Source organism: Selenihalanaerobacter shriftii (assembly GCF_900167185.1).
Lineage (GTDB): Bacteria > Bacillota > Halanaerobiia > Halobacteroidales > Acetohalobiaceae > Selenihalanaerobacter > Selenihalanaerobacter shriftii.
Window position 1 is genome coordinate 1 of sequence record NZ_FUWM01000003.1, and the last position, 57,671, is coordinate 57,671.

Here is a 57,671-nt window from a genome sequence, read left to right on the forward strand (position 1 = left end):
TGTACACTTCACCTGAATTGTTACCAATTCAAGGCGCAACACTCGATATAGGTGGATGGTTAATCCTTACCTAGCAAAGACTGTTATCAGATATATCAACTACTTAATATTACTTAAACCATTCAACGATCTTCACTTTACCAATGACAGTGAGGTAGTAAAGATAAACCTTCTGCCGGCGAACTTTTAAGCTCTTACCATTGAGCTATTTACGTTGGTTTTGTTGTAATTTCTCATAATCGATGTTATCCTAAGTCTACTTTAGTAGACAGCTTCACTTTGCCAGAAATATCAAACTTGCTTGGCGTACTAACGTTCCTTGGATTACCGACGTCCATTAAAGCTCGTCCAATTTACATTTAAGTATTGTAACTTCAATTATATACCCCAAACATCTCACATGAGTCATCGCTAAGATTACTATTATGTACCAAACTAGATGTCGGTAAAGCAATGTTAGAAGACATACAACCCCCTCAAATTAAAAACTAAATCCAAATAAACGCCCCTTATCATTTTCTCTATCATCAAGAATAATACAAACCTCATTTTCCTTAATATTATATAATTTCCCATCACTCGTTCTAGGTATATCATCCTCTAAAACAGTTAAAATATATTGTATATTATATTTCTCACATATATTTCTTATAGTATCTAAATATCTAATTTTCTTAGTGTCAGACATTGATTCAAAACTACCATCATGATAAGCAAATTCAAAAAATCGGTTATCATTATAATTAATCAATATAGCTAAATCAAAACAGACACAAAGCATTTTCTTATATGAATATCCATCTGCTTTTGAAGTCAACTCATCTTCATCTAAACTAGTTATTTTGGCTTCAAATTCAATATTATCTGAATTGTTTATCTCATAATACAAAATAGCAGTTTCATCTAATATTTTATCTACCAATTCAGTAAACGTATTTTGAATAGATTCGAACAACTCATTGTTTGAATTAAAAACAGATTTTTCTTCAGATATTACACTATCTAATTCTCTTTTTAGTTCTTGTTTTTCATCAAAAATATCTTGTAAAGTTTTTAAATTATCCAGTTTATTTGATAATTCACTTATTTCATTTTCAATTTCAACTAGTTCTAATTGATACTTTTTAAACTTTGCAAATGAATCTTTTTCTTTTAATACAGATAAAATTTCATTCCGCTCATTATTTAGCTGTTCTAGTCTAGAGAGAACTCCTTCTAATTCTTTGTGTTTTTTTTCTAAATTCTCAATTAAAAAATTACTTCTTTCTTTAGTAATTTTTTTATTAAAATCGACTAATTCATCATAACTTTTTTTAAGTTGGTCAGGAAAATGAACATTTACCTCTTCAAATAATTTATTAATTCTATCTATGTTAAACTCTGTCTGCTTATCTATAGATTCTCTAATTTGAGAAATATCATATTTCAAATTATATTCTTTGGTATTTAATTCAGATATTTCAGTTTCGATTTCTTCAACTAATTCTTTGTTTAAATCTCTCTCCTTAAAATAAAAATCAAAGTTATCAATTTTTTCAGCAACTTCATCTCTTTTTTTCTTTTTAGCATTCATTAAAGTTTTTAATCTATTTAAATCACTCATACTTATTTTTAATTCAGATTCCATTTCTTTAAGCAATTTATCTTTTTCATTTATTTCCTTTTCAATATCATATTTTTTTCTTACTAATTCACCATTAAATCCTAATAACTTTGCTAAAGCAGGCTTCCAAGATCTATCTTTTCCTCTAAATTTAGAAAGTTTAAAAACTTTATCATAATCATATTGTGTTCTTAAAAAGTAAGTTATATATTTTCTGTAATTATAAGGTAAAATCTCATTAAATCCAATTAATTCATTTAATATATTCTTAGGGTTTCTTTCAGGCAATTTTGAAGTCAAAGGCAATTTGCTATAATCCCAATTATCTTCTTCCACATAGTTCTGATTACTATTCTTATGAATTTTTAAATAGATTTTAGTATTGTTAGCTACTCCTCTTTTTATAGTTACATATTTTGCTTCCTTTATTTTTAATTCCATAAAAAATATATGTTCTTCAAACTTTGAAAAATTATCTTTTAAGAAATGCCCCTTCCTTAATTCTTTCAAAAACATAAAATCAATTAATTCTATTAAAGTTGATTTTCCTAAATTATGAGAATCAGAATCAAGATTTTCTTTATTTGAAATTTTACCAAGAACTACATTTAGCCCATCACTAAAAATAACATCTTCAAACTTATCATCATTTGAATAAATCTTAGAAATTTTCATCGAATCAACTCCACAAAATCTTTTTCTTTTTTATATCCTATAACTCCTAAAACAAATAGAAAATTTAAGGAATCCAGAAATAATTCATTTATTTCTTCATTAAATTCATTACATATTTTTTTATATAATTCGTGATATTTTAATTTCTCATCTTTTGTTTCCTTTAGTTCTTTAATAATTAAACTACTAACATTTACCACTGAAAATTCTAAATCCATATATTTATGTGGTTTTATCATATTTCTCACCTATATCACACTTGTAATACATATAATGTAAAAAAATCCATATTAAATCCTTCTCAAATTTTAAATTATGGTCATTCTCTTCAACTACATAAGTATAAAGTGCATCAAATATTTGTTCAAAATATTCAAATTCAGTTCTATTACATATTATTTTATTATTTAATTCATTTGCTGTATTTAAATATTTTCTTAAATATTCTTCGTTTCTTCGATCATATAAAAAATCATCAATTTTGTGGAAATAATTTAAGCTATTCTCTTGAATAAATTTAAAACATCTTTTAGAAAGATTATTTATTTCATTCTTTTCTTCTATGTGGGGTCTATAAAAGTCATCTGTTTCTTCAATCACATTACCCAACTCCTCTACTTCTTCAGAAAAACATAAAATAGTTTCTTTTATATCTTCTTCATAAAAACGTATTGGATGAGGATCAAAATTATACGTCTTTTCTACATCTATAAGGTCTCGACCTGCTGATTTATTATTTTTACCGAATATAAACTGCTTAAATTTTTTTATCATTTCATATCTCTTCCTACAACCGTATTCTCTTTCCCAACAGTTGTTTGTTTGCCTACATTTGTTGAACTATCAATCTTAAGTTCTTTACTTATTTTTACCACTTTATTGGCAACAAAACAAGAAATAAATAACGAAATAATAGAACAAATTCCCGAAATAATATTTAACCACTTCATAATAGCCATAAAACACCCCTTTTATTATTTTTTAATGCAGTAAAAATACCGTAGGCAATACATATAATTTATAATAAAAAAATTAAATTTCCATCAACAATATATAAATAACTATAAAAAACCAAGTTGTATGTCGTCTAACTTATTTTTTACGAACTACAAACTTCGCAAATACCCAAAATAACATCAACTTATTGAAGTTACTTCGCAAACACTACTGTATATTCATTCCAGTCTAACAAATAACTTTATAAAACTCTCTTCATTATAATATTACCACAAAAGATATTATTTTCCTCCATAAATGTATAAGTATGAAACTTATGATAAACATCTTAAACATAAAAATATCCTGTGCCCTCAATTTATCTAAAGACACAGGATATTTTATCCAATCATTTTATTATTTTTAGTCTATTTATAATTATACTTAATATTGCATATTTATACAAATTGCAATCTTTCTGCAATTTAGTTGCAAACTTTATACTCATAGTTGCAGACTTTATGAGTCCCTACAACTACACTATATATCCAAGTTATTAGCCAAATCAGCATTACCCATAATAAATTCACGTCTTAACCTTGCTTTAGAACCCATTAATCGTGTAAATATATCATCAGCTTCTCGTTCATCATCAACCTCAACCTGTTGTAACTTTCTATTTTCTGGATCCATTGTTGTCTTCCATAACTGCCGTGGATTCATTTCACCTAATCCCTTATAACGCTGAATACTAACTTTACTACGATCTAAATCAGCTAAATATTCTTGTAACTGCTTGTCCGAATATAGATACTTCTCATCTTTTTTATAGGTCACTTTATATAAAGGAGGTTGAGCAATATATACATGACCTTCTGAGATTAACTCCGGCATATAACGATAGAATAATGTTAAAATTAATGTACATATATGAGCACCATCCACATCAGCATCAGTCATGATAATAACTTTATCATATCTTAATTTATCAAGATTAAATTCTTCGCCAATTCCAGTCCCTAAAGCAGTAATAATTGAAGCAATCTCTGTATTACTGATAATTTTATTTAATCTAGCTCGTTCTACATTCATAATTTTCCCTTTTAGAGGTAGAATCGCTTGAAACTTTCGATTTCTTCCTTGTTTAGCCGAACCACCTGCTGAATCTCCCTCTACTAAATATACCTCTGTCTTATCTGACTTACGACTACTACAATCAGATAATTTCCCAGGCAAAGAATTACTACTTAAAACGCCTTTCCGTCTAGTTAATTCCTTAGCCTTTTTAGCAGCATTTCTAGCTCTTACTGCTTCTAAAGCTTTATTAATTACCTTCTTAGCAAAATCGGTATTCCGATCCAAATAATAACTTAAATACTCATAAACCGTACTTTCTACCTTGCTTCTAATCTCACTATTCCCTAGCTTAGTCTTAGTCTGTCCTTCAAACTGAGGCTCTGTTAACTTAACATTAACTACTGCTGTTAAGCCCTCACGAATATCTCGACCGCTTAATTTAGGATCTTTCTTCTTTAAAAGGTTATTCTCCTTAGCATAATTATTAAATGACTTAGTTAAAGCCGCTTTAAAGCCAGTTAAATGATAGCCACCATCATGTGTGTTAATATTATTAGCAAAAGTATAAATCCGGTCGTTATAACTCTTATTATACTGTATAGCCACTTCAATATAAGTATCATCTACTTCTTCTTCTAAATAAACAATATTCTTATCAAGTACATCCCGATCACGATTTAAATATTCAATAAAAGCTTCGAGCCCGCCATCATACTGATAAGTAACCTCATTCTCTAAATCAGGCCGCTCATCTATAAGAATAATCTTTAAACCTTTATTTAAAAAAGCTGATTCCTGTAATCTATTAGCCAATGTTTCAAATTTAAAGACCAAAGTATCAAAAATTTCAGGATCTGGTTTGAATTCAATCTTAGTCCCAGTCTTAGTAGTTCTCTTTCCTTTCTCAAACTCTGTTACTGGTACTCCTCTTTCATACTTTTGAGTATAAGTATACTTATCTCGCTTAATCTCTAACTTTACCCACTCAGATAAGGCATTCACTACCGAAATACCAACTCCATGTAATCCACCAGAAACTTGATATCCACCGTCACCAAATTTTCCACCAGCATGCAAAGTAGTCAATACTAACTGAGCAGCCGGCAAATCCTTCTTAGGATGAATATCAACAGGTATTCCACGACCTTCGTCTTTAACTGAAATTATATTATCTTCTTTAATCTTAATCTCTATTTCTTCTCCATAACCTGCCAAAAATTCATCAATACTATTATCAACTGCTTCCCATACTAAATGATGTAATCCTTTAGTACCAGTACTACCAATATACATTCCGGGTCTTTTACGTACTGCTTCTAAGCCTTCTAATACTTGAATCTGTTCTGCATTATATTTTTTCTTTAAAGTCATCCCATCACCTTCCCAATCTTCATTTAAAACTTCTATAATTATCAATTAGTTTAATACATAATTAACCGCTTATTATTATAACAAAGATTAGTCACAAATACCAGTATTTCAAATAATGCATATAAGAGACTTAATTCATTGACTAACTTATCCACATTTTTTGTAAAGTATACAAGTATAATATCAACAAAAATTAACTACCCTTCCTTTATATTATTACAACATAAAGTTAATAATTTCCTTTATAAGTTAAGGAAGTTGCGTAAATTTCTTGAAGAATATAATAGTTTCATGTATCATTATTTTATATATAACAATCTTTTTGAGAACTAAATTATACTAATAAGTAAATATAAAGTTAAACTTATATTTGAAGTATAATTCATTAATGATATAATAGATATTGTTATTAATAATACTTAAAATTGCTAATTTATTGAAAGGAGATTGATAGATATGACTCAACAACAAGAAATTATGCCTGTTGCAATTGAAGATAAAATGAAAGAATCTTATTTAAATTATTCATTAAGCGTTATCATTAGTCGGGCTTTACCAGATGTGCGTGACGGATTAAAACCTGTACATAGAAGAATTCTTTATGCTACAAAAGATTTAGGATTATCCCCTGATAAACCTCATAAGAAATCAGCTAGAATCGTCGGTGAGGTTTTAGGTAAGTATCACCCACACGGTGACGCGGCAGTCTATAATGCAATGGTCCGTATGGCCCAAAACTTTAGCCAACGATACAAGTTAATAGATGGTCATGGAAACTTTGGTTCAATTGATGGAGATAGTGCAGCAGCTATGAGATATACTGAGGCTAGATTAGCACCTCTGTCTGAAGATATTCTATCTGATATTAAAAAAAATACAGTTGAATTTATCGATAACTTTGATGGCTCTTTACAGGAACCAACAGTACTACCTTCACGATTACCTAATCTATTAATTAATGGTTCAAATGGAATTGCTGTAGGAATGAGTACTGATATCCCACCTCATAACCTTACTGAAGTAATTTCTGGTTTGAATTACTTATTAGAAAATGAAGACTGTAACTTAGAAGAATTGATGAAACTCATTTCTGGACCGGACTTTCCTACTGGAGGTAAAATCATTGGCGATGATGAAATTAAAAAAGCCTATCGAACCGGTAAAGGTAGAATTATTTTAAGAGCTAAAACTAAGATTGAAAAAAAAGGACGTAATACACAACGAATTGTAGTTACTGAAATACCTTATCAGCTGCGAAAAGCTAAGTTAATCGAAGAAATGGCTGACAATGTGAAGAAAGGTAAAGTAGATAATGTATCAGATATTCGTGATGAATCCGACCGAGATGGATTAAGAATTGTAATTGACTTAAAAAGTAAAGCAAATTCTAATATCATTCTTAATCGACTTTATAAATATACTTCACTACAGACAAGCTATCGTATTAACATGTTAGCTTTAGTAAACCAACGACCAGAAGTAATGAACCTTAAAACTATTCTCCAACATTTCTTAAACTTTAGAAGAGAAGTTATCACTAAACGAACAGAATTTGAACTTAATAAAGCCCAAGAACGCAAACATATCTTAATAGGATTAAAGAAAGCAATTGATAATTTAGACCAAGTAATTGCAATAATTAGAAAATCTCGTTATCCACGAACTGCTAAAACAAACTTACAAAAAGAATTAAAAGTTACTGAAAGACAAGCAGAGGCTATTTTAAATATGAAATTACAACGACTAGTAAGCTTAGAAATCAAAAAGATTACTGATGAAGTTGCTGAATTAAAAGAAAAAATTGATTACTTAAACTCTATTTTAAATAAAAAAGATGTAATGAATAGCTTAATTAAAGAAGAATTAAATGAAGTCCAAGAAGAATATGGAGACAACAGAAAGACAGAGATAATTGCCGATGAATCCAAAGCAGAATTAGATGAAAGTGACTTAATTAAAGATGAAGATATTGTAATCTCTTTCTCACATCGCAAATACCTCAAACGAACCAATGACTTAAGTAATGTGCGGTCTGGAAAAAGAGATTATGTCACTCACGTCTTTACCGGTACCACCCGGGATGACCTATTATTCTTTACTAATACTGGACAGGTCCATATTCTAAAGACACATCAAATCCCAGAACATCACGGTCTTTCTACAGGAGATCCTTTAAATAATTATTTAAAATTACCGATAGATGAAGAAATTGTTGATATTATCTTACTAAACAATGAAGTTAAAGAAAGATATATTACTATTACTACTGAACAAGGTCTAGTTAAGAAAACAGTTGGTAAAGAATATGAAACTACCGTCTCTTCTATTAAAGCCATTAACCTTAATGAAGACGATCAAGTAATTGGAATTGAAGTAACAGATGGAGAACAAAATTTATTGTTAGGAACTAAACAAGGACAGACAATCCACTTTAATGAATCAAGTGTTTCTGATACTGGTAGAAATACTAAAGGAAGTAAAGGAATATCCTTAAGTGAAGGTGATAAAGTAATTAGCTTTGACGCAACCAAGGAAGATGATTATGTAATAGCTCTCGATCCACAAGGCAAAGGGAAACGTACCAAAATTTCCGAATATAAATTACAGAATCGTAACGGGAAAGGATTACAGACCTTATCTAGCGATGACTATGAATTAACACAAATTATTACTGCTACTAAAGATGAAACTCTTCTATGTATTACAGAAAATGGAGCGTTAAAAGAATTACCAATATCTAAAATCACCGATACTAAGCGCGTAGGTAGAATGTATTCACAGCTTAAATTAGAAAACGAAAAATTAGAAAAATTAATTAAACTACCTAAATTAGAAAATAACGATTAAATTTATAAAAGCCTTTAGTCCATTTGGATTAAAGGCTTTTTTCATTATTTATTTTATTTTTTTAGATAATCTTATAATCTCACTGCTAATGGCTGATAACGGTTTAACACTATCAACAACTCCTGCTTCAAATGCAGATTTAGGCATACCATAGACCACTGAAGTCTTTTTATCTTGAGCTATAGTATATCCTCCAGCTTCTTTAATAGCTTTTAATCCTTGGGTTCCATCCTTACCCATTCCAGTTAAGATAACACCTAAGACACCACTACCATACTGCTGAACAGCAGACTCCATTGTTAAATCAATTGCCGGTCTTATGTTATGTACTTTTTTATCCTTGTTTAATTTTATTTTTCCTTGCTTAGTAACCAACATATGATAATCACCTGGTGCTAATAAAACCTTACCAGGCTTAATCTTATCTCCATCATTTGCTTCTTTCACTTCTAAACCAGATAATCTATTTAATCGTTTAGCCAATGATTTAGTAAATTCCGCAGGCATATGTTGTACTAATAAAATTCCTAAATTGAAATCAGCAGGAATCTTAGAAATAACACTTTTTAAAGCTCTAGGTCCTCCGGTAGAAGATCCAATTACTATTATTTTTTCATCATCATTAATTATATTAGACGTTTTAAGCGATCGTTTTCTTCTATTTTTAAGATTTATAATATTATTTCGTTTACCTTCTTTATTAATAGATCTTCTTTTTATTGTAGATTTAGCTGCTGCTTTAATCTTCTTAATCAATTCATTCTCAATTTGATCTATATCTAAAGAAATTGTTCCTGAAGGTTTTGGAATAAAATCGACCGCTCCTAATTCCAAAGCTTTAATAGTTGTCATACTATCTTTCTCTGTTAGACTGCTTAACATAATAACTGGTAATGGTTTTTTACCCATTAATTTATGCAGAAATTCTAGTCCATTCATTATTGGCATCTCTACATCTAAAGTAATTACATCCGGATTACATTCTTTTAATTTATTTAACGCATCCTTACCATTTCTTGCAGTATCAATTACTTTAATCCCTTTAATGTCTAGCATGGAGGAAATCATTTTTCTCATAAAAGCAGAATCATCAACAACTAAGACTTTTATTTCAGATGCCAACTTAGCCCCTCCTTTAATTCACCTAAAAACAGAACTTATTCTAATATATTTGCTAAAGCCTCTTTAACCTTTTCAGGTTTAATAGGTTTTACAATGAAGTCTTTAGCACCTGCTTCTAATGCATCTATAACCATTGGTTTCTGCCCCATAGCACTACAAACAATAATGTCAGCATTAGCATCAATCTTTTTAATCTCTTCCATGGCTTCAATACCATCCATCTCCGGCATAGTAATATCCATAGTCACTAAATCCGGATTTAACTCTTGATACTTCTGCACGGCATCTACTCCATTAACAGCTTCTCCAACTACTGTGTATCCATCTTCTTCGACTACCTTAGATAACATCGTCCTCATAAATTGTGCATCATCAACAATCAAAATCCCCTTAGACATCCAAAACCCTCCTACTCATTAGTTATTTCCTCAACATCTATTATTAAAGCTACACTACCATCACCTAGAATAGTAGCTCCCGCTATCTTCTCTACTCCATCTGATAAATCATTAATTCTTTTAATAACTACCTCTTGCTGTCCAATAATAGAGTCAACTATTAAACCATAACTTTCTTCGCCAATTTTAATAATCACCACTGAAATTTGCTCTGGTCTTTCTTCATAATCTGGTTTGTTTAACTCATTTCTTAAATTAATTAATGGAATTACTAAACCTCGACGCTGAATAACCTCCTGTTGACGAATAGTCTTAATCTCATCAGGAGAAACCTTGACAATTTCTTGAATTGTCTCCAAAGGTAGAACATATTTTTGATCAACTATATTAATTAAGAATCCTTGAATAATAGCTAAAGTTAAAGGTAACTTAATTGTAAAAGTAGAACCTTTACCAATTTCTGAATGAATATCAACTGAACCACTTAAAGATTCAATCTTATTCTTGACTACGTCCATTCCTACTCCTCGACCAGAAACATCACTTACCTCTTCGGAAGTACTGAAACCAGAAGCGAAGATTAAATTGATTATCTCCTGATCACTTAAAGCCTCAACTTCATCTCTACTAACTACTCCCTTACTAACTGCCTTCTGCTTGATAAACTCTGGATTAATCCCTTGACCATTATCACTGATTTGAATAATTACATTATTCCCTTCATGAAAAGCTGACATCTTAACAGTTCCAGCAGGATCTTTTCCTACTTCTTTTCTCTCTTCTGGACTCTCTATTCCATGATCAGCTGCATTCCGTAAAATATGTACTAAAGGATCACCAATTTCATCAATAATAGTTCTATCTAGTTCTGTTTCTTCTCCTTCAATCTCTAAATTAATCTCTTTATCCATCTCTTGAGCTAAATCTCTGACCATTCTTGGAAACCGATTAAATACTAAATTAATAGGAACCATTCGCATCTTCATAACTGAATTCTGCAATTCACTTGTAACTTTCCCTAATGATTTCAACTTCTTGTTTAATTCATCTAATTGATAACTTTCTCCAATAGATTCAACTTGCGTTCTTTTAATCACTAATTCAGCCACTAAATTCATTAAATCATCTAATCTCTCTACATCTACTCTAATAGTACTACTAGATTTTAAGCGTTTTGATAAAGATTTAGCAGAAGATCTACTTTTAGACTTCTTCTTATTAGTGCTTGACTTCTTTAAATCATCTAAATTTTGGACTTCATCTAAATCTAAATCTTTTAATTCAGAAATACGATCTAAAGCATTAAGAATTTCTCTAGAGTCAAATTCACTTGCAAATAGAATTTGAAATTCTTCTTCAATATCTTCACTTTCTAAATTAGCAAATGATGGTTCTCCTTTAATTAAATCACCATAATTTCTTAACTCATCATTTACCATCTTAGCCCGTAATGCTCCAAAGACACAATCATCTTCTAAAATAACTCTTAATAAGAAAATAGTCGATTCTTCTGTAAGTTTCTCTTTAGCAGATTCAATCTCTTTAGAAGATAATTTTAAGCTATGGTCACCATCCTTGTCCTCTTTGTCAACATCACTTTGACTAACCTCAATATCTCCACTGGCATAAGCCTTAAGCTCAGATATGATATCATCTAATTCAAAAGATAAATCATCTTCACCATCATTAATTAAGATTTCTAAAGTGTCTACAGATTTAAATAATAAGTTTACAATTTCAGTATTTAAAACCATTTCTTCATTTCGTAATTTATCTAAGATATTCTCCATTGCATGAGTTAAATTACTTACTTTCTCAAACCCCATTGTACCTGCCATACCTTTAAGGGTGTGAGCTGCTCTAAATAATTCTTTAATGATATCTAAATTATCAGGATTATCTTCTAAATCCAATAATGAACTATTTAGAGTTTCTAAATGCTCTTGTGCTTCAGTTGCATATAATTCCTGAAGTTCATTAATATCCATACCTTAACCCCCTTTACGGAATTAATAAATCAAATTATGCTATATCTTCCTCTTCAACATTTTGATCAACATTTTCTAATTCAATTTTTTCTTCTGTAGTTAATAGCTTGTCTAAATCAAGAAGAACAATAATTCTTTCTTCAACCTTACCTATTCCTTTTAAGTAGTCATCTTTAATTCCAGCTACTCTTTGTGGAGCATCATCAATATCCTCTGGTTCTATTCTTAAAACCTCTGAAACATTGTCTACAATTAAACCAACATCTTGATCATCCATCTCCACAATGATAATTCGTGTCTTTTTAGTCTCTTGCTGTTCTACCCCAAACCTCTTTCTTAAATCAATAACTGAGATAATGTCACCTCTTAAATTAATGATTCCAGACATGAATTCAGAGCTATTAGGTAATTTAGAAATTTCCGTCATTCTTATAATTTCCTGTACTTTAGTAATCTTAACTCCAAATTCTTCTCCACCTAAATTAAAAACTATTAACTGTTGAGTTTCATTACTCATTATTATTTCCTCCTTCCAAATTACACTTAATATATTTGAAATTTTAATACTAACCTAAACCATTACTACTTATTCTACAGATTTCGTGATGAAAATAGCAAATTCCTGCATGGTTAAATAAAAATTTACCAACTACTCCTTTCTTTTTTTAAGAAATTAAACCAGACAACTTATCTCAAAGCTATCTGGTCTATAAATTAACTATTTAATTAGATTCTTCTATACTGATATATTTTACTTTTTCTCTAACTTTATTAACTATGCCTTCAAAAAACTCTACTAAAATAGTAGCACTTCCAGCAGTAATTAAAATTAAGATCCACTCACTTGCATTTAAAGAAGTCGTTTTAAATATCCCTTCTAAACTCGGTATGTAAAGTACAATTAATTGCATAGTAAATGAAATAATTACAGCTGCTATTAAATAGAGATTAGACAACGGATTCATCTCAAAGAAACTATGTTGCTCTGAACGACAACTAAATACAAAGAATAACTGAGCAATTACTAAGTTAGTAAATGCCATTGTCCGAGCTTCAACTAAATTGCCCCCACTAACTTTCAAACCTAATATAAAAGCAAATAAAGTGCTTAAACCAATTAAAATACCTTGAGTAATTATTCTAGTCTTTAATCCATGAGCAAAGACACTTTCATTTGGTGGTCTAGGTGGTCTAGTCATAATACCATCATCAGCTGGATCCACTCCTAGAGCTAATGCAGGCAAACCATCAGTCACTAAATTAACCCAGAGAATCTGAATCGGAACTAATGGCAAAGGAAAACCAAGAAGTGAAGCCAAAAACATAGTTAAAATTTCACCGATATTACATGAAAGTAAATAACGTATAAATTTCCGGATATTATCATAGATTGCTCTACCCTCTTCTACAGCTGAAACTATAGTCCTAAAATTATCATCTGCTAAAATTAATGATGAAGCCTCTTTAGTTACATCAGTTCCTTTCTCGCCCATAGCAATCCCAATATCAGCCTCTTTAACTGCTGGAGCATCATTAACCCCATCCCCAGTCATGGCTACTATTTCACCTTTACCTTTTAAAATTTTAACTATCCTTAGCTTATCCTCCGGCGATACCCGAGCATAAACACTTATTTGATCTATCCCCTCTTTAAGCTCTTTATTACCCATCTGCTTTAATTCATTTCCAGTAACTATTCTATCTCCTTTATTTAAAAGATTTAACTCTTTAGCAATTGCTTTTGCAGTATTCTTATGATCCCCAGTCACCATTACTGGTCTAATACCTGCTCGCTTACATCGACTTATGGCTTTTTTAGCTTCTGGACGTGGTGGATCAATCATTCCTACTAAACCTACAAATACTAAATCTGTTTCATACTCTTCTAATCTCTGTTGATTAAAATTAGTTGGTAACCTACGCATTGCTACAGCTAATACCCTTAAAGCTTGTGAAGATAATTCATCATTTGTTTGCTGAAGCTTTCTTAAAGTTTCATTATCTAATTTCCTTACTTCCCCTCCTTTAATATAGTGACTACATCTATCTAAAACTATATCTGGGGCTCCTTTTAAATATAAGGTATTCTTTCCATTACGCTGTCCAATTACTGACATTCTCTTCCGATTGGAATCAAAAGGTATTTCCCAAAGCTTTGAAAACTTATTCTGTAACTCCGCCTTTTCTAACCTAGCTTTTTGAGCTGCTAACAAAAGAGCTCCTTCAGTTGGATCACCTAAGACTTCCCATTTTACATCACTATCTATAAAGCGTTGTTTTATATTCTCTACTTTTCCTTTAAATCCTTGATTTTTACGTTTTAATTCAGCATTATTACAGATAGCTCCAATCCTTAATACATCTCTTATAGATTTTTTATTTAATGAAGTAGACTCTAAGTTATAAGTCTTCTCATTTGCATAAATCTTTTTAACTGTCATTTCATTCTTAGTTAAAGTCCCTGTCTTATCAGAACAGATAACTGTAGCACACCCTAATGTTTCTACAGCCGGTAATTTCCTTACTATTGCTTGCCTTTTAATCATTCGTTGTACTCCAATAGCCAGTGATAAAGTAACGATTGCTGGTAGCCCTTCTGGAATAGCTGCTACTGCTAAACTAACTCCTGCTATAAACATCTTATATAATGGTTCTCCTTTAATAACACCGAGCACTACTACAGCTGCACAAGCTAAAAAACAAATATAGACTAGCCATTTGCCTAAAGACTTTAACCTTTCTTGTAATGGTGTCTCCCGCTCTTGGGTTCCTTGCAACATATCAGCTATCTGGCCCATTTCTGTATTCAACCCTATGTCAGTTACTACAGCCTTTCCTTTTCCTTTAACTATTGTAGTTCCCATATGAATCATATTATGTCTATCACCTAATGCAACTTCTGAATCCTTAATTCTTTTAACATTCTTTTTAACTGGAATAGATTCACCTGTCAAAGAAGCTTCATCAATTTCTAAACTATTAGCTTCTAATAGCCTAGCATCAGAAGGTACTTTATCACCACTCTCTAAATATATTATATCTCCAGGCACCAAACTATCTGTCGATACCTTCTTTTTTTCATTATTTCTTAAAACCATAGCCTCTGGGGCTGCTAACTTCTTTAATGCTTGTAAAGACTTTTCAGCTCGATACTCCTGCACAAACCCCATAATTGCATTTAAAATAACAATAGCTAGGATAGCAATTGCATCATCAACTTGACCTAATAAACCTGAAACTATTACTGCTCCAATTAAAACTAAAACCATAAAATCCTTAAATTGATCTAATAATAAACTAAATAATGTTTTACGCTTTTGTTTTGGAAGTTTATTAGGACCATACTTTTGTTGTCTCTTTTTTACCTCTGATTCTGGAAGTCCTACTTGTGGGTCAGCATTTAATTTATCTATTACTTTAGAACTAGATAATTGGAATGTTGCTTTATTATTCTCTTCCTTCATATCTTCCCCCCTCTAGATATAATTCATAATATTAATATTCATGCTAAAGGAATAAAATTACATAATTAAGATTCTTTTAAAATTAATTATAGTAAAAATTACTTATCCAGCCCCTTTAATTAAATATTTGCAAATGTTTTGTGTAAATGTTAATATTATTGTAGATTTTATACATACTGTGAGGTGATAATTATGGCTTTAGATGGATTAGTCTTAAAATCCATTAAAAGTGAATTAGAAAATATGTTGATTGGCGGTCGTCTAGATAAAATCTATCAACCGGAAGATGAAATGTTGACTTTGAGATTTAGAAAACCTGGCGAAAATATTGAATTACTTCTATCTGCTGACCCTCAAGATCCTCGAGTACATATTACTGAAACCGATAGGGAAAACCCATTACGCCCTCCGGATTTTTGTATGTTACTTAGAAAACATCTTGAACATGGCAGATTACGTAAAATTGAACAACCTAATTTTGAACGAATATTGAAGTTTTATATAGACTCTAAAAATAATGAAGGCAAAATTGAAACCAAAATTTTGTTAATAGAAATAATGGGACGACATAGTAATATTATTTTACTTAAAGAAGATGGCCAAATATTAGATAGTATTAAAAGAGTTACTTCAAATATGAGTAGACATCGTGAAATTCTACCAGGTCATTCTTATGAATTACCACCAGGACAAGATAAAGTTAATCCATTAAAGATAAAAAAAGAAGCATTCTTACAACAGGTTAAAGCTGATATAGATAAAGAGATTTATCGAGCTATTATGGAAAATTTACGAGGAATCAGTCCATTAATTGCTAAAGAATTATCATATCGGGCTGGACTTGACAGCAATGATAAGATTAGAAAGATTAATAGTGTATCTTTAGAGAAATCATGGACAGAATTTCAAAGATTAATTAATAATATTATAGATGATAACTTTACTCCAACTTTAGTTATAGATAAAGATGATAAATTAAAAGCTTATTCTATAACAAAATTAACCCAATTTCCTCAAATGAAAAAAAGAGAATTTTCCACTGCAAATGAACTTTTAGATTACTACTTTACAACTAAAATTAGAAAGAGGAAAATTGGCAGTCTACAAGGTTCTTTAAAACGAATTACTTCAGATAATATAGAAAAAGCAATGAAGAAATATCGACGGGTTAAAGGACAACTTAAAGGTGCCCGTAATGCAGAAAAATATAAAATTAAAGGTGAGTTGATTAAAGCTAATATTTATCGAATTGAACCTGGTCAAGATAAATTAAAGTCTCCAAATTATTATTCAGATGAAGAAGAAGAAATTATTATTCAATTAGATCAAGATTTATCTCCTGCTGAAAATGCTCAAAAATACTTTGAAAAGTATAATAAAGCTAAGCGAAGTGTTGATTACCTTGAAAATGAATTAAGGAAAGCTAAAAACGAAGTTAATTATCTTAAACAAGTTGAAGTTTCTATTGACCAAGCTAAGACATTAGATGATCTAGCTGAAATTAAAGAAGAATTAACCGATGAAGAATATATTAAAAAACAGAAAAAGAATAAAAAAGATAAAAGAAAAAGAGAAAAGAAAAAATTAGAACCTCTTAAGTTTAAATCTTCAGATGGATTTGATATTAGAGTTGGACGTAATAATAGACAAAATGACCGCTTAACTAAATATACAGCCAATAATCATGATCTTTGGCTCCATGTTCAAAAAATTCCTGGTTCTCATGTTATTATTAGAAATCATACTAAAGATGAAATTCCGAATCAAACTATTGAAGAAGCTGCTCATTTAGCTGCTTATTATAGTAAAGCACAAAGCTCTTCAAATGTACCTGTAGATTATACATTAGTTAAACATGTAAATAAACCAAAAGGAGCTAAACCGGGTATGGTTTATTATGAAAACCAAAAGACTGTCTATATTACTCCTAAAAAAGAATTCGTCACAAACTTAGCTCAAAAATAAAAAAAGATCCACTGCTAATTAGCAGTGGATCTTTTTTATTATTCAAATTCCATTTTCATTTCTAGACGTGCTTTATCCATTTCGATTTCCCAATAATCATCAAATTCTTCTTTTATGATCTCCCATATATCTGAATCAATATAAGTTAATAATTCATCTGCATCTTTAGCAATTTGAGAGCCATATTTAACTAAATCACTAATTAATTCAGCATTCTCTTCTTCTGCTTCAGGAACTGCAATAAATAGATTTCTATTATCACAAAAGATTATTCCCTCTCCACCTTCTACACTAACCTTCTTGATAATTGGAGTTTTATAATTTAACACCTCTTGTTTAGCTAGTTTAAAACCACGATTCCAAACAAAGTCCGGTGCATACTTATATCCAACTACCATTCTAAACTCTTTCAAATCTTCTACGGTTTCTATTTCTTCTAACACTTCACCTGACACACTTGGCATTTCTTCTTTAACCTTAAACTTAATCTCCTGATTCGTTTTTATCTCTTCAAGACCTAATTTCTTGAAGAGACCTTTAGACTTATCTGCATCTGGCCAAACAGCATACCCTAAATACCCTTCTTTCTTTACCATAATCATCGAATAACGGACTAATTCAATACCAAATTTACGACGCCTAAGATCATCCTTGATTTGTAGTTTAATTAAAAAAGCATGTTTATCTTTGGTGTTAGGCAAAACTACTTCTGTATGACCGATTACCTCTTCACCTAAGACAGCTACATATGTAGTTCCATTAGTCTCCTCAATTAAATCATAATGACTTTGTGCTAATTCTTCTGCCTCCCAATATTCATTCTTAGGTAATTCCTCATAGAGTTCTACAATTTTAGGCACGTCATCTTGAATAGCCTCTCTTAATAATACTTTACCTTCATTAGTATATACAATCTGTTCCATACAATCACCTCTCTACTTTAAATTAAAAAGTCATAAGTGTACCACACCTATGACTAGATAATATCATTTACTAAAATTCTACTACCTAATATTAATTCTAGACATAATTAATTTATCCTTCATTCTACAGAAATTTTGTCCAATTACCAGATTTATTTTCCCCATTTTTAGATAACTTATACATATTAAAGATAAAATAAATATTAATTACCATATTTATCCTTAAATCAACATTTCTATATAATCATTTCTTCTAATCCAAAAGATTGATCTGCAAAATTTATTGTTTGACATTCAATCGATAATAACTTAAATCCTTTTTCACTCAATATACTTTCCAAACGCCTTTTAACTACTAATGATCCCTTATTACCTACTCTATGTAATTGAAGCATTATCTGTCTATCATCCAATAAGCAAATAATATCTCCTAGTCTAAGGGATTGCTGTAAAACATCCAAAATAATCTCTTTCTTTTTTATGTATCCTTCTTCTTCTACAGTGATATTCATTAAAGTAAAAGGTCTTTTACTCCGTCTTTGTTTCCTAAGTTCCAACTCATATATCATTTCAAATGTTTGCCTATTACATTGAAATGGTCCAAGGGCTTTTGGTTTTTCCGACAAATTCAATAATAAATTTACTTCCTTATTACTCAATGAGCTTAACTTTTTAAAAATACCTTGAACCTTAGGGCTTGGTCTTAAGCCCAAATCTTTATATAAAATTTTAGTATATTGCTGATATTTCTTAGCTGCTTCCACATATCTCTCATCTTTAATTAAGTAAGACATAATAGCCTGATGAAGTTCCTCTCTATATGGATCGATCTCTAAAGCTTCTTGACAAGTCTGAATTGCCTTAGTATAATTTCTTTTTAAGTTTACAAGTAATGATGCAGTCTTTAAAGTAATATCTAAATATATTTCCTTAAAATATCTACGAAATTCTATAGCCCAACCCTTATACAATTCATCTGTTAGAAATTCTCCTCTATATAGTAATAATGCTTTTTGGAAACACCTTATTGCTGCTTGAGGTTCTTCCTCTATTAACTGATTACCTCGTTTATATAGTTGCTCAAAATCTTTAAAATCTAACCAACAATAATCATTTTTTTCAAGCCAATATGAACCTTTAGAATAATTAATATGTATGAGTTCCTGATCAGTATCTAATAATGAATCTAAAGTCTGACGTAAGAAATATATAGTTGTATGCAAATTATGGCTTTGATCCTTATTCTTATCTGGCCATAATAAGTCCATTAATATATCCTTAGGTACTCTCTCTCCACATTTAGTAATAAGATAGGCAAAGAGCATAAGTGCTTTTTTAGACTTCCAGTTATTAGCTAATATTTCTTTATCATTTATTTCCATACGGAATGAACCTAAAAAATAAATCTTTAAATTAGATGTGGTTTTAGAAAGCATAATGTAATCAACCCTTTCTATTTCTATATTATAATTTATATTTGGTCACTAAACTAATTTCATTTTTTTAAATCAGTATTAATACACCTGAATACCACATCTCCCAACTTAATATTAAAAGATAAATTATGAACTTATGCATATATAAACACCTTATTAATATATTATTCATTTACTAAAAAAATCCTGCAATAAAAAAGAATAGATGTAGAACAACATTCTTTTATTATGAATTATTTAGCAAGATCCTTATAATTTTTAACCTCTCTTTTTTGAGCTTGTTTGCGAGCATTATTTATATAATCATAATTTCTTTTTAAGACTAACACAATATCTGAATCTAAAGCTAATTCTTTAGCCATATCTTGTAAGACATGCATGGCTTTATCCTTATTCATTCCATCTCTATATGGACGATTCTCAGTAATAGCAGTAAATACATCAGCAACAGCTATAATTCGAGAGCCTACTACTAGTCTATCTTCTCCATAATGAAAAGGATACCCAGCTCCATCTATTCTTTCATGATGAAAAGAAGCCCACTTATTAATTTGATTCAATCCTTTTACTCTTTCTAAAATACGATATGTATAAAAAGGATGACTTTTTATTATATTAAACTCCTCTTTTGTTAATTTCCCCGGTTTATCTAAAATTTCTGGAGGTATAGCTAGTTTACCTAAATCATGAAGATAACCAGCAATTTCAATCATCATACACTCTCTTTTTGATAAACCAATTAATTCAGCCAATATTTTAGAAGTAACCGCTACGCCACTAGAATGAGTAGCTGTAAATTCCGACCTAAAATCTATTATTTCACTAAACATCATAGCTAAATTAAGTAATCTATCTATACTCAATTTAATACTTTTACCTTCAGATCTTTTAGCCAAAATTCTAGTTATTTCTGGGGAAATAGTATCAAACCAAAAAGATTCTTTTTCGGCTATATTTAAAAAGACTTCAACTAATTCTGGATTAAACATACTTCCAGAACCTTCTTCAATTTTATTGCGAATATGCTCTCTTTGACCAAGGATTTCTTCATTCTTATTAATTAGTACGTCTATCCGATCTGCTAAATGTAAAATCTGACTTCCCTGAATTACTTCCTCACTATCACTTTTTATATTATCTTTATTATTCCAAATGCAGTGATGATATAGTATTAAAGGGGCGACTTCCGAAAAAGGCTCAAATTGCTTAATTAAGTGATAACCTATTTGTGCATGTTGACAGGTCTCTTCAGAACTATATGCATATGTTGTATCAAATTTTAAAGCTTGTAATCTTTCTTGTAACGAAATTGCTCCAGCATCATGTAAAGCTCCAGCCATAATTAAATTACGTTCTTCTTCTTTAGATAATCCCATTTCAACTGCTATACTAGAAGCTATATATGCTACACGTTTATGATGACCACTTACTGCTTTGCTGACCAAATCAATAGCATCTGATAGACACATAATCATATCAAATAATGAAACTTCTATCACTTTATTCATAATAGACCTCCATTGTCATATTTATTAATTATTACAATTCTTTACCTTATTCTTTCTCTATCGACTATATAAATTCCTGCAAAAGTAAAAGTCTGAGGCTTATAATTATAAGCCTCAGACTTTAAACTAACTCTATTTATCCTGCTATTTTATCTTTTACCTTCTTAGGTAGATCAATCATAAATTCTTTGATCTCTTCTAAAGTTAGATATAAAGTAGGAATTACTAATAAAGTTAAGAATGTTGCTGTTGTTAATCCACCAATTACAGCAATTCCCATTGGCGCCATTCCTTCAGAACCACTACCCCAGCCAGCAGCTACTGGAATTAAACCTAAAATTGTTGTTAAAGCTGTCATTAATACTGGACGTAACCGAACAGGACCAGCTTTTAATATTGCTTCTCTTCGCTCTATGCCTCTACTACGAAGAATATTTATATAATCAACTAAGACAATTGCGTTATTAACTACTATCCCTGCTAACATAATAACTCCAATCATTGAAGTAGCACTAAGTGTTTCTCCAGTCAAGAATAAAGCAGTTAAAACACCAATCAGTGTTAATGGGAGGGTCAACATTACTGTAAATGGATGCAGTAATGATTCAAACTGAGAAGCAAGAACCATATAGACTAATATAATGGCTACTATTAAGGCTAAACTTAAGTTCTTAAATGTCTCTTTCATATCTTCATTCTCACCACTATATTCAATTCTATAATTAGGTGACAACTCAATATTAGATTCTACCCTATCTCTTATACTAGCCACAACGCTGCCTAATTTATTACCTTTAAGATCACTATAAACACTAATATAACGTTCTTGATCTTCACGTTCAATACTTGTTGGACCTTCTGTTTTAACTATTTTAGCTACAGAATCTAAAGGAATAAATTCTCCTTTAGGACTCATAATCTTTAATGAGCTGAGTTGTTCTATATCAGTTCGATCTTCTTTAGCCAATCTTACTTCAATATCAATAGTATCTCCATCTGCAGTCCCGTGGTATTGAGTTGCAGTTCTTCCATTGACATAAGTTTCAATTGTACTTCCAATCTGATTTATTCCTAAACCTAAATCTGCTGCTCGCTTGCGATCTACATCAAGTCTGATTTCAGGTTTTCCTTCATCTACAGAACTATAAACATCTCTAGTACTTTCTACCTTCTTGGCTTCTTCTTTTACCTGCTTAGCTATCGCTTCTAATCTATCTAGATCATCACCAAAGATCTTAATTTGAAGTGGGGAGCCACCTCCTCCACCTCCGCCAATCATACTAGCTTCAGCAAATCTTATCTCAGCCCCAGGAATTAACGGAAGCTTTGAACGAATTGCTTCCTGAATTTCAGTAGTACTTCTCTCTCTTTTCTCTTTATCAGTCAATCGAATCATAAACATAGCTTCACCAGAACTACTAGTACTTCCTCTTCCTCCACTATCTCCTATTAAACTGAAAGCTACCTTTACTTCAGGAACTTCAGCAATTATCTCTTCTATCCTCTTTGCTTCTTGATTAGTAGTATCTAAATCAGTACCTACTGGTAATTCTAACATAATTCGAAATGAATTCTGTTCCGAACTAGGCATAAACTCTTGCCCAATTAACGGGAAGAGAGCTAATGAAGCAACAAATAATAATACTGTCAGAGTAATTACCGTCTTTCTATGGCTTAAACACCAGTCTAATATATTTTGATAACTATCTAACACCTTATTTGCAACTCTAACAGCTAATCCCTCTTCATTCTTGTCTTGGTTCTTATCTCGACTGTTTTCTACATTAGTAAAGCTTAATAACCTAGCTGAAGCCATTGGCACAAAAGTAATAGCAATGATGAATGATGCCAATAAAGCAAAAGCTACCGTCATTGAGAACGGACCAAATAATTCTTTTGCTATTCCTTCAACAAAAGAGATTGGAATAAAGACAGCTAAAGTAGTCATCGTAGAAGCAAAGACTGCTGTTCCTACCTCACTACTACCTTTTTTAGCCGCCTGAATAGGTTGAGCTCCTTCTTGACGTAAGTGTCGGAATATATTCTCTAAAACTACAACAGAGTTATCAACTAACATCCCCACTCCTAAGGCTAAACCACCAAGCGTCATCAAGTTGAGAGTATACCCACTATAATACATTAATCCAAAAGCTGCAACAATGGTGATTGGAATCGCCATACTAATAATAAATGTACTCCGGAAACTTCTTAAGAATAAGAATAATACAATCACCGCAAATAATCCACCGAGAAGTACATTCTCTTGAACAGTAGCAATAGATTTTTTAATAAAATCAGACTGATCTCGAGAAATTTTGATATTAATATCTGATGGTAATCCTTTTTTTATCTTTTCTAACTCTTTTTTAGCTCGATTAATTACTTCAACAGTATTAGCGCCAGACTGTTTAGTGATCATTGCACCTACAGTCGTTTCTCCATCAAGACGCACATAAACATTTCTATCTGCATATCTATCTTCAATTTCAGCAATATCTTTTACTGTAATCGGCTTCTGTTGGCGCATAGCAATGATTACATTCTTTATCTCTTCAATACTTTCAAACTGCCCTTCAGTCCTTAATAGATACTCCGTAGGTCTTTCTGTAATTTCACCACCAGGTAGATTTATATTTTCCTGACGTAGTGCATTCGTCACTTGATTAATAGTTAGATTATATCCTTCTAACTTCTCACGGTCGACATTGATATTAATCTGTCGATTCTCTCCGCTTACAATAGAAGCTGAAGCTAATCCAGGAATCCTTTCTAATTTGTCCTTAATATTCTCTTCAGCATATTCTTTTAACTCTATTCCACTTCTTTGATTAGATGAAATACCTAATATCAAGATTGGAATTTGATCTAAGTCTACTTTTCTCACTATTGGCTCTTCAGCCTCATTAGGCAATGCCCGTTTAAGTAAACTTACTTGTTCTCTAACATCAACAGCTGCCATATCCATATCGGTTCCCCAATCAAACTCCAAAGTTACTTGTGAGAGACCTTCTCTAGATGTTGAACGTATTGAGTCTATATCATCTACTGTTACTAAACCTTCTTCTAGTGGCCTAGTAACTGATTGTTCTATCTCTTCAGGAGCAGCCCCCTCATACTGAGTAGAGACTGAAATAACCGGTATTGTCATATCAGGAAATAAATCTACACTTAAACGAGTAAAGGCAATACCACCCAGTAATACAATAATTAAGATTAACATCACGGTTGTTACAGGTTTATCAACTGAAAAGTCCGATAACTTCATTAAGCGTCACCCCACTCTGTAGCCTTAACCTCAGTACCAGGCTGCAGATTAGCAGGACCACGAACAACAACCTTATCACCTGGTTTTAATCCTTGATCTATTACAACGTGATCATTATTAGATGGTCCGATTTCGATTTTTCTAATCTCTATAATTCCATTCTTGACAATTAAAATACGTTTATCTCCATCCTCTTCTCTAATCGCTGCTTTAGGTACTACTAAAACATTCTCTAATTCATCAACTAAAATATTACCAGTCGTAAACATACCTGGTTTAAGTAATAAATCATCATTAGCAATTTGAACTGTTACCTTCAAACCACGATTTGATGAATTTATTGTAGGTGCTACTCTACTAATTTCCCCTGTGAAAGTCTTTCCAGGATAACTATCAACTTCAACCGTTACCTGTTGACCGATATCAACTTTAGTTAAGTCTGTGGTAGATATGCTTCCTTCAAATTCTATAGGATTCATTTGGACTATTTTGGCTACTGGATTTCCGGTTGTAGCCATTTCCCCTAACTCTATCTTCTTTTGAGCAATGACTCCTTTAATCGGACTTTCGATTGTCGTTTTATTTAATTGAGTCTTAGCTGAATTCAATGCTGCCTGAGCTTGTTTTACTTGCCCCCGGGCTACTGCAATCTTTTCTTGACGCGGTCCTTTTTTAACTAATTGTAACTTCTGACGAGCAGATTCTAATCTGGCTTTAGTTACTTCATACTTGCTTTTAGCAGAATCATACTTGCTTTTAGAAACTACTCTCTTCTCATATAGATTCTTGAATCTTTTAAAATTCTTTCTGGCATTATTCAATTCAGCCTCTGCCTGTTCTAATGAGGCTTCTGCCTGCTTGATCTCTTCTAATCTAGCACCGGCTTCTAATTCTTCTAATCGAGCTTTAGCTACTTCTAAATTTCCTTCTGCTTTTTCTACGTTTGCCTTTTGAATAGCCTGATCTAGCTTTAGTAGTGACTCTCCTTTTCTTACTTTATCACTCTCTTCAAAATTTAGCTCCCTAACAACTCCGGAAGTTTCCGATACTAGATTTACTTCTCGATAAGCTATTAATTCACCAGTGAAATTTAAGTCTATTTTAAGACCATCTTTCGTAACTTCAGCTGTTTGAACTACTAATTTATTATTATCCTCTTTAGAAGCTTTTTGTTCAACACTTTCTGCTTTCTTTGAATCAGAGTTAGCTATTGTCTCTTGATTATTAGAACCACAACCCGAAATAACTAGACTAAAAATGATTAAACCAGCTAACAATGCAATTATCTTCTTATTATTCATCTAATACTTCCCTCCTTAAACATATGACTAAACAATGATTAATTAAGTTTACTTAACTCTAATTCTGAATTATGTAAAGATAGGTAAGAAAACCCTATTGATTTCAGTAATCCAGCTTGACTCACATTATAATCAAAAACTCGCTCCTGATAAGTATTCCTAGCATCAGTAAGAGCTACTTGAGCATCAATGACTTCAGTATTAGTAGCTACTCCTTCTCTATACCTTAATTCAGCTAATCTTAAATTCTCTTTAGCAATTTCTATTCGTTCTTGAGCTGTTAATATTTGTTTACGATTAACTTCTAAATTTAAGAATTTCTCTCTAACTTCCAAATCAATTGCCTGTTCTTGTTGATGAAGAGTTGCTTTAGCAGCTACTAGATTCTCTTTAGCCTGTTTAACTCCAGAATCACTCTCCCCACCATCATATAATGACCACTTCATATTCACAGTTGCACTCCATGCATCACCATCAGGTATTGCATCAGAACCACTTTTCTTTGACTTACCAGTAAATACTAAGCTAGGATCATCCTTTGTTTCAGCTAATTCTATTCCTTGACTAGCTTTCTTGACTTCATACTTAGTAGCCATTAAGTCAGCTCTATTATTTAATGCATAATCTAACACCTCTTGTAGAGATAAATCTACATCTGGAACCTTGATCGCTTCTGCTAATTTAAGTTCTTTGTTACCATCTACTTCTAATAGATTCTTTAATCTTACCTTAGCCAATTCTAAGTTATTCTTAACTTGTAAAAGTTTCTCTTCCATCTCACTCTTTCTAACTTTTGTCTGTAATACATCTGTCTTTAAAGCAGTACCAGCTTCAAAATGAGCCTTAGTAGTCTTTAAGTGTTCGTTTACCTGCTTTAATGACTCTTCAGTTACTTTCACTACATTCTGTGCTTCTAAAACTTTATAGTATCTTTGAGTAATACTATAAGCTAAATTATTCTTCTGAGCTTCATATTTTTTCTTTAACTTCTTCCAACTATATGTGCTCTGTTCAATTTGCAATTTAGCTGGTTTTTGATAAAGTAAATAATTAAAGCTAATACTATGATTAAAATTATCTTTTGAAGTGGATCCAAATGGTATCTCCTCAAAACGTGTATAGCTTGAATTTAGATCAAGCCCTGGTCTTAAAGCTGCCTCTGCTTTACTAACTCCCGCTTTAGCAGCATTTAATTGCGCTTTCATCTGCTGTAATGAAGAATTCTGCTGCCAGCCCCTCTCTATACTTTCCTCTAAATTTAAAGTTAAAATTTGATTATCTTGATCCTGTACTACATTAGCAAATGCAATATTTGAAAATAGAATCAATGCTAGTAATACAGGTAAAAATATTAACTTCTTATAATTATGTACCATTTCTATCCCTCCATTATTTTTGAACTCCTTGCATAAATAGATCATAAATTATATCCACAGTCTCTGCTATAGATACATCCTCTTCTACAGGTGAAAGATAATTCTTATAACCGAAAGCATGAACAGTCCCTAATAATACGGTTACAGTATCATCAACAGAAATATTCCTTAAAACGCCATCATCGATTGCTTTTTGGAAAATCTCTGCTATCTTTTCTGTATGTTTATTCCTTAATTCCCATAACTCAAGCTTGAATCCTTCATCCATTCCAGCATAGTCATAGATAATAGACTTTGCTAAACCTTCTTCTTCTGCAAAGAACTTTAACTTGCTAGAAATGATCTCCTTAATCTGATTTTCAAAACTTTCCCCTTTTTGTTGTCCTTTTCTAATTCCTTGGTGAAGAGCTTCAGTCTTAGAAGTAATTAAAGATTTAAATAAATCTCGCTTACTTTCAAAATAAAAATAGATTGTTCCCTTAGCTACTCCAGCTTCATTAGCAATTTCACTAACAGTTGCTTTAAAGAAACCTTTATCAGCAAAAACCTCTGCAGCCGCATCTAAAATCATTCTTTCTTTATCATTAAGTTCCATTAACTCCCCCCTTATTTAGTGTCAGTGGCAGTAATTAGTGACAGTATCAGAATTGTTGTCAGTAGAATCTGACATCCACAACTGACACTAACCAATGACACTGATAACTAGCTTTGACTGACCGTTCAGTCTATAGTATACAAAATTTTTAACTTAATGTCAAGATGTAAAAAGATAAAACCCTTCAGGAAAGGATCCCTGAAGGGTTAATCTTAGCTATACTACTTTAATTAAAAGTCTGCTCCTAAAGTAGTAGTAAGGATTTCTTTATTGTCTTGCCAATCATAATCGTTATCTTCATACTCAACTTCTAAATAAGTATATTTATTTAGATCATATGTAAAAGTAAGATCTAAATAATCTTGATCCTTATCAGTATCATCATTGTTAAACATAGCATAACTAAAATCAATATTTAACTTATCACTTAGGTCAAAATTAAATCCTGGTCTAATCATATCCAAATCGTCTTTATCAATATCATCATGTACATCAGCAAATACAGAATCAATCTGCCAACCTTTATTGATAAAGCCTCCCTCAACATCTGCATATTCTAAAGAAGTAGTTACCCCTGGTAATAATTCTTCAGTAGACACCCTAAAGTCAAACATATTAGCATCATCATCTTTATCTACTTCTCCAAGCATGATAGATGCATCTACAAAACTATGATTCTTACCAATCTTTAAAGTGTAACCATCACCTTTTCCATTGTAATCGAGATAATCCAAAGCTACTGCATCTACTAAGCCTAGATCTATAAGCTTTCCTTGGAACATTAAGGCTTTATTTTCTGTATCACTACTATCTATGCTATGACCAAGCTTAGCATAAACATTGCCAACATCATAAATCAATTCTACACCTTCTTCTTGATCCTCATCGTATAAGATTTCATCAGTAGCTGTCTCCTCAATTCTACCTGCTTTTAAAGTAAGCGGCCCAAACATATTATCTACTTTAAGCCAAGCTTCCTTAAGATTTTCTTCTTTAATATTACTACTACTATTTGTATTTTTAGGTTCGAACTCATATATTACTTCATATACAGAATAGAAAGTTACATTCTCAGCAGGATTTGCTTCAACATATATCTCTAAGTCTCCTACAGTCTGACTTGTACTATCACCTGTCACTGGATCATTATACTTATTCTCAATTTCTAAATTGCCACTAACCTTCATATCTGTTCTTGTCATAATTGTACCCGCCATAGCTGGAGCAGCTAATGCCACAACTAAAGTTAAAGTTAATAAAATAGCTATTTTCTTCATAATCCTTTATTTCCCCCTTGAAATTTTATCTTAATTCTGATTACTCTCTAATTAATTTCCATCAATATCTAGGTACAGATGAGTAGCCATGTTTCCTCATCCTAATCCTACTTGTTGGTAATTTGGAATAATTAATTAGAAAGTTGCTTGCCTAATCCAACAATTACCATATACAGGAAATGAGCTAATTTTTCCTGTTCCACTTTATATAATATGTAGCCTGTTTCTTCCCCCCTTTTTTCGTCAATAGCTACATTTTCGCCACGATAGTTATTAATGTAAATTATATAATAATTGAATAATTGTATTTAAATTCCTGCACGAAATAGAAAAAATTTCAAAAAATAAACCCTTCAGAGATTTTCTCTGAAGGGTTTAAGCTTAACTTTAACTTAGAAATAAGCAGTTAAAGTAGTACTAAGTGTTTCATTATCATCAGCATCATCATCATAATCATTATCTTCATACTCTACTTCTAAAAGAGTCTTTTCAGTTAAATCATAAGCAAATGTTAAATCTAAATAGTCATGTCCATCATTAACTAAATTATCCGCTTCATACATAGCATAAGCAAAGTTAACATTTAACTTATCAGTAAGGTCAAAGTTAACTGCTGGCTTAATCATTTCTACATCATCTTTCCCTGTAAGATTAGTATCAGCTAATACAGAATCATCTTGGAACTTACCTCCTACAACAAACTCCTCTTCTACATCAGCATATTCTACAGAAGCAGTTATTCCTGGGAATAACTTATCTGTAGCTAATTTTACATCTAATAAGTCAGCTGAAGTATTACTAACATCAACATCTCCATAAACTAAATCTGCTGTAAATGAGTCATGGTTTTTATTAAAAGCAATACTATAACCGTCATAATCATCACCATCTTCAACATAATTTAAAGTTACTCCATTAACTAAACCTAAGTCGGTAGCTTTAGCTTCAAAAAATATTACCTTGTCATTACCTGTTGTTTTATTGTCGCTTTTAGTATCATCTAAATTATGTCCTGCTTTAAAAGAAAGATTTCCTAAATCGGCAGCTAATCTAGCAAATTCATACTTAAGTTCCATATCGTATAAGTAATTACCAGCAGCTGCTTCATCCATTCGACCTACTCTAAGAGCTAATGGACCAGCAACATTCTCTATATTAACCCACCCTTTTCTAAGAAACTCATTACTGTCTGCACCATCATCATTACCAAAGTTTTGATCAACTCGAAGTAATGCATAGAAACTTGTTTGATCATCTACTTGATCTTCTAATGTTAAATACATATCATATCCTGTTCCACTATCTTTACTGCTATCCATATTATGTACATTCTCTACTTCAAGAAATCCACCTGTATACTCTATCGCCATAGCTGGAGCAGCTAATGCTACTACCAATACTAAAGCTAATGCAATCGATAATTTTTTCATAATTATTAATTTCCTCCTTGTGATTTCATCTTAATTTTTATTATCCTCTAATCAATTAGTATCCACCAATATCTAGGTATAGATGAGTGGCCGTGTTTCCTCATCCTACTTGCCGATAATTTAGAATAATTAATCAAAGGATAGATCGTCAAACCAACAATTACCATCTGCAGGAAATAAATCATTTTTTCCTGTTTACTCTATATAATATGTAGCCTGTTTCTTCCCTCCTTTCTAAATAGCTACATTTTCACCACAATAATTATTAGTGTCAGTGAAGTTCGGTAAGACACTACCAAATTAAAAATTAACATTTATCATAGACTTATGACCAGCTTTGTTCTTTAAGCTGGACAATCAGTGTGAGTGTCAGTTAAAAAAGATTCTCCTCTACCCATTACCAACTAATCACATTCTCATAACTAGAATCTATATACTATTATGTAATATAACATATTATATTCAATATTTATTCATGTAATTATAATATTACTATAAATGTATTTAAATTCCTGCAAAAAAATAAAAAAATTCCAGATTTAATTCTGGAATTCAATATAATTAACCATATTCTACTGTAGATATATATGAGTTTCAATCCAGCCATATGAATAAATGAGAAAAGAAAAACTCCCCAGAGAAAATCTCTGAGGAGTTAAGTAAGCTATATGGATTTAATTAGAAGCTAGTTTCTAAAGTAGTAGTAATAACTTCTTTGTCTTGTCCTGCAGCAGTTCCATCATAAGTATAATCTTCATATTCTACTTCTAAAATAGTATTTTCCGCAAGATCATACGTTCCAACGATATCTAAATAGTCATTTTCAGCATCAACTGTATCAGCATCATACATAGCATAAGAAGCAGATACATTTAACTTATCAGTAACACCAAAGCTAACACCCGGCTTAATCATTTCAAAATCATTATCAGCAACTACAGAATCTGCATCATTTAATGCAGAATCCTGTGTATTAGCTTTGTCTCTTACAAACCCAGCTTCAGCATCTGCATACTCTAAAGAAGTAGTTACTCCTGGAAGTAATACGTCAGTTGACATGCTTAAGTCAATAACATTAGCACTATCAGTTCCATTGTCTACATCTCCAAAAGTTAATGCAGCATCTACAAAGCTATGAGTCTTATTAACTCTAAGAGTATATCCATCATATTCATCAGCATTATCTTCAATATAGTTTAAAGTAACACCATCAACAAGACCTAGGTCAGTAGCTGCTCCTTCAAAGAATACTACTTTTCCATTGCTGTCAATGCTATGTCCTAACTTAGCAGCAACATTACCACTTTCATAAGCTAAACGAGCAAACTCATCAGAGTCAAACTCATATAACATAGAACCAGCAGCAGCTTCAAACATTCTACCAGCTTTTAAGTCTACTGGACCAAAAGCATCCTCAACGTTAACCCACATTTCATAAACACTAGTAGTAGTGTCAGCATTTGTGTCTTTATTAAAGTCATAACCAAAATCAATTTCAGAATAAGCAGTTACTTGATCATTAATTTCAGCATCTAAATATAATTCTAAATATCCACCTGTATTACTAGTACTCTTACTTGTTTCTGGATTTGTATATCCATTCTCAACTCCAATTAAACCATTAATGTCTAAATCTGCAGCCATAGCTGGTGCAGCTAGTGCTACAACTAAAGCTAAAGTTAAAGCAATTGCAATCTTTTTCATTTTTTAATTTCCTCCCTTAGATTATCGTTCTAGTCTGTTTTCTGTTTAATCAATTACGGCTCCTACTAATTAACTATCATCTTACCGATATTTAGTCAAAGATGAGTTTCCTTGTTTCCTCACCCTTAAATATCAAGATTTGAATATTAATTAAGACAGTTAATTATCAAGAAGCTACTATCTAGTAGGAAAATACTACATTTTATCCTACTACTTTTATGTAAATGTAGCCTCTGCCTACTTCCCTCCTTTCTGCATTAATAGCTACATTGCCTAGCTGAATTATTACTAAATCAAACATTATGTAATTTGCTACCATAGAAATGATTACCAGTATTGGGAATTAATTCTACAAATTTATCATTGCTTCAACAATATATTTCATTTTCTATTATATTAATTACTCTATCAATGATGAATCTCCTGCAAAAAAATAAACTTTTTCTAAAAAACTTTTTAAAATAACAAAAATAAAAGACTAAACCTTGTGGTTTAGCCTTTAAGAAGTCTTTTTAAAATTTTCTTTTGGATTTAATTGCGCTCTATTCTTTTGAATCTCACTTGTCTTCCTTTTCAAATCATCTTCTAATCCTGCTAAAAGCTCATCAGCATATTCATTAACACCTGCTTTAATCTCATTAGCTACTTTTTTAGCCTCCGTTACAATCTGGCTGGCTTCTTTCTCTGCTTCTTTTACTACTTCTATTTCTGAAATGATTTTCTCTATCTCTTCTTCAGCCCTTTTATCAGCACTCTGTAAGATTTCCTGTCGTTTTGTTAAGATCTCCTCTGCTTCTTCTAACTCTGATGGTAAATTTCTTTCTAAGTCATCTACTAATTCTAATATGTATTCCGGATCGACTAAAATTTTCTTAGTTAATGGTAGATTATCCCCATTTTCAATCATATATCGTAATTCCTCTAAAATTTCTTTAATATGATTCAACTTTATTCCTCCCTATATCTTATCCATTAATTTTGGAATCACATGCTCTGGTACTAAATCTTCTATACAACCTCCAAAATTAGCTACTTCTTTAATAATACTTGAGCTAAGATAAGCATACTTATTTCTAGTCATCATAAAGATAGTTTCTACATCTGGTTCTAACTTCTTATTCATAGAAGCCATTTGAAATTCAGTTTCAAAATCAGAAACCGCTCGTAATCCTCGTACAATCACTTGAGCATTCTGATGTTTAATATAATCTGTCAATAACCCTTCAAATGCATCTACTTTTACGTTATCAAATTCTTCTACAGCTTCTTCTATAATCTCCACTCTTTCTTCCATAGTGAATAAAGGCTTTTTGTTTGGATTATGGAAAACTGCTACAATTACATTATCGAATATTTTAGTAGTTCGTTCTATAATATCTAAATGCCCATTAGTTATCGGATCAAAGCTTCCTGGATAAACGGCAATTTGTGTCATAATTACTCTCCTTTCTCCACTTTCATATATAAACTTATCCTTGTATCACCATAATCCCTTTTTCTAATCAACTTTAAACCAGTAAAATCTTGATTAATTTCATCTTTTTCATGATGTTCAACCGCAATAATTCCTGCCCGCTTCAATAATTGATAGTCCAAAGCCTTTTGAATTGTAGGAATTACTAAGCCTTGATTATACGGAGGATCCATTAAGATAATATCAAAACTCTCTGGTTTAAATCTATTTAACTTAGTTAATACCTCACCTTGAATCACCTTAGCTCTATCTTTAAAGTTAGTTAACTCTAGATTCTCTGTAATTACTTTCACTTGATTATTTGCTTTTTCTATAAAGGTAGCACTTTTAGCTCCTCTACTTAAGGCTTCAATTCCTAACCCACCAAAACCAGCATAAAGATCTAATAGATCAATATCTATAATTTCAGGACCGATAATATTAAATAAAGCTTCCTTAACTCTATCTAAAGTCGGTCGTACTTCATTACTTGCATTAGATTTAAGTCTTTGTCCTTTAGCTTGTCCAGCAATTACTCTCATTAATAATCTCTCCTCATGGAAATATTTACTCTATAATTAACTTCTTGATAACGCATATAAAATCAAAATTAAGAAAACAATATTATTACATCAAGGAGGTGAGTTAAGGACTTAATTAATTTTAAATTTTTTTTAAAAATTAAAATATGTCCTCCCCATTAAACTCTTCCTCTGGTTTCTCCTCTCCCAAAGAAGTTGGTGTTAAATACACCAACTTCTAATTTTTATTTAGCACTTAAACTTTTATCTATACTTATAATATAACTAAAAAATAATTCTTCAACCTCAAACATAATTAATTGATATAAGCCACTTTAAAATGTAACAGGCTGTAGTAAAGAAGAGTATGATAAGTCTGTTTTTATGTTTGACCAAAGGGAGTTTAAAAACAGCCATACTCTTCTTTATGAAAGCCGTCGCGAAGGTTTCGATAACCTAGTGCTGACCTGACCTTGCGTTTTTAAATGAAAGGGCAGTGTGGAATTTGTTGGGCGTTATCAATTAATTATGTAACCTACTTTTTAACTAACATCTATAAGATCAAAATTATCTCCAAATTTTATTTCAATTAAATCCTTTAATAATTTATTTTCGGGTTTAATAAAATTAGGATCTATATCTACTAAATTAAAAGCCTCTTTTCTAGCTATCTCCAATATATGACTATCTCTTAATAAATTAGCTATCTCTAAATCAGGTAATCCATGCTGTCTCGTTCCAAAAAACTCTCCCGGTCCTCTTAACTTCAAATCTTCTTCTGCGATTACAAAGCCATCTGTCGATTGAGTCATAATCTTCATTCTTTCTTCTCCAGTTTCAGTACTAGGATCTGCTATTAGAATACAATAAGATTGATGCTGCCCTCTTCCTACTCTACCTCGTAGTTGATGTAACTGAGCTAAACCAAAGCGTTCTGCATCCACAATTAACATTAAAGTAGAATTAGGGACATTCACCCCAACTTCAATTACTGTAGTAGCTACCAAAATATTTATCTCTTGGTCACGGAACTTACCCATAACCTCTTCCTTCTCATCTGCTTTCAATTGACCATGTAATAGACCAACATTAAATCCAGGGAATATATCATTAATTAACTTATCAGACATCTCTACAGCAGAACTAACGTCTAATTTTTCCGATTCTTCTACTAAAGGACATACTACATAAGCTTGTCTTCCCGCTTCTAACTCTTGTCTGATAAAAGAAAAAATCTTTGAATAAGCTTTCTTAGTTCTCCATTCAGTAACTACTGGTTTTCTACCAGGTGGTAATTCATCAATAACTGATAGTTCTAAATCACCATATAATGTTAAAGCTAAAGTTCTAGGAATAGGAGTTGCTGTCATTACTAGAACATCCGGGTTTTCTCCTTTTTCTTTAAAAGTAGCCCGCTGTCTAACACCAAATCTATGTTGTTCATCAGTAATAACTAAACCTAAATTATCAAAATTAATCCCTTCTTGAATTAAAGCATGAGTTCCAATTACAATATCTAAATTACCAGTTTCCAGTTCATCTAATACCGCTTCTTTCTCTTTAGCAGTTAAACTTCCAACTAATAATCCTACCTCAACTCCATATCTACTTAAAGACTCTTTTAAACTTAAATAATGCTGTTCAGCCAAAATTTCCGTTGGCGCCATCATCGCTCCTTGATAGCCACTACTGACAGCTTTTAAAAGAGCTAAAGTAGCAATTACCGTCTTTCCTGACCCTACATCTCCTTGAATCAATCTATTCATTTCTTTCTTACTTTCCATATCTTCTTTAATCTCAGCCCAAACTTTAGCCTGAGCTGATGTTAATTCAAAAGGTAAATCCGTTAAATAATTATTAATTATTCCATCTCCACTGTTATGTACAATTCCATCTTCTTCAGTAATTAAATCAATTCTTCTTAAAGCCATACCTAACTGTAGAATAAATAACTCATCAAAGACCAATCTTTTTCTTGCTTCCTCTACATCTTCTATTTTATCTGGAAAATGAATCATCTTTAAAGCCTCTTTAATTCCTAATAAATTATACTTCTCTCTTAATTCTGTCTCTAAAAACTCTGGAAATTCATCTAAGTATTCATCAATGAGGCTCTTTACTATCTTTCGTAACATATTCTGACTAAGTCCTTGAGTTGTTGAGTAAATCGGTAAAACTCTTCCTACATAAAGATTATCATTATTATTAATTAATTCATAATTAGGATTACTCATTTGTAATTCTCCGTATTCCTTCTTTACTTTCCCACTGAAAGCTACAGGTATACCTCGATTGAAATTATTTTTGATGTAAGGTTGATTAAACCAAACCCCAGTCAGACTTCCAGTTCCATCGCCAATTACTATTTTAGTAATCGTTAAACCCTGACGTGGTCTAATCTCTTCGATATTTATTACTTTGCCTTCGACAGTTACTTGATTTCCAGGGGTTAATTCTCTAATCTGACAATTAGTACTCCAGTCTCGATAATCTCGAGGAAAATAAAATAACATATCTCTAACAGTTTGTACTCCTAAATGAGCTAATTGTCCTGCCCGTTTCTTGCCTACACCTTTTATATATCTAATCGATTCCTGCCATAACTGAGGTAATTCTTCCTTATTAGTCTCGTTATCCTCAATTAAAGTAGCTAACCTAGTAAATAACTCTCTACTCTCAGCTAATTTCTTCTTTCTAATTGGTATTCTAACTTCTGAATAATCTTCAAATAAACTATTTAATTTATTTACTACATTCATAATCTGATCATCATCTACTACTTTAGTTAACTTATTCAACCAATTTAGAATATAAGAATCAAATCCACCAATAACTGACGAATTATTATAATTTATCTTTCGTTCTATAGATAACGGTTTTTTTAATTTTTGTAAGATATCGCCTTGTTCTGTCATTAAATACACCCCAAATTTTAAACAAATCACATTATATTATTAAGAATTCCCAATTTTACTTATAATATTACAATCCCTAAAGCACCAGGACCTATATGAGTACCAAGCACTGGACTAATTTCAGAAGTCATTATATTATCCCAATCTGTTAAACCCTCTAACTCTGCTTCTAAATTATCTAAATCTTTTTTAGCATCCCCATGTAACAAGCCTAACTTTGGATCAATAGATAAATTTCGATTATCTAGCTCTCTTTTAACTAAACGTTTTACCTTCTTAAAAAGTCGTTTCTTCCCTCTCACTTTAGAATAAAGATCAACCTCTCCAGTTTCATTCACTTTTAAAATCGGTTTGATATTTAATAAGTTACCTACAAAAGCACTGGCTTTACCTATCCTTCCACCTTTCTCTAAATACTCTAATGTATCAACTGTAAATAAAACTGTCACTGCTTCAACCCTTCTTTCAATCCCTGTTACTATTTCTTCTATTACTAATCCTTGCTTAATGGCTTCAATAGCATATAAAACTAAAAACCCTATTCCTAACGAAGCACTTTTAGAATCTATTACTCTAATATCTATATCTTTTTCTTCTTGCACCCTATCTGCAGCTAACTTAGCTGACCTATAAGTTCCACTTAATTTACTAGAAAGATGAATTGAGATAATAGTATCATAATCATCTGCTAATTCTAAATACTTCTCTTTAAACTTACCCATTGCTGGTTGAGAAGTAGTAGGCAACTCTTGAACTTCTTTTAATTTCTTAAAAAACTGCTCAGAAGATATATCAACTTTATCTGCAAAAAATTGATTAGCAAAGTTAACTGTTAAGGGAACCATATCCACTTCTAATTCATCTAATCCATCTAATGATAAACCAACAGTACTATCAGTAACAACCTTAATTGATGTCATAAATTATCTCCTGCCTTTACATAAATCTTATTCAACTGATATTAAATAGTAATATAACGGCTGTCCTCCAGAATAGATTTCTATATCTAAATCTTTAAATTTTTTATTTAATCTTTCTTCTAAATCCTCTATTTCTTCAGACTTAACCTCTTTTCCAGTATATATAGTAACTAAAAAATCATCTTCTATAACTAATCTATCTAATAACTTACCAACTACTTCTTCTTTATCTTCATTTACAACTTCAATATTGCCATCTATTATACCTAATATATCTCCCTTGGTTATCTGTAAGTCATTAACTGAAGAGTCACGCACAGCATAAGTAACCTGTCCAGTCTTTACTGTATCAATCTCATCTTCCATCATTTCATTAACTTCCGTAAAATCCCCAACTGGATTAAAACTCATCATAGCAGCAACCCCCTGAGGAATAGATTTAGTTGGTAAAATGCTAACTTCTTTATCTGTTACTTCAACAACCTGTTTAGCTGCAGAAATTACATTTTTATTATTAGGCAATATAATAATCCTATTAGTCTTCACTTCCTCAGCAGCTGCCAATAAATCTTTAGTACTAGGATTCATAGATTGACCGCCTTCTACAATATAATCTACTCCTAAATCTTCAAATAACTCTATAATACCGTCTCCGGCAGCCACAGCTATAAGTCCTATCCTATCTTCTAAATTCTTCTCTATTAAATTATCCTCTGTTTCATGAATATTAGTAACCTTTGACCTTTCTTGACTCTCTACTTCCATATTATCAATCTTAATCTTAGTAAGTGATCCTAACTTCAAAGCTTCTTCTAATACTAGGCCAGGCTGATTAGAATGAATATGAACCTTAACAAACTCATTACCCTTTACAACTAATAGAGAATCTCCATACTCTTTCATCTCTTCTTGCACATCTAATCTAGAAATATCCGTATTATTTATTAAAAATTCAGTACAATATTTATATTCTAAATCTCGACCTGAATCTTTTGAACACGGCTCTCTATTAATACGAATTATATTAGGACTTCTTTCAATAACTTCATCTGAAATAAATGATTCATAAATACCTCGCAAAAATATTTCATAACCCTTTCCACCAGCATCAACAACATTAGCTTCTTTTAATGTAGATAATAATTCAGGAGTCTTATTAACAGATTCAGTTGCTTTATTAACAACTATTTCTAAGAATTCAACTATATTATCCTCATCTTCTGCTAATAAAGTAGCAAATTCACCGGTTTCTCTAGCAACAGTTAAAATGGTTCCTTCAACCGGTTTCATCACTCCTTTATATGCTCTTTTGGCTGCATTCTCTAAACCTTTAGCAATCTCAAATACACCGATTTCTTCCTTATCTTCAATTGTTTCTGAAAAACCTCGCAATAACTGTGAAAGAATAACTCCTGAATTTCCTCTAGCTCCCATTAAAGCCCCATTAGTAAACTCTGCTAATAAACCGCCTGCTGAATCTATATCTAAATCTTTAATTTCATTAGTAGCCGTTGATAATGTTAAATACATATTAGTTCCTGTATCGCCATCAGGGACTGGAAATACATTTAAAGAATCGATATCTTCTTTATAATTTGCAAAATAATTTAATGAAAAAGTTAATGCATCTTTCAATTTTGTCCCATTTAATTTATATATTTCAATTTCTTCTTTTCCAGTCGCAGACTTATTATTAGCCTGTTTCACCTACCCTCACTCCTTGAACATTTATATTTATTTCACACGTTTCAATTCCAACATCTTCTTCTAAAGTATATTTTACTTTATTCATAATATTATTTGCTACCTCAGAAATATTCACCCCATACTCTAGTATTATATATAGGTCCACCACTGTGATGTCATCTCTAATTACAACCTCTATTCCTCTACTCAAATTCTCTTTCCCTAATAAATTAGCTAAACCTTCTTGTACTCCTTGAGAAGACATCCCTACTAATCCATAACACTCCATAGCAGCCAAACCAGCTATTTCCGAAATAACTCCCTCAGCAATTACAATCTTCCCAAATTCATTCTTTAATTCTTGTTCCATATTATTTCACCCTCCTTTAATCTACTAAGTCATTCAAATCCGATACTAACTCGTCAAGGTCTATATCATGGCTCTGAGCTACATCTTTAATTTTCTCTGAATTTGCTCCTAAACAGTCACTACAACCAAGATTGTGCTTAACAAAAACATCCCTAGCCTCTGGATACTCTTTCAATACTTCTAAAATAGCCATATCCTTGGTTATTTTCATCTCCTACCCCTCCTACTTAAATTATTATTCAACAGATTACAAAAAAATCCTTCCATAAAGCACTAAATGAATAAATTAGCCTTGCCTTTTAGTACTAACTTATGTTAAAATAGTTAAGTGAGTTTGATAATATACTTATAGTATATATCTGCTTTTAATTAAGGAGGTGTTAGATGTGGCAAGATATTGTGAGATTTGTGGAAAAGGTTCTAATAAATCAAATGCTGTAACAAGAAGAGGTAAAGCTAAAAAAGAAGGTGGAGTAGGTCGTAATATAACTGGACGTGCCAAGCGAACTCAAAAACCTAACTTACAAAAAGTAAAAGCTATCGTAGATGGTAGCCCTAAGCGAATTAAAGTTTGTACTAAATGTTTAAAAGCAGGTAAAGTAGAACGTGCATATTAATTAAAAATTAATATATTTTGCAGATCCAGATGGGATACATCTGGGTCTTCATCTTTTAATCTACTTTTCTTTTACTTAAGCTATTCCTCCCCTTCCATCCTTTTCATGCATCTTTAAAGCTTTATTCTTCAGTAATATCTATTATAACCTCCACTTTAATATAACTAATTCTACAATACAAATATTTAATGATATAATTTATTACTCTGTTTATTATAATCAGGCAATACCTTAGGTGAAGTTTGATTAATTTGAATTCCTAACTCTTCTAATTTAATATTATATTCTTTTATATGTTCTAAATTTAATTTACCAAGTTGAATTTTTCGTGCTTTATCTGCAGCATTCTTACCACTTCTTCTTCCAAATACTATAATATCAAGTAAAGAATTTCCCATTAATCTATTTCGTCCATGAACACCACCAGCAACTTCACCGGCTGCAAAAAGATTCGTAATCTTACTTTCAGTTCTTTCATTAATTTTAATTCCACCATTTTGATAATGTAACGCAGGATAAACCAAAACCGGTTCTTTAGTAACATCAATTCCAAATCTAGCAAACTGTCTAACCATGGCTGGTAATTCCTCTTGGATAGTCCCTTGACCATGCTTAAGATCAATCAAAGGGATATCTAACCATACTCCTTTTAGACCTGAAGAAGTCTTTACACCTTTATTCCTCTCTTCACATTCCCTAATAATAGCCGCTGCACTAACATCTCTAAGCTCTAAAGGATTAATGAAGCTTTCACCATTAATATTTACTTCTTGCGCCCCTAATGATCTAGTCCTTTCACTAACTAATAAACCTACTACTGGCTGAGGGAATATTGCTCCTGTTGGATGATACTGCATTGAATCCATAAATATTAATTTAGCACCCACTCGATAAGCCATCACCAAACCGTCAGCTGTAGCTCCATAATGATTAGTAGTAGCAAATCCACCGGTATGTAAACGACCAATTCCACCGGTAGCTAATATTACAGTTTTAGCCTTTATAATTGAATAACTTTCAGATTCTAAATTATAAAGAATGGCTCCTGCAGCCTGTTCCTTATCATCTAAAATTAATTCTACCGCTGGAGCGAACTCAATTACTTTAATTCCTTTATTCCTAACTTCATCTCTTAAATTATGCATAATCTCTAAACCAATATAATCTTTCGCAAAGTGGATCCGTCTTTTTGAATTACCTCCACCTTTCCTTAACTTCATTCTCCCTTCCTCATTCTTATCAAAAATTACTCCTAACTCTTCTAACCATTTAATAACCATGGGAGCATCATATACTAAAGCCTCTATTAATTCAGGAATATTTTTGAAATGTCCACCACCTATAGCATCCAAATAATGTAGCGCTGGAGAATCATTCTCATCTACAGCAGCCTGAATTCCTCCTTGAGCCATAATAGTATTGGCATCTCCATGACGTAACTTAGTTGCTAATAGCACATCTACCCCTTGCTCAGAAGCTGCTAAGGCTGCCGCTGATCCAGCACCGCCTCCTCCAATTACTAATACATCAGTCTCATATGATATTTCTTTTAAATTAATTTCACCTAAATCAACTTTACTCTTAGCTTCAAGTAGATCAATCAATTCATTTGACATTCTATCTCCTTGATTAACTCCTACTTTCAGTTCTCTAAATCTAGCCTCAATATAGTCGGGATGATAATTACTTAATAGTTTTTCTGCTTCTCTATCATCTAGTCTAGGAAACTCTTCATTTATTCTCTCTTCTCTAGTTGCTTCAACTTTTTTTATTGAATCTTCCATAGATGGCAGATACTCCATTAGAATCCTCCTATCATTTATTTAATAATATATCTTCAATTAGTAATATCCCGTTCAATATATAACTGTTGTAATTCTTCTTTAGGCATATATTTTAACTTTCTTAACTCTTCATCATACCTTCCTTCCTGAGTTTCTAAAATTCTTTTATCTAAATTTTGATCCTTTATCGTTAAGTATCTACCATATAATCTACGTGCTAAAATTCCGATATTATACTGTTCTAGACCCCGCGGACAACGCGAAGCGCATAATCCACACATAATACAATCAAAAGATTTCTCTGCGGCGTCTTTAAACTTACCTTCCTTAGCTAAAGCTACATAATTTAACGGTTTCAGACCTTGAGGACATACCTTAACACAGGATTTGCACCCTATGCAATCTTTAACCTCCGGATATAATTCAACAACCTGCTCAGCTGTAGTTTGAAGAGCATCCATATCATATAAACGTTTATTGGATAAAAAGAATGGTAGTTGTGCTAAATACATATTAGGTTCAACTACTTTCTGACAAGCTAAATCAAAGCGTAATCTATGATCATCTTTAAACCTATAAAAAGTAGCACATGCACCACAAAAGCCACTACGACAGCCACAACCTCTAATAATCTTATATCCAGCCTGCTCAAAAGCATTTAAGATAGTAGCCTCTGCTGAAATTTGATATTCTTTGCCCATAATATAAATAGGAATCGATTCTTTTAACATTTAGACCTCCTCCTGTAAGTTATTATCCTATCCTTTATATCTTTTTATGTCATAAAGAATATTCCAAAAGAGGTTCTAATGGGCAGTAGACTTATGACACATCGCACATTCCATGTCAGATTCTATACGTTTTTGATGATCTTCTGGTATAGATGGAACTTTTTCTTCTGACCTATGACAATCAATACAATTCTTATTAGCTACATGAGCATTCAAATCACTTTGGTCTGGAGAGCTTATTAAATAAGTTACTGCTTGTTCAGCTCCTTGTGCTTTAGTCTTTAAGTAGCCACTAAAACCTGGCTCTTCATGACATTCTAAACATTTAACTTCACTATGTGCTGAACGGCTCCAACTTTCATAGGCTGGATCCATGATATGACAGTTATTACAGAATTCCGGACTCTCTGTAGAACCCTTAATTCCTAAGCTTAAAATAATAGCGCTTAAAATTATTCCGGCATCAAACATTATATTCTTTAAGTTGAATTTCATGAATTATCTCCTCGCCTTCTAATAATTTCATAATATATTATTAATTTCATCAAATTTAGCCAAATACCTTTATAATGAATATAAATCTTCTCACTAATACAAATAGAGCGACTATTATTTAATAGACGCTCTATTTGTAACTTCTATTTAAATTTATGTTGTTTATTATTCTAAATCAATATCTATAGTACCAATAAATTCACCTTGCTCAAGGAGTTCATAATCTTTTTTCAGCACCTTAAAGAAAGCAGCTATAGAAAAGCACATAAAGATCATAAATGGAAAAGCCGAAGCAATAGCTGCAGTTTGTAGAGCAGAAAGACCTCCAGCTAATAATAAAATAGCTGCAATTAACCCTTCAAATACTCCCCAAGTAACTGTAACCTTTCGCGAAGGATCTAAAGTTCCATAAGAAGTTAACATTCCCATTACAAATGTAGCTGAATTAGCCGAAGTAATAAAGTAAGTACCAATTAAGATTGTAGCAATTATACTCATTATATTACCTAAAGGAAGCTTTCCTAAAGTTACGAAGAAAGCAGAAGCTATGTCCGCTTGTACTGGATCTACAATACCACCAGCACCAAATTGTTCAATCCAAATAGCTGAACCTCCCATGCTTGCTATCCAAATAAAGCTTAAGATAGTAGGACCAAATAATGATGCTATTACAAACTCTCTAATAGTCCGTCCTTTAGAGATTCTAGCAATAAATCCACCTACAAATGGAGTCCAAGAAATCCACCAAGCCCAATAAAAGATTGTCCACCAACCTGGCCATTTACTATTCTCAATCGGACTAGTAAAGAAACTCATATCAAAGATATTCTGAAAGTACCCACCTAAGCCTTGGGTTAAATATTTAAAAATAAAGACCGTAGGACCTACAATAATCATTACTACCAGTAAAACTAGACTTAAGTTAACATTCATATTACCAATAAATTTTATACCTTTTTCTATTCCAGTAACCGTAGCTAAGATAAAAATAGCAGTAATTACAGCAATAATAATTATTGCTACTAAATTATTATTAGGAACCCCTAACAGAAAATTCAGACCACTATTAATCTGTTGTGCTCCTAAACCTAAAGATGTAGCTATCCCAAATAACGTAGCAAAAACAGCTAAGATATCAAATGCCTTTCCGATTGGTCCTTTAACTCCCTTTTCTCCTATTAATGGATAGAGAGTGCAACTAGGTAACTGAGGTAAGCCTCTTCTAAAGCCAAAGTATCCAATAATCATCCCAAAGAGTGAAAATAATGCCCAGGGATGTAATCCCCAATGAAAGAATGCATAACGAATTGCTACTAAGGCAGATTTAACTGTTTCCCCTTCACCAAATGGAGGACTTGCATAATGAGTAACAGGTTCAGCTACCCCCCAAAAAACAAGTCCAATTCCCATACCTGCACTAAATAACATAGCAAACCAAGAACCAGTACTAAATTCCGGCTCATCCTCAGGTTTACCTAACTTAATCTCTCCATACTTACTCAATCCTACTACTAATGTTAAACCTAAAACTACTGTAACAAATAAAAGATATGACCAGCCAAATTTACCTACTAAAAAATTAAAGACCATATCAACTGCATTACCAAAACTTTCAGTAGCAAGAATCCCCCAAATAACTAGTACAGCAGAGATTGCTACTGAAACCCAGAATACTATTGGATCAATTCCTTTATTGTCATTCTTTATATCATCCACAAATCTCACCCCTTTAAATTTTAGAAATTTCTGATAAATTATAATAATATTTAAATAATCATATTCTTAGAAGACCCAGGACTAAAATAGTCCTGGGAGTTAACATGTTATTTTGTAATTAATATGTTAGAGAGTTAAATAGTTAACTTATCACTTTTAGCTGCTTTAATGTAATTAGCACAATAAGTATCATTACCTAAAAGAGTATCAGATGCCGTAGCTAATGACATAATCTTTTCATCTAATGGATCCATAATTGCACTATCTAAACCTTTACTCATAGCTAATACCAAATAAGCTTGATTCAATAACTGTCGCTTAGGTAACCCATGGGAAATATTACTTAAACCACAAGTAATATGCACCCCTTCATACTTATTTGTAATTTCATCAATTGCATTTAAGATGTGTAATCCCATCTCTCCATCAGTTCCAATCGGCTGAATAATAGGGTCAACGTAAATATCATCTAAAGCAATGCCATCTGCTCTTAAATTATCTATTAGCTCAGAAGCAACTCTAATTCTATCATCAGCATCGCTCGGCATACCGCTATCATCCATAACTAAAGCAACTACTGCTGCATCATGTTCTTGGATCATTGGTAAAATTTCATCATATCTATCACCTTCGGCAGTAATAGAGTTAACTAATGCTTTACCTTCATGAGCTTCTAATCCTCTTTTTAGAGCTTCTGGATTAGGACTATCGATACAAAGTGGTACATCTATAACTTCCTGCACAGTAGTAACTAACCATTCTAAAGCTTCAGGTTCTTCTTTAATCAATGTTCCACAGTTAACATCAATATAATCAGCACCTGCTTCTTCTTGTTCTTTAGCTAATTTTTGAATAAAATCTGCATCTCGTTCTTTTACAGCCGGTTCTACCTCATCTCTACTGGTATTAATTAACTCACCAATTACTATCATATCTTACTCCTCCTTTTTATTTTAATTGTTAGGTGTTGGTTGTTAGTGACACTGTCTACTGCTTATTGAACAAATTCCCGAGCTAAGTCTGTAGATGTACTTCCGTCTGGAGCATATGCATCAGCACCAATTTCGTTAGCAAATTCTTCAGTTACTGGAGCTCCCCCTACCATAATCTTAACTTGGTCTCTGATTCCAGCTTCCTCTAATGCTGCAATAGTCTCTTCCATAGCTGGCATAGTAGTAGTTAATAAAGCTGACATGCCTACTACCTCAGGTTGATGCTCTTTAACAGCTTCTACAAATTCCTCTGCTGGTAAATCAATACCTAAATCTACTACCTCAAAACCTGCTCCTTCTAACATCATAGCTACTAAGTTCTTACCTATATCATGTAAGTCACCTTCAACAGTACCAATTACTACTGTTCCTGCAGAAGATTCATCTTCATCAGCTAAAAGTGGTTTTACTATATCCATTCCTGCATGCATAGCCTTAGCGGATATTAGTACTTCTGGTACAAACATTTCATTCTTTTTAAATCTTGCTCCCACAACATCCATGCCTTCAACTAACCCTTGCTTAATGATTTCACCTGGCTCTGCCCCATCATCAACAAGTCCTTGAGCTAATTCAGCTACCTCATCAACACTTCCCTCAATTACTGCCTCTGCTATCTCTTCAAATTTACTCATTTTAACAACTCCCCCTAATTTTTATTTAATTTAATTATGTGATTAAATTTATAAGCTTTCCATATAATCGAGTAGTTTTTGTTCAATAGTAGGATCTAATTCAGGAGCTTCAAAGTCTTCTAAGATCGCTTTACACTTATCATTAGCTCGTTTAACTGCTGGAACTAAGTTATCATCAGAAGTATAAGCAGCTCGTGTGCTTAAAGTAGGCTCTCTAAAATCCCTCATATGAGCCATAGTATGAGCATCAGCTAAATAATGTCCCCCATGCCCTACATTTTCAATCACTTCTTTAGCTATACTTTCCTCATTCACTTCAATACCTGCTTGATAATCAGTCACCATAGATAAAATTTCATCATCAATAATGAATTTTTCGTATGACATTGTCATGTAATTTTCTAATAAGCCTGCAGAATGAAGAGCAAAGTTAATACCATGATTAACGGTAGACATAAATGTCATCATAGATTCATAACCAGATTGAGCATCAGCCATAAGTGAATCTGTAATTGACCCTCCCGCTCGAGATGGAACATCATAATATCGTGCCAATTGAGCTATAGAACCTATAATTTTTGCATATTCAGCACTTCCTACAGCCAAGTTAGCTGTCTTCATATCCATAACAGTTGAAGCAGTTCCATATACTACTGGAGCCCCTGGATTAACTAATTGCGTTAACACCACCCCAGTTAATACTTCTGCATTCTGTAAAGTTAAAGTTCCTGCTAAAGTCATTGGCCCTGTAGATCCTGCCATAATTAAAGCTGCAACCACAACTGCTTGATTATGTTTAGAATGTTCTAGCAAAGAATCAAGCATTCTATAATCATATTTTAAAGGACTAGTAGTATTAATTAGAGTAATTACTAAGGCTCTATCATCAATAATTTCATCTTCACCAAAGAGCATACTAGCCATCTTAAAACAATCTCGTGCCTTTTTCTTACCTAAAGCACTTCCCATTAGACATTTATCTGAATACTTTGCACCAGTATAAAGCATTTTAGCATGTCTAATTTCATCTGCAACATCATTAGGTTCTACTAAGACCCCACCTACTATATCAATATTATTACTATTAGAGGCAAGCTTAGTAAAGTTAACATAATCTTTAAAAGTTGAGTCCCTTCTTCCGTCATCCATATCTGTTACAAATGGAGCTCCATATCCTGGGACTAAAACTGTATTATCTCCACCGATTGTTACATTGTTCTCTGGATTTCTAGCATGTAAAGTAAAGGAAGATGGAGCTTTTTCTAGTGCATCCTCAACAATATCTCGGGTTAAATATACTCTTTCGTCTTCAACATTAGCACCATGCTCTTTAAAAATTTCTCTTGCCTCTTCATGTAATACTTCTATACCTGTCTCTTCTAACAATTGCATTGTAGCCTCATGAATTTGATTTAAATCTTCATCAGATAGAATATCTTGAGCCAAATATTTTCTTTCTATCATTTATTAAACCTCCCTTATTAATTCTTTCTTCAATTTCAAAAATAATTAATGAAAAACTAATTAATTCATCCCTCCTTAACTTTATTTTTAATATAATTTTAACCATAATCTTAGTTCATAATTTTGAAAATTATAATAATTATTAGATTAGTTTGAATTTAATTAATATAGAACTTTTATTAATAATTAGGCAACTAATCTTTAATTAAGTAATAATGACAAATTTAACCTGGGCACCATTGGAAAACATGTTTAATATTTTAACTATGGTTATTAATTAATCATGATTAGGTAATACTCCTGCAAATTTCTGAAAAAAATTTAGAAAATTTGCAGTATTGTCAAAGTTATTCTTTTCACAAGAATAATTTTCAAATCAACGATATAATTACTATAAAAATAAAAAAGCCTTCAGATAAATCTGAAGGCTTTTAAATAAATAATTTTATTTATATTTTTAGTAAAGACTTTTGAGCAGCTTTTATCCCCTGCCCTAAGTTAATATTATAACCTAGTTTTGTAAATGTCATTTCTATTCCACTTAGAATTCCTATAATATCAACATTATAAATGGCGCCTAAATGACCTACCCTAAAGATTTTACCACTTAACTTACTCAATCCTCCTCCAACTATTATCCCATAATCTTCTTTAAGGGTATTAATAACTGCCTTAGCATCAACTTCTTCAGGGATACAAATAGAAGTAACACTATTAGAAGCAATCTCATCAGCAGCAAAAAGTTCTAATCCCATACCTCTTATCCCTTTTCTAAAAGCAGTCGCTAAGGTAGCATGTCGTTTAAATACATTTTCTAAACCTTCCTCTTTAATTAATCTTAAAGATTCTTCTAAACCAAAATATAAAGTTTGAGGCGGAGTATATGGGAAACGACCATTATGAATATTTTCTCTTACACTTTCATAATCCCAATACCACTTTGATAGTTTAGAAGTTTTAACAGCTTCCCATGCTTTATCACTTATACTTACTATAGATAAACCTGGTGATAACATTAATCCTTTTTGAGAACTAGCCACTACTATATCTACGCCCCATTCATCAGTCTTTAATTCAATAGCTCCCATAGAACTAATAGCATCCACAACCAATAAAGCTGGATGATTAGCATTATCTATAGCTTCCCGTATTCCAGCTAAATCATTAGTAATAGCAGTAGATGTCTCATTATGTGGAAGTAAGATAGTTTTAATTGTTTTATCTACATCTTTTTTAAGCCTATCTTCTAATTTAGTAAGATTAACAGCAGAATTCCAATCTACTTCTAATCTCTCTACCTCTACTCCATGATCTTCAGCTATATCACCAAACCTGTTACTGAATACTCCTTGGGAGATGGCTAATACCTTATCTCCTGGAGATAGAGTATTAACAATAGCTGATTCCATAGTTCCACTTCCAGAACTAGGAAAAGTTAAAATTTCATTTTCAGTCATAAACAAATCCTTCAAATCTTCAATTACATCCGTTACTAGTTCACTAAATTCTTCGCCTCTATGTTTAATGTTAGGTCTACTAAAAGCTCTTAATACACTATCGGGAATATTAGTTGGTCCAGGAATTTGTAAATGTGTGATTTTATCCAAAACTATTTCCTCCTTGTTATTTTAATTAATAAAATCAAACCAAATGTTCTCTATATTATAGTATACCAAGCCCTGTCATTGCCCAAACTGCAAGGAATGAACAAATACCTCCTACAAACGTAGCTCCTCCATAGGCCTTAATACCTTGACTAGCTTCCATTTCACTTAGAGAAGTACATACCCAGAAGTAACTACTATTAACATACTTAATAATTACTGCACCTGAACCACCGGCTAACATAGCAGCTTCGGCGGAAATTCCTAAGGTTCCTAACATTGGAGCTACCAAGGAACCTGCAGTTATAACTCCTACAGTAGTAGAACCAGTAATTGTATTTCCGATTATTCCAATGATAAATGGTAGGAAAATAGGCGGAAGTCCAGTATTTACTACTCCATTGGCTATAGTATCAACTACGGGTGTTCCTCTTAAAACATGACTTAATGAGCCGCCTAATCCAGTTACTATTAAAATCATAGCCGAATTCTGTAATCCTGTCTTCACCCATTCTTGCTTTGAAGCATTTTTAGCTTCTTTACCTTTAACATTACTATAGGCTAACCAAAGACCAATTGTTAAAGCAACCACTGGCCACCCTAAATAGTTCAAGATTTGAAGTAGCATATTACCTGCAGGTAGTACTAATTTAGCTACACTAGTTCCTGCAATTAATAATACAGGAATTAAAATCGGCATAAATGCATTGGCTGTTCCTGGCATATTTTCCGTATCTTCTAAACCAGTAGATTCACCAGTATATTCTTTAGATGGCATTACATCAATCTTTTTACCTATAAATAGCCCCCATGCCCAGGCACCTAAAGTTCCAAAGAAACAGGCAACTGCTCCAAATAAAATTACTAATCCAATGTCAGCCCCCATAACTGCCGCAGCAGCTAACGGACCAGGAGTAGGTGGCACTAAAGCGTGAGTTAATTGTAACGCTCCTACCAAACCCGTAGACATCACAGCAAGTGGAACTCCAGCAGCCTCAGCTAAAGAGTGAACCAATGGATTTAAAATAATGTAAGCAACATCAGAGAAAACAGCAATACCTAAAATAAATCCTGTAAAGGCCAATGCCAAAGGCATCTTATTCTTCCCAACTAATTTAGTCATAGTTAATGTAATTCTTTGTACAGCATTGGTCTCTTTTAGAGCTTCGGCTATAATACAACCTAAAGCAATAACTACTCCTATTTCACCAAGTGTTCCTCCAAAACCTTTAACAAAAGCCGCTTTAAAAGCTTCAATATTAACCGACGGCAAAGCACCAAATAAAAGTAATGGAACTAAAAGTGCTAACATTACATGCCAATCAAACTTGCTAATTAGAACTAAAAGCAAGACAATTACCCCTATAAAAGCAAATAATGTTGCCATCGGACTTGTAGACACCGGTGTTTCTTCCGCAGCCAAAGCCAAAGGACTCGCTAACATAGTCAATAAAATCATTATAGCCATTATTTTTAATAAAGATTTTGATTTCACTTTTTTTCCTCCTTTTTATTTTAAAGAAGATAATTTCAAAATAGTCTTTTTAAAATTTCCAGAAATTTAACTGGCCCTTTTCCCACAAATTTTAACCCCATATCTGCTAGCAATTTTAATTTTTTTAATCACCTCCCCCACATTTAAGTGCTTTCTTAACTCTATTCAATAACCTCTTGAATAGAGTCTACAACATATTTAAGATCTTCTTTTTCAATTCCATAATGAGCTATTAATCTAAATTGAGTAGGAGCTACATGTTTGACTTTGATATTTTTCTTTTCCAACTTCTCTAAAAATAGCTCACTATCCATCCCCGTCTCTTCAATATCCATAACTACAATATTAGTAGCAATCACTTTAGGATAAACTTCTACCTTGTCAATCTTTCTTAACTTTTTAGCTAAAAAATTAGCATTTTCATTATCCTTATTAATCTGGGGTAACATCTCTTCTAAACCATATAATCCTGCAGCTGCTATAAATCCAGCTTGCCTCATTCCACCACCTATTCTTTGGCGAAACCTCCTGGCTCTTTTAATAAAATCAGCTGATCCTACCACTACTGAACCTATTGGAGCCGATAAACCCTTACTTAAACAGAACATTAATGCATCAACATCTTTTGCTAACTCCTTTAATTCTATATCTAAAGCCATAGCTGCATTAAAAATTCGGGCTCCATCCATATAAATAGGTAAATTATACTTATCGGCAACCTCTCTTACTTCGGCAATATTTTTAGGTGTTACTAAAAATCCGCGATTCAAATTATAAGTATTCTCCAAACAAATTAATCCTGTCTTGGCTCGTTGAATATCTCCAGTAGAAATATTTTCTTCAATTATTTTTGGATCAAAGTATCCATTTTCAACTGGAATAGTCCGAGCATATACTTGGGATAATGTACTTAAAGCATTTACCTCTAAATTAAGGATATGAGTTCCTTCTCCTACAATAATCTCTTGCCCACGCTCAGTAAATGTCATAACAGAAACTTGATTTCCCATGGTTCCTGAAGTACAAAGTAACCCAGCTTCTTTACCAAATAATTCTGCTGCTTTATTTTCTAATTCAATTACAGTAGGATCATCTCGAAGAATATCATCTCCTACTTCTGTTTTATACATAGCATCTCTCATTTCTTGAGGCTGCTGAGTTACTGTATCACTTCTTAGATCTAATATTTCCCTCATCACTATAACCTCCATTAAAATATTTTAATTTTTTGAAAATTCGAATTATATTATGCTATATTGTAGAAATCTCACCCTTTATAGCAGATTGAGCAGCTATAGCCGGTGAAGCTAAATAAACCTTACTACTCTCGTCACCAATTCGCCCTTTAAAATTTCTATTAGTAGTTGAAAGTGCAATATCTTCTTTAGACAACAAACCTAAATGTCCACCAAAACAAGGTCCACAACCTGGATTCACTATAATTCCACCAGCATTTCGAATAATCTCTGAAATTCCTTTCTTATCCATTAGATTTGCAATATTTCTAGAAGCAGGAACAACCACTAATGTTAAATCTTCATCTATTTTTTTACCTTTTAAAATTTCAGCTGTTATCTGCATATCAATAAGCCGGCCATTTGTACATCCACCAATAATTACCTGATCTAACTTTATCCCCTCCACTTCACAAATTGGCATAACATTCACCGGTTCTGAAGGACATGCTATATTAACTGGTATGTTATCTGCATGAAATTCATACCTTTTTTCAACATTACCAACCTCATCTTTTTTATTTGAAATATAGCTAATTACAGCATTCATTTCACTAACCATATTGGATATTGTCATCTTTTCTGCTAAACTTAATTTATCAATGATATTGCCACCTATAATTACTGCTTTATCTGCTAATTTCTCTTTACCAAATTTCCCTAATATAAATAAAGCAATATTTTTAGCTAAAACTCCCTTATTTAAGTCACCTTCAATATTAATATAGACTGTTTCTGGTACTGTAATACTATATTCACCTGTATACATAATATCAGCCAGTTGTTCTGGACTAACTGTATATGGAATTGCTCCATACGCCCCTGCTGTACATACATGGCCATCTGCACCAACAATTATATCTCCTCTACTAGGTTGAAATTCTTCTAATAAGACTTGATGTATTATACCTTCACCTTGGTCAAAGAGTTGAATTCCAAACTCCTTTGAAAATGATTTAATCTGATTATGTCTTTCTCTCGCTTCAATTGTTGGAGCTGGAAGATAATGATCATAAGTAATAATAATTCTACTTCGATTAAATACTTTATCATACCCTTTATTTCTAAAAGATTTAATTGCAAGTGGACCTTTTCCATCATGAGTAATAGCATAACTGACTTCTAATCTAATCTTATCTCCAACAGATAATGAAGTTAAACCAGCTGCTCGACTTAAATATTCCTTGATTATATTCATAGCACCATCCTTTTTTGAAAATGTTTTCTGCTTTGTTTAATTAAATACGCAAGATGTGTACCAAATTATATATTATTAGTAATTTTTTTCTTAGTAATTGTACACATAGCTTGTTATCAAGGTTCTAACTGATCAAAAAAAAGAGTAGAAATTTATTAAATAATAAACTCCTACTTAACTAACCACTTATTGTTTTAATTTAGAACAGTCTAGTGATGCAATGATTTATTTTAGGACACTTATTCCCCTTGCTTTAATTTCCGCCATAAAGTACTACGAGCAATCCCTAACTTTCTAGCTGCTTCACTTCTATTTCCATCTACTTCTTTTAAAACATTCCTAATAACATAAGCCTCTAACTTCTCTAAAGAATATTCTGTTGCTATCTTTGCTAAGTTATCAAATGTAGGATCTAATTCTTTAGAAGGTTCAATTGAATAATCTTCAAAACTAAAATCTTGCAAAGCTTGATTAATAACTTCTATTGAGATCGATTCACCTTCAGTAGTCAAAATTACAATTCTTTCTATCACATTTTTTAATTGTCTAATATTACCTGGCCAATGATAGTTTTGTAATATCTTCATAATTTCAGGAGTGATCTTAGGAATTGACTTATTAAATCGTCGACAAAACTGTTGTTTAAATTTACTAACAAATAGTGGAATATCATCTTTTCTCTCCCTTAATGCTGGAATACGTAAATTCAAAACATTTATTCGATAAAATAAATCTTCTCTAAATTGATCTTCTTCAATCATCTTAAACAAATCACGATTAGTTGTAGCTATAACCCGAATATCAATTGGTATTATTTTATCATCGCCTAAACGCATTACTTCTCTTTCTTGTAAAACCCTTAATAAACGTGCTTGTAATGATTTGGCCATTTCTGAAATCTCATCTAAAAGTATTGTTCCTCCATGAGCTAATTCAAATAGTCCTGGTTTTCCTCCCTTTTTTGCTCCTGTAAAAGCCCCTTCTTCATAACCAAAGAGTTCACTTTCCAATAAACTTTTTGGTAAAGCAGCACAATTGACAGCTATAAAAGGTCCTTTCTTGTTTAGGCTCTCTTTATGAATTGCTTGTCCAAAATATTCTTTACCCACACCAGTCTCTCCATGAATTAATATAGTAGAATCAACTTTAGCAAATTTTTTAGCCTGTTCTATAGTATTTAAAAAGTTCTGATTCTTCCCAATTATATCTTTAAATGAATACTTTGCTACATGACCCTTATTTAAAAATTCACGACGAATTTTATGTTCAATTTTTTGCACCTTTGATATATCTTGAAAATTTACTGCTACTCTTACTACTTCTCCTTCTACAATAATTGGAACTTTAGTAACAATTACATTCTTATTTGCAATCTTCTTTATTTGATTAGTCTCGGCTCTCCTTTGCTCAATAACCCTATCTACCTTAAATTTATAATTAATAGAATTAATCTTCTTCCCAATTGCCTCTTGGGCATCAATCTTTGTTATTTCCTCTGCTATAGGATTAAATAATTTAATAACTCCCAACTTATCAGTAACTATCATCCCTTCATGAGCAAATTCTAAGATTGCTTTCATCTGTTTAACTCTTTTCTTTTCTTGTTTAACTCTTTCTCTTTCTTGTTTTGTAGCTTTTAAAACACTAGTTGCTTCTCGAATAGCTTGAAGTATAGCTTGCCGACCTGATTTAATATTTACCCCTTTCATACCATGCTTATTAGCTAATTTAATCATAATAATTTTCCCGATAACTATATCTACACCTTGTTTATACAATTGATTTATTCCTTCTTCAATATCTTCGATATTATATGAATAAATTTTACATACTTTACAACCTATAATTTCTTCAATACTCTCAATTCCTTGAATAACCTCTGGAATATCTACCATTCCTACTTTATTACCGCTTTCTTTTGCTTCATAATAAGTCCTAAGTAAATCATATCCAGTTATAGGCAAGTCAATGACCGGTATCTTTATATTCGTTTCCTTTATCTTCCAAGTAGTGATTCCTCTACTGATTATTACTCCAGATCCATTCTCTTCTGCCTCTTTAGCCAATCTAACCCCTTTTCCCATTCGTCCAATCTTGACTTCTATATTTTCTTGAAAATCTTTAATAACTCTTTCTACTAATAAACCTAATTCTTGATAAGGTGCAATAAAAGTAATTTTATCCATATTACTCCCCCTATTTTACTTAAAATTAACCATAAGATAACATTCATTTCTACTTGAATTAGTTATACTTTATTAAAGTTGCATTTAATCTATTAATTACCATATAAAGTTATCTATACCTTTTAATAAATTATATTTTTTGTATTATACTTGAAATAAGCTATAAAATTAAAAAATTTACTTATTTACCTTTAAATTTTATTGATTTTAAAATATACTAAAAATATAAGTGAAGAGGGAGTGAAAAGAATGATTGAAGTAAAACCAGATGATATTAAACAAAAACGCACTTTGAAAATTTTTATTAATGCAACTTCTCAAATTGTTAAAAAAGAGGGGATTGAAGCAGTAACTATTAGAAAGGTTGCTAAAATTGCCGGATATAATAGTGCTACTATCTATAATTATTTTGATAATCGGAATCAATTAATCTTTTTTGCCGGAATGAAATTTATTAGTGATTATGTACAAAATATGCCCGATTATATGAATCAAAGTGATGATACTTTAGAAAGATTCCTATTAATGTGGGAATGCTTCTGTAAATATTCTTTTGAAAATCCACAAATTTACTATGCAATCTTTACTGCAGATATCGGCGATCGGCCTGAAGATTTAATGCAAAATTATTATTCCCTTTTTCCTGAAGAAATGGGAAATCCACCTGAAGAATTAATCCCTATGATTTTAGAAACTGACTTATCAAAACGAACTACTATAGCAATTAAATCATGTGTAAAAGAAGGTTACTTCTCAATGAAGGAAGCTATGGAAATCGATGAAATGATTATGTTAACTTATCAAGGTATGCTTTCTTTACTTATTAATAAGCGGGTAGATTATTCAGCAGAAGAAGCTACTGAACTCACTATGGATTATATTCGTAAAATTGTAAATACAGCAGCAAATTCATAAAAAAACTGCCCTTACTTAAGGGCAGTTTTTTATATTCAATTATAAGTCTATGCTACCAATAAATTCACCATTTTCTTCTAAACTAATATAATCTTTTTGTAAAGCTTTAAAGAAAGCAAATATTGAAATACACATGAAGAACATAAATGGAAATGCTCCAGCAATAGATGCAGTCTGTAAAGCTGATAAACCACCAGCTAATAATAAGATAGCTGCCACTAAACCTTCAGCAATTCCCCAAGTAACTTTAACTCGAGTTGAAGGATTGAGTCTTCCTCCAGTGGTTAACATTCCCATTACAAATGTTCCAGAATCAGCAGAAGTAATAAAAAATGTTCCAATTAATATAGTTGCAATCATGCTCATAATACTACCTAAAGGAAATTTACCTAAGGAAACAAAAAAAGCAGAAGCTATGTCAGCTTTTACTGGATCAACAATACCTCCAGCACCAAACTGTTCCATCCATACCGCTGAC

Annotated in this window: 45 protein-coding genes (1 of these 45 running past the window's edge); 4 read left to right on the forward strand and 41 right to left on the reverse strand. The window is 31.9% G+C overall.

Features of this window, described 5'->3' with window-relative positions:
• Positions 1–481: 481 nt before the first annotated feature.
• From B5D41_RS00015 to gyrB, 5 genes are all read right to left on the reverse strand, one after another.
• The gene (locus B5D41_RS00015; RefSeq protein ID WP_078808546.1) at positions 482–2,278 is read right to left on the reverse strand and encodes a DUF2326 domain-containing protein; all 1,797 of its coding nucleotides are present in this window, start codon (positions 2,276–2,278) and stop codon (positions 482–484) included.
• Positions 2,275–2,517 (reverse strand): ABC-three component system middle component 8, encoded by a 243-nt coding sequence (locus B5D41_RS00020; protein ID WP_078808547.1) that lies wholly within the window; start codon positions 2,515–2,517, stop codon positions 2,275–2,277. Before B5D41_RS00020 ends, B5D41_RS00015 begins: the two co-directional genes overlap by 4 nt.
• The gene (locus B5D41_RS00025) at positions 2,501–3,052 is read right to left on the reverse strand and encodes an ABC-three component system protein (RefSeq protein WP_078808548.1); all 552 of its coding nucleotides are present in this window, start codon (positions 3,050–3,052) and stop codon (positions 2,501–2,503) included. The genes B5D41_RS00020 and B5D41_RS00025 overlap by 17 nt, the downstream gene beginning before the upstream one ends.
• Positions 3,049–3,237, reverse strand: coding sequence for a hypothetical protein (locus B5D41_RS00030; RefSeq protein WP_078808549.1), 189 nt, complete (start codon positions 3,235–3,237; stop codon positions 3,049–3,051). The genes B5D41_RS00025 and B5D41_RS00030 overlap by 4 nt, the downstream gene beginning before the upstream one ends.
• Before the next feature lie 517 nt (positions 3,238–3,754).
• Complete coding sequence (gene gyrB, locus B5D41_RS00035; protein ID WP_078808803.1) at positions 3,755–5,662, reverse strand: DNA topoisomerase (ATP-hydrolyzing) subunit B; 1,908 nt, start codon at positions 5,660–5,662, stop codon at positions 3,755–3,757.
• Positions 5,663–6,118: 456 nt separating this feature from the next.
• On the opposite strand from gyrB, the gene gyrA reads away from it, so the two are divergent.
• Entirely contained in the window at positions 6,119–8,509 is a 2,391-nt protein-coding gene (gene gyrA / locus B5D41_RS00040; RefSeq protein WP_078808550.1) for a DNA gyrase subunit A, read from the forward strand.
• A 48-nt stretch (positions 8,510–8,557) separates the two neighbouring features.
• Here gyrA and B5D41_RS00045 read toward each other — a convergent pair whose 3' ends face one another.
• From B5D41_RS00045 to B5D41_RS00065, 5 genes are all read right to left on the reverse strand, one after another.
• Positions 8,558–9,631 carry a protein-glutamate methylesterase/protein-glutamine glutaminase gene (locus tag B5D41_RS00045; protein WP_078808551.1) on the reverse strand — a complete coding sequence of 358 codons (1,074 nt, stop codon included), beginning with the start codon at positions 9,629–9,631 and terminating at the stop codon, positions 8,558–8,560.
• Positions 9,632–9,666: 35 nt separating this feature from the next.
• Positions 9,667–10,029 (reverse strand): response regulator, encoded by a 363-nt coding sequence (locus B5D41_RS00050; protein ID WP_078808552.1) that lies wholly within the window; start codon positions 10,027–10,029, stop codon positions 9,667–9,669.
• Between the two features lie 11 nt (positions 10,030–10,040).
• Positions 10,041–12,017: a chemotaxis protein CheA gene (locus B5D41_RS00055; RefSeq protein WP_078808553.1), complete on the reverse strand. Its 1,977-nt coding sequence runs from the start codon at positions 12,015–12,017 to the stop codon at positions 10,041–10,043.
• A gap of 34 nt (positions 12,018–12,051) precedes the next feature.
• Positions 12,052–12,534 carry a chemotaxis protein CheW gene (locus B5D41_RS00060; protein ID WP_078808554.1) on the reverse strand — a complete coding sequence of 161 codons (483 nt, stop codon included), beginning with the start codon at positions 12,532–12,534 and terminating at the stop codon, positions 12,052–12,054.
• Positions 12,535–12,739: 205 nt separating this feature from the next.
• The gene (locus tag B5D41_RS00065) at positions 12,740–15,481 is read right to left on the reverse strand and encodes a calcium-transporting P-type ATPase, PMR1-type (RefSeq protein WP_078808555.1); all 2,742 of its coding nucleotides are present in this window, start codon (positions 15,479–15,481) and stop codon (positions 12,740–12,742) included.
• Positions 15,482–15,673: 192 nt separating this feature from the next.
• Here B5D41_RS00065 and B5D41_RS00070 point away from each other — a divergent pair, with 192 nt between their 5' ends.
• Positions 15,674–17,446 carry an Rqc2 family fibronectin-binding protein gene (locus B5D41_RS00070; protein ID WP_078808556.1) on the forward strand — a complete coding sequence of 591 codons (1,773 nt, stop codon included), beginning with the start codon at positions 15,674–15,676 and terminating at the stop codon, positions 17,444–17,446.
• A 38-nt stretch (positions 17,447–17,484) separates the two neighbouring features.
• Here the strand turns inward: B5D41_RS00070 and B5D41_RS00075 are convergent, their stop codons facing one another.
• The 18 genes from B5D41_RS00075 to B5D41_RS00160 form a co-directional block, all read right to left on the reverse strand.
• Positions 17,485–18,369, reverse strand: a complete 885-nt coding sequence (locus B5D41_RS00075; protein WP_078808557.1) for a GNAT family N-acetyltransferase — start codon at positions 18,367–18,369, stop codon at positions 17,485–17,487.
• 236 nt (positions 18,370–18,605) lie between these two features.
• Positions 18,606–19,805: an AfsR/SARP family transcriptional regulator gene (locus B5D41_RS00080; protein ID WP_078808558.1), complete on the reverse strand. Its 1,200-nt coding sequence runs from the start codon at positions 19,803–19,805 to the stop codon at positions 18,606–18,608.
• A gap of 233 nt (positions 19,806–20,038) precedes the next feature.
• A complete protein-coding gene (locus B5D41_RS00085; protein ID WP_078808559.1) occupies positions 20,039–21,313 on the reverse strand; it encodes an HD-GYP domain-containing protein in 1,275 nt (424 codons plus the stop codon).
• 136 nt (positions 21,314–21,449) lie between these two features.
• Positions 21,450–24,578, reverse strand: coding sequence for an efflux RND transporter permease subunit (locus B5D41_RS00090; RefSeq protein WP_078808560.1), 3,129 nt, complete (start codon positions 24,576–24,578; stop codon positions 21,450–21,452).
• The gene (locus tag B5D41_RS00095) at positions 24,578–25,879 is read right to left on the reverse strand and encodes an efflux RND transporter periplasmic adaptor subunit (protein ID WP_078808561.1); all 1,302 of its coding nucleotides are present in this window, start codon (positions 25,877–25,879) and stop codon (positions 24,578–24,580) included. Before B5D41_RS00095 ends, B5D41_RS00090 begins: the two co-directional genes overlap by 1 nt.
• A gap of 38 nt (positions 25,880–25,917) precedes the next feature.
• Complete coding sequence (locus tag B5D41_RS00100; protein WP_159442858.1) at positions 25,918–27,255, reverse strand: TolC family protein; 1,338 nt, start codon at positions 27,253–27,255, stop codon at positions 25,918–25,920.
• Between the two features lie 13 nt (positions 27,256–27,268).
• Positions 27,269–27,850, reverse strand: a complete 582-nt coding sequence (locus B5D41_RS00105; RefSeq protein ID WP_078808563.1) for a TetR/AcrR family transcriptional regulator — start codon at positions 27,848–27,850, stop codon at positions 27,269–27,271.
• A gap of 230 nt (positions 27,851–28,080) precedes the next feature.
• Positions 28,081–29,127 (reverse strand): porin, encoded by a 1,047-nt coding sequence (locus B5D41_RS00110; RefSeq protein ID WP_078808564.1) that lies wholly within the window; start codon positions 29,125–29,127, stop codon positions 28,081–28,083.
• A 392-nt stretch (positions 29,128–29,519) separates the two neighbouring features.
• On the reverse strand, positions 29,520–30,557 hold the full coding sequence (locus B5D41_RS00115; protein WP_078808565.1) for a porin: 1,038 nt from the start codon (positions 30,555–30,557) through the stop codon (positions 29,520–29,522).
• 678 nt (positions 30,558–31,235) lie between these two features.
• Complete coding sequence (locus B5D41_RS00120; RefSeq protein ID WP_078808566.1) at positions 31,236–32,261, reverse strand: porin family protein; 1,026 nt, start codon at positions 32,259–32,261, stop codon at positions 31,236–31,238.
• A 499-nt stretch (positions 32,262–32,760) separates the two neighbouring features.
• The gene (locus B5D41_RS00125; RefSeq protein ID WP_078808567.1) at positions 32,761–33,207 is read right to left on the reverse strand and encodes a hypothetical protein; all 447 of its coding nucleotides are present in this window, start codon (positions 33,205–33,207) and stop codon (positions 32,761–32,763) included.
• Positions 33,208–33,219: 12 nt separating this feature from the next.
• Positions 33,220–33,696, reverse strand: a complete 477-nt coding sequence (gene coaD, locus B5D41_RS00130; RefSeq protein WP_078808568.1) for a pantetheine-phosphate adenylyltransferase — start codon at positions 33,694–33,696, stop codon at positions 33,220–33,222.
• Positions 33,697–33,698: 2 nt separating this feature from the next.
• The gene (gene rsmD / locus B5D41_RS00135) at positions 33,699–34,256 is read right to left on the reverse strand and encodes a 16S rRNA (guanine(966)-N(2))-methyltransferase RsmD (RefSeq protein WP_078808569.1); all 558 of its coding nucleotides are present in this window, start codon (positions 34,254–34,256) and stop codon (positions 33,699–33,701) included.
• Positions 34,257–34,777: 521 nt separating this feature from the next.
• Positions 34,778–37,150 carry an ATP-dependent DNA helicase RecG gene (gene recG / locus B5D41_RS00140; protein ID WP_078808570.1) on the reverse strand — a complete coding sequence of 791 codons (2,373 nt, stop codon included), beginning with the start codon at positions 37,148–37,150 and terminating at the stop codon, positions 34,778–34,780.
• Positions 37,151–37,209: 59 nt separating this feature from the next.
• Positions 37,210–38,070: a DegV family protein gene (locus tag B5D41_RS00145; RefSeq protein ID WP_078808571.1), complete on the reverse strand. Its 861-nt coding sequence runs from the start codon at positions 38,068–38,070 to the stop codon at positions 37,210–37,212.
• A gap of 27 nt (positions 38,071–38,097) precedes the next feature.
• A complete protein-coding gene (locus tag B5D41_RS00150) occupies positions 38,098–39,777 on the reverse strand; it encodes a DAK2 domain-containing protein (protein ID WP_078808572.1) in 1,680 nt (559 codons plus the stop codon).
• Positions 39,764–40,126 carry an Asp23/Gls24 family envelope stress response protein gene (locus tag B5D41_RS00155; protein WP_078808573.1) on the reverse strand — a complete coding sequence of 121 codons (363 nt, stop codon included), beginning with the start codon at positions 40,124–40,126 and terminating at the stop codon, positions 39,764–39,766. The genes B5D41_RS00150 and B5D41_RS00155 overlap by 14 nt, the downstream gene beginning before the upstream one ends.
• Before the next feature lie 16 nt (positions 40,127–40,142).
• Positions 40,143–40,337, reverse strand: a complete 195-nt coding sequence (locus tag B5D41_RS00160; protein WP_078808574.1) for a DUF1858 domain-containing protein — start codon at positions 40,335–40,337, stop codon at positions 40,143–40,145.
• A gap of 175 nt (positions 40,338–40,512) precedes the next feature.
• Here B5D41_RS00160 and rpmB point away from each other — a divergent pair, with 175 nt between their 5' ends.
• A complete protein-coding gene (rpmB, locus tag B5D41_RS00165) occupies positions 40,513–40,743 on the forward strand; it encodes a 50S ribosomal protein L28 (protein WP_078808575.1) in 231 nt (76 codons plus the stop codon).
• A 185-nt stretch (positions 40,744–40,928) separates the two neighbouring features.
• On the opposite strand, the gene B5D41_RS00170 is transcribed toward rpmB, so the two are convergent.
• From B5D41_RS00170 to B5D41_RS00225, 12 genes are all read right to left on the reverse strand, one after another.
• Entirely contained in the window at positions 40,929–42,545 is a 1,617-nt protein-coding gene (locus B5D41_RS00170) for an FAD-binding protein (protein WP_078808576.1), read from the reverse strand.
• A gap of 35 nt (positions 42,546–42,580) precedes the next feature.
• Positions 42,581–43,258, reverse strand: coding sequence for a 4Fe-4S dicluster domain-containing protein (locus B5D41_RS00175; protein WP_078808577.1), 678 nt, complete (start codon positions 43,256–43,258; stop codon positions 42,581–42,583).
• Between the two features lie 75 nt (positions 43,259–43,333).
• On the reverse strand, positions 43,334–43,753 hold the full coding sequence (locus tag B5D41_RS00180; RefSeq protein WP_078808578.1) for a cytochrome c3 family protein: 420 nt from the start codon (positions 43,751–43,753) through the stop codon (positions 43,334–43,336).
• A 165-nt stretch (positions 43,754–43,918) separates the two neighbouring features.
• Positions 43,919–45,469, reverse strand: coding sequence for a glycine betaine uptake BCCT transporter (locus B5D41_RS00185; RefSeq protein WP_078808579.1), 1,551 nt, complete (start codon positions 45,467–45,469; stop codon positions 43,919–43,921).
• Between the two features lie 134 nt (positions 45,470–45,603).
• A complete protein-coding gene (locus tag B5D41_RS00190; RefSeq protein WP_078808580.1) occupies positions 45,604–46,401 on the reverse strand; it encodes a methyltetrahydrofolate cobalamin methyltransferase in 798 nt (265 codons plus the stop codon).
• A gap of 62 nt (positions 46,402–46,463) precedes the next feature.
• Positions 46,464–47,096 (reverse strand): corrinoid protein, encoded by a 633-nt coding sequence (locus B5D41_RS00195; RefSeq protein WP_078808581.1) that lies wholly within the window; start codon positions 47,094–47,096, stop codon positions 46,464–46,466.
• A gap of 48 nt (positions 47,097–47,144) precedes the next feature.
• Positions 47,145–48,560: a trimethylamine methyltransferase family protein gene (locus tag B5D41_RS00200; protein WP_078808582.1), complete on the reverse strand. Its 1,416-nt coding sequence runs from the start codon at positions 48,558–48,560 to the stop codon at positions 47,145–47,147.
• A gap of 449 nt (positions 48,561–49,009) precedes the next feature.
• On the reverse strand, positions 49,010–50,167 hold the full coding sequence (locus B5D41_RS00205; RefSeq protein WP_078808583.1) for a pyridoxal-phosphate-dependent aminotransferase family protein: 1,158 nt from the start codon (positions 50,165–50,167) through the stop codon (positions 49,010–49,012).
• 55 nt (positions 50,168–50,222) lie between these two features.
• Positions 50,223–51,659 carry a GntP family permease gene (locus B5D41_RS00210; protein WP_200806384.1) on the reverse strand — a complete coding sequence of 479 codons (1,437 nt, stop codon included), beginning with the start codon at positions 51,657–51,659 and terminating at the stop codon, positions 50,223–50,225.
• Positions 51,660–51,820: 161 nt separating this feature from the next.
• Entirely contained in the window at positions 51,821–52,855 is a 1,035-nt protein-coding gene (locus B5D41_RS00215) for a threonine aldolase family protein (RefSeq protein WP_078808584.1), read from the reverse strand.
• A gap of 55 nt (positions 52,856–52,910) precedes the next feature.
• Positions 52,911–54,092, reverse strand: coding sequence for an aconitase family protein (locus tag B5D41_RS00220; protein WP_078808585.1), 1,182 nt, complete (start codon positions 54,090–54,092; stop codon positions 52,911–52,913).
• A gap of 239 nt (positions 54,093–54,331) precedes the next feature.
• Positions 54,332–56,278, reverse strand: a complete 1,947-nt coding sequence (locus tag B5D41_RS00225) for a sigma 54-interacting transcriptional regulator (RefSeq protein WP_078808586.1) — start codon at positions 56,276–56,278, stop codon at positions 54,332–54,334.
• 249 nt (positions 56,279–56,527) lie between these two features.
• On the opposite strand from B5D41_RS00225, the gene B5D41_RS00230 reads away from it, so the two are divergent.
• The gene (locus B5D41_RS00230) at positions 56,528–57,193 is read left to right on the forward strand and encodes a TetR/AcrR family transcriptional regulator (protein WP_078808587.1); all 666 of its coding nucleotides are present in this window, start codon (positions 56,528–56,530) and stop codon (positions 57,191–57,193) included.
• Between the two features lie 39 nt (positions 57,194–57,232).
• Here B5D41_RS00230 and B5D41_RS00235 read toward each other — a convergent pair whose 3' ends face one another.
• Positions 57,233–57,671 carry the 3' portion of a glycine betaine uptake BCCT transporter gene (locus tag B5D41_RS00235; protein ID WP_078808588.1) on the reverse strand. Its footprint extends 1,130 nt past the window's final position, so 439 of the gene's 1,569 nt are visible here — the last part of the coding sequence; the start codon falls outside the window, past its right edge; it ends in the stop codon at positions 57,233–57,235.

Coding starts and splice junctions, on each gene's coding strand:
- B5D41_RS00015 (WP_078808546.1), bottom strand. CDS start 2,278: ATGAAAATTTCTAAGATTTATTCAAATGATGATAAGTTTGAAGATGTT.
- B5D41_RS00020 (WP_078808547.1), bottom strand. CDS start 2,517: ATGATAAAACCACATAAATATATGGATTTAGAATTTTCAGTGGTAAAT.
- B5D41_RS00025 (WP_078808548.1), bottom strand. CDS start 3,052: ATGATAAAAAAATTTAAGCAGTTTATATTCGGTAAAAATAATAAATCA.
- B5D41_RS00030 (WP_078808549.1), bottom strand. CDS start 3,237: ATGGCTATTATGAAGTGGTTAAATATTATTTCGGGAATTTGTTCTATT.
- gyrB (WP_078808803.1), bottom strand. CDS start 5,662: ATGACTTTAAAGAAAAAATATAATGCAGAACAGATTCAAGTATTAGAA.
- gyrA (WP_078808550.1), top strand. CDS start 6,119: ATGACTCAACAACAAGAAATTATGCCTGTTGCAATTGAAGATAAAATG.
- B5D41_RS00050 (WP_078808552.1), bottom strand. CDS start 10,029: ATGTCTAAGGGGATTTTGATTGTTGATGATGCACAATTTATGAGGACG.
- B5D41_RS00055 (WP_078808553.1), bottom strand. CDS start 12,017: ATGGATATTAATGAACTTCAGGAATTATATGCAACTGAAGCACAAGAG.
- B5D41_RS00060 (WP_078808554.1), bottom strand. CDS start 12,534: ATGAGTAATGAAACTCAACAGTTAATAGTTTTTAATTTAGGTGGAGAA.
- B5D41_RS00065 (WP_078808555.1), bottom strand. CDS start 15,481: ATGAAGGAAGAGAATAATAAAGCAACATTCCAATTATCTAGTTCTAAA.
- B5D41_RS00070 (WP_078808556.1), top strand. CDS start 15,674: ATGGCTTTAGATGGATTAGTCTTAAAATCCATTAAAAGTGAATTAGAA.
- B5D41_RS00075 (WP_078808557.1), bottom strand. CDS start 18,369: ATGGAACAGATTGTATATACTAATGAAGGTAAAGTATTATTAAGAGAG.
- B5D41_RS00080 (WP_078808558.1), bottom strand. CDS start 19,805: ATGCTTTCTAAAACCACATCTAATTTAAAGATTTATTTTTTAGGTTCA.
- B5D41_RS00085 (WP_078808559.1), bottom strand. CDS start 21,313: ATGAATAAAGTGATAGAAGTTTCATTATTTGATATGATTATGTGTCTA.
- B5D41_RS00090 (WP_078808560.1), bottom strand. CDS start 24,578: ATGAAGTTATCGGACTTTTCAGTTGATAAACCTGTAACAACCGTGATG.
- B5D41_RS00095 (WP_078808561.1), bottom strand. CDS start 25,879: ATGAATAATAAGAAGATAATTGCATTGTTAGCTGGTTTAATCATTTTT.
- B5D41_RS00100 (WP_159442858.1), bottom strand. CDS start 27,255: ATGGTACATAATTATAAGAAGTTAATATTTTTACCTGTATTACTAGCA.
- B5D41_RS00105 (WP_078808563.1), bottom strand. CDS start 27,850: ATGGAACTTAATGATAAAGAAAGAATGATTTTAGATGCGGCTGCAGAG.
- B5D41_RS00110 (WP_078808564.1), bottom strand. CDS start 29,127: ATGAAGAAAATAGCTATTTTATTAACTTTAACTTTAGTTGTGGCATTA.
- B5D41_RS00115 (WP_078808565.1), bottom strand. CDS start 30,557: ATGAAAAAATTATCGATTGCATTAGCTTTAGTATTGGTAGTAGCATTA.
- B5D41_RS00120 (WP_078808566.1), bottom strand. CDS start 32,261: ATGAAAAAGATTGCAATTGCTTTAACTTTAGCTTTAGTTGTAGCACTA.
- coaD (WP_078808568.1), bottom strand. CDS start 33,696: ATGACACAAATTGCCGTTTATCCAGGAAGCTTTGATCCGATAACTAAT.
- rsmD (WP_078808569.1), bottom strand. CDS start 34,256: ATGAGAGTAATTGCTGGACAAGCTAAAGGACAAAGACTTAAATCTAAT.
- recG (WP_078808570.1), bottom strand. CDS start 37,150: ATGACAGAACAAGGCGATATCTTACAAAAATTAAAAAAACCGTTATCT.
- B5D41_RS00145 (WP_078808571.1), bottom strand. CDS start 38,070: ATGACATCAATTAAGGTTGTTACTGATAGTACTGTTGGTTTATCATTA.
- B5D41_RS00155 (WP_078808573.1), bottom strand. CDS start 40,126: ATGGAACAAGAATTAAAGAATGAATTTGGGAAGATTGTAATTGCTGAG.
- B5D41_RS00160 (WP_078808574.1), bottom strand. CDS start 40,337: ATGAAAATAACCAAGGATATGGCTATTTTAGAAGTATTGAAAGAGTAT.
- B5D41_RS00170 (WP_078808576.1), bottom strand. CDS start 42,545: ATGGAGTATCTGCCATCTATGGAAGATTCAATAAAAAAAGTTGAAGCA.
- B5D41_RS00175 (WP_078808577.1), bottom strand. CDS start 43,258: ATGTTAAAAGAATCGATTCCTATTTATATTATGGGCAAAGAATATCAA.
- B5D41_RS00180 (WP_078808578.1), bottom strand. CDS start 43,753: ATGAAATTCAACTTAAAGAATATAATGTTTGATGCCGGAATAATTTTA.
- B5D41_RS00190 (WP_078808580.1), bottom strand. CDS start 46,401: ATGATAGTAATTGGTGAGTTAATTAATACCAGTAGAGATGAGGTAGAA.
- B5D41_RS00195 (WP_078808581.1), bottom strand. CDS start 47,096: ATGAGTAAATTTGAAGAGATAGCAGAGGCAGTAATTGAGGGAAGTGTT.
- B5D41_RS00200 (WP_078808582.1), bottom strand. CDS start 48,560: ATGATAGAAAGAAAATATTTGGCTCAAGATATTCTATCTGATGAAGAT.
- B5D41_RS00215 (WP_078808584.1), bottom strand. CDS start 52,855: ATGAGGGAAATATTAGATCTAAGAAGTGATACAGTAACTCAGCAGCCT.
- B5D41_RS00220 (WP_078808585.1), bottom strand. CDS start 54,092: ATGAATATAATCAAGGAATATTTAAGTCGAGCAGCTGGTTTAACTTCA.
- B5D41_RS00225 (WP_078808586.1), bottom strand. CDS start 56,278: ATGGATAAAATTACTTTTATTGCACCTTATCAAGAATTAGGTTTATTA.
- B5D41_RS00230 (WP_078808587.1), top strand. CDS start 56,528: ATGATTGAAGTAAAACCAGATGATATTAAACAAAAACGCACTTTGAAA.